The organism is Mucilaginibacter sp. 3215, from assembly GCF_050433785.1.
Taxonomy (GTDB): Bacteria; Bacteroidota; Bacteroidia; order Sphingobacteriales; family Sphingobacteriaceae; genus Mucilaginibacter.
In genome coordinates this window covers 1-57,095 of sequence record NZ_JBNPWO010000005.1, presented here as the reverse complement: position 1 = coordinate 57,095, position 57,095 = coordinate 1, and the positions used below count along the sequence as shown (strand labels likewise).

Sequence of the window (57,095 nt, the reverse complement as noted above, 5' to 3'; positions counted from 1 at the left end):
CGAGCTTTCGTTGGTAAGCTTAATATTTTTTGTAAGGTGCCCGATAAGGCCAAACTCGCCAAGTTCTTCTAAATTGGTTCTATCCTGATTTTCAAACATATTAGCCCCTCTAAATCTTCCCTAAAAGGGGAGACTTTTAAATTTACATTTTTATACATCTTAGGCCGCAACCCGCTTTACACCTTCCGCCGGAGGCGGGAAATTTTTTTTACACTTTTTTCTCACATACTAACCAAATCAGTTGGCCATCGAAAAACGGACGACAAATATATTGACTCCAGCGTCCCTTCGGCTTTTATACTTTTTAACAACAATGTGGATAACCAAAGTTTTCGGGCCGCTACCTTTACACATTATATCCGCCTTTGGCGGAAAAATTTTTTACGATTTTTAGCCTTTTTACAAGCAATAAGGCACTTTTACACTAAAAATACCTTCAATTTTATTCCTCCCGGTTTTCCACAATTCCCCAGTTTATAACTTCCTGATCAAGGCCATCCAACCGATCAAAAAATCGGTGAAATCAACCCGTAATCGGTGTAGTCTCAAAGAACTATAATCCCAGCTGTGCCGAAATCTCAAGCATGCGCTCAATCGGTTTTACCGCTTTTTCAATGATATGCTGTGGTACAGTTACCTCAGGCGTTTCATTTTTCAAACACAGGTATAACTTTTCCAGGGTATTACGCTTCATGTGCGGGCAATCGTTACATGCGCAGTTATTATTTGGTGGTGCCGGAATAAATATTTTATCCGGGTTTTCCTTCTGCATCTGGTGTAAAATGCCCGATTCTGTCGCTACTATAAATTCCTTGTCCTGGTGGCTACCGGCATATTTTAAAATTCCGGTCGTTGAACCAACATAATCGGCCATTTCCAATATAACGTCTTCACATTCAGGATGTGCCAACAACTTTGCACCTGGGTGACGTTCTTTCAGTTTGGTGATCTTTTCTCTCGAAAATATCTCATGAACCATACAGGCCCCATTCCACAATACCAGGTCGCGGCCGGTTTTTTTGGCTACATACGCGCCAAGGTTTTTATCAGGGCCGAAAATGATCTTTTGATCTTTCGGTAAGCTCTCCACAATCTGCACGGCGTTGCTTGAAGTACAAACAATGTCGGTTAAAGCTTTCAATTCGGCCGTACAGTTTACATAAGTGATCACCAGGTGATCGGGATAGTTTTCCTTAAACTTTTTAAACAAGTGCGGCGGACAACTATCTGCTAATGAACAACCTGCCTTCATATCCGGCAGTAAAACCTTCTTGGTTGGCGACAGGATCTTGGCAGTTTCGGCCATGAAATGTACACCTGCAAAAACAATGATATCGGCATCCGTTTTGGCGGCTTGCTGGGATAATCCCAAACTATCGCCAATGTAGTCGGCAATGTCCTGGATATCACCATCCTGGTAATAGTGCGCCAGGATCACCGCATTTTTTTGCTTTTTTAATTTTTCAATTTCCGCGAAAAGATCAAGCGTCGGATCAATTTCTTCATCCACGTATCCTTTCAGATTTATTTCTTCGAAGGTATTCATTTCCACAATTCAATTAATAACAACTAATTTTTAAATTAAAAAGAACTATTGTTTATTAGGGTGTTGGTAATGTGCAAAAGTCGGAGTAATTTTTGTTTTAAAAGTTAGTTTTCACAATTTATTAACACTTATAAACATTTATCCACCAAAAAGCATGCTGATTTTTAGATAGGTATGACAATCAATTTTTATTTGAAAAAGTTTTATGTTGATATTTTCAGGGTTGACAAAATGTTAGCTTTATGACTAAAGCGTCGTAAAAGTCGCTCAAAAAATATTGATATTCGACCTGAGAAAGGGAGTTATACACACTGTAAACTATTTTTCACTTTTTGTTTACATAAACTTAACAGGTTATACAGCTGTTATTAACATTAGTACTACTTTTACACACATTCATCTAAAATATGACCCGAAATGTTGATTTCCTTGTAGTGGGTTCAGGGATAGCCGGATTAAGTTTTGCGCTCAAGGCCGCGAAGCATGGTAAGGTACTGATAGTTACAAAGTCGAACGAAGACGAATCCAACACCAAATATGCCCAGGGGGGCGTTGCGGTGGTTGTGGATAAAAAAGAAGATTCTTTTGAAAAGCATATCCAGGATACATTAATAAGTGGAGACGGGCTTTGCGACCGCGAAGTTGTTGAAGCCGTTGTTAAAGAAGGGCCCGAGCGCATCAATGAAATTATTGATTACGGAACCAATTTCGACAAGACCAATGAAGGTGTTTACGACCTGGCAAAAGAGGGAGGACACTCCGAGTTTCGCGTGTTACATTATAAAGATGTAACTGGCTGGGAGATAGAGCGTTCGCTTTTAGAGGAAATTCATAAAAACCCTAATATTGAGATACTTACGCATTATTTTGCGGTTGATTTAATTACGCAGCACCATTTGGGCGAGTTGGTAGGTAAATCAAGTACTGATATTACCTGTTTCGGGATTTACGCTTTTAATACCGAGACAAAGATTGTAGAGAAGATCTTATCTAAAGTTACGGTAATGGCTGCCGGTGGTGCCGGGCATATTTACGCGGTTACCACAAATCCAACCATTGCCACCGGTGATGGTATTGCTATGGTTTATCGTGCTAAAGGTAAAGTACGTAATATGGAGTTCATGCAATTCCATCCAACAGCTTTGTATAATCCTGGCGAGTATCCTTCTTTTCTCATATCTGAAGCTGTACGCGGTTTTGGCGGCGTATTAAAGCGCACTAACGGCGAGGAATTTATGCACGAGTATGACGAACGTAAATCTTTGGCACCCCGTGATATAACGGCAAGGGCTATTGATGCCGAGATCAAAAAATCGGGCGAAGACTTTGTTTATTTAGATGTAAGGCACCGAAGCAAGAAAGATATCCTGAACCATTTTCCTAATATTTATGCTAAATGCCTGGAGATTGGTATCGATATGACCAAGGATATGATTCCCGTTGCGCCGGCTTGTCATTATATGTGCGGCGGTATAATGGTTGATCATGTTGGGCAATCGTCTATATTAAGACTGTATGCCTGCGGCGAATGCTCATCAACCGGCCTGCATGGTGCTAATCGCCTGGCTTCAAATTCTTTATTGGAGGCGTTGGTTTTTGCACATAGGATCTACGAGGACGCAATTAGGAATTTCGAAAATAATGTAATACCCGATAATATCCCGGATTGGGATGAGAAGGGCGTGCAGCTGTCAAACGAAGACATCCTGGTTACCCACAACGTACGCGAAATGCAGAAGCTGATGAATGACTACGTAGGTATCGTTCGTTCGGATTTCAGGCTGGATAGGGCCTTACGCAGGTTAAAATTATTATACGAAGAGACTGAAGATTTCTATAAGAAAACTAAGCTATCGGTTAAACTTTGCGAGTTACGTAACCTGATTCAGGTATCATTTATTGTCGTAAAATCGGCTATGTTGCGTAAAGAAAGCAGGGGATTACATTATACTACTGATTATCCTGAGCATGCTGAGCAGGTGCAGGATACGGTGTTTTAGATTTGAAGAATCTCTTTTATATTTAGGCATGCTTAAGCCTAATAAAATAGTTGATATTTCTTTTTTGATCCTTTTTGGTATAAGTGCCTTGATTACTATTTATCAAGGGATAAGCAATACGTTTTTGCTTACCATCAATAATTATTTGGCTTTTTTGCTTTATGCTATTATGGTTGGCTTGAAATTTTATTCACCAATAAAAGGAAAATATGGTGTTCTGATTTTATTGGGATTATCTCTTGTAGATATAATTAATTTTAGTGCCGTAGTTATTAATGCCAAGATATATCATCTGGATTCAGGCTGGTCTGTTAATGGGTTGGGCTTCAATATTATTGCGTTTATTCTTCTTATTGTTTATTATTTCTTCAATACAGATTTTGTTCTTTATATTTTGAGAAGTTTGTTTGTTGGGTCGGATAAAGAACTTGCTGATAAGAAAGAAAAGCTGGTAAATTTCTATTACAATAAATTTCGGGAAGAGAATAATGAAAACTTTGATAGTATATTTAAAAATATCGAAACTTACCCGGATGAAGCACAAGTCGCGCTGAAAAAAATAAAAATAGAAAGAGAAGTTTGAGCGAAAAACGGGATTCGAACCCGCGGCCTTCAGTTTGGGAAACTGACGCTCTACCGACTGAGCTATTTTCGCTTATTTATAATCAAACATAAATAAAATTATTCAAATCACTAATCCACTAAATCAATTATTCACTAATTAAAGATATGCCTGTAATTCTGCCTGTAAAAGATAAAAGCCCTGTTTGGGGTAAGGATTGTTTTATTGCCGAAAACTGTACTATAGTAGGGGATGTGGTTATGGGCGATAATTGTTCGGTGTGGTTTAATGCCGTTATCCGTGGGGACGTACATTATATAAAAATTGGTAATAACACCAATATCCAGGATGGTGCTGTGATCCACGCTACTTACTTAAAAGCGGCGACTAATATTGGCAATAATGTTTCTATTGGGCATAACGCGCTTGTACACGGCTGTACTTTGCACGATCATACTTTGGTAGGCATGGGCGCTATTGTAATGGATCATGCGGTTGTAAACGAGTTTGTGATCATTGCTGCAGGCGCTGTAGTGCTGGAAAACACCATATGCGAATCTGGATATCTATATGCCGGTATCCCCGCAAAAAAAATAAAGCCCCTTACTGATGAGCAAAGGGCTATGTTGAAGCAACTGCCTCAAAATTATATCATGTATTCGGGCTGGTTTAAGGAGTAACCTTTTCCTTTGGAATAGTAACTGGCTCCTCCGCTTCCCAGTTTGGCCTCAGGGTGATGAGTTTTTCATTTAGCCAGATGTTTTCGGGCTGTCGCTTCAACTTTACATTACCGCTATCCCATTTGCCGTTTTTATTTTCGTCGTAAATGATCCTAACATAGTATTTAGCGGCCAGGATCCCTTTATATACCAATGAGGTATTTTTGGTAATAGGGTCGCTTTGAATTAATTTTTTGTCTTCACTTAATAACTCAACCACATAGGCTTTGGCGGTATCGGGCACAGTTAGTTTTACCGTGAGCTGGCTATAATTATCCAGCTTATTGATCTGGAATTTTTTAGACAGGCGTTTGTTTTTATCACCGTAAATATCCGTCAATGCACCTTCATTGAGTATCAGCTCATATTTACTGGTTTCCCGCCATCGGTATTTTAAATTTAGCAGTTTATAGTTGCCTGTATCTTTTTGGATGGTGTAATCACTTGTAGCTACAGAATCTTCGTTTAGGGTAATTTGCGATTGGTCGAAGTTTTCGATAGGGATGCTTGCCGTGATCACCAAATTGCCGCCGGGTTTTAATTTACTGTCATTACCCATGTTATAGCTTGTTGTTACAACACGTGTAAAGCTTTCATTTTTACGTTTAAGCTGATAGATGGTATCTATAGGCTTGCCCTTGTCAAAAATGGCCACACGCAGGGAGTCAAAGTTCATATTACGCAGATAAACAGATGCTGTATCTTTTGTACGTGAAAACGATACCTGTTTTCTATCATCCACATTGGCAGGATAAATCACTTTAATGGCCGGCTGTGTTAGCCCTTTGTTAAATACCAATAATAGCTTACCATCAGTATCAAAGCGTTTTTCGGATACCCTGAATTTTTCAGGATCTTGCTTGAATAAGTTTAATTGGACGTTCGAAGTATCGGCCCGGAGATGAATTGGTTTTTTCAGGAAAGCGATCAGCTCTTCATCGCGGTTAAAAATTTTATCGGGGCTTGCTTCTTTTAAGGCATAGATGCGATAGTCATCTTCCCTTAAATTATTCAAAGCGAAATTTCCTGACGAATCGGTGAGGGCAAAAATAGACGGCTTCTTTTTCCCGAAGAGTGTGTCCTGCTTCACCGGGAAAATAAATACCAGTACATCTTTCTCTTTTTCCTGGGTGAGGGTATTAGTTACTGAACCAGTAATGCTCAGGGAGTCGATATGGTTACCTGTCGAGAAAACATAAGTGAAATTTTTAAGGATGTTACTTTCATTTACATCTTGTATTGACTTTCCAAAGTTGATAACGTAGGTAGTATTTTTTTGAAGGCTGTCCTTAAACTCAATTTTTAGTTTCCTTTTGTTTGATGAATACTCGGGTTGCTTTTCCATGGCCGGGCTCATGCTGATTTCCTGGTAAGCGTTAGTGAGTTTGATGAATTCGTCAAATTCCAGGTCGATTTGTTTCGCAGCAAAATTCCGGGTTTTATTTCCTGGAATTGCCTTCACCAATTTTGGCGGGGTCTGGTCGCGCGGGCCTCCTTGCGGTGGTTGTTGGGCTGCGCATCCAAAAATGAATAAAACAATAAAAATCAGTATTGAATTTTTGTAAAAAATAGCCGTTTTTGTGTTTAACATAGTTTTTAGGCGATATAAGCGATTTTTATGTTTTTATGAGAAGTACTATTAAAAAATGAAAATAATTGATTTTAAAGGACTTTTTATAATTAATTAATTATCAGGTATTTACGTTTTATCTCGATACATGAACCATCAAAACTGAAATATCAGAAGGTGAAACGCCTGATATTCGGGAAGCTTGGCCTAAAGTGCGTGGTTTTATCCTCATCAATTTTTCGCGTGCTTCTTTGGAGAGCGATACCAAAGTGTGATAATCAAAATTTGGATTGATCTCGCGGTCTTCCATTTTTTTCATCCGGTCAACTATCTCCATTTCCTTGATGAAATAACTCTCATATTTGATTTTTATTTCAGCCTGCTCAATAGTTTCTTTATCATAGGCCGAAAGTAATTCGGCTAAAGGAGCGTCGGCAGTTTTAAGATCATTGAAGGTTACCTGTGGGCGGCTCAACAAATTGAATAGTTTGGTGCTTTGTGCAAGCGGACTGGTACCTAACTCTTCCATCAGGCTGTTAACTGTTGATGGATCGATGGACTTACTTTTGGTATAAGCCACAATATCATCAGAGTTTTTTATCTTTTGATTTACTTTTTCCAAACGCTCATCGCTGATCAATCCTAATTCATGACCCATAGGAGAGAGCCTGATATCTGCATTATCCTGGCGCAATAACAACCGATGTTCGGCTCTTGAAGTAAACATTCTGTATGGCTCCTCGGTACCTTTGGTTACCAAATCGTCTATCAAAACACCAATGTATGATTCTGCTCTTTTCAGGATCAATTCATGTTTATCATTAATTTTTTGATGCGCATTGATGCCCGCAATGAAGCCTTGTGAGGCTGCCTCTTCATAACCGGTAGTGCCATTGATCTGGCCGGCGAAGTACAGGTTGCTGATCTGTTTAGTTTCTAAGGTTAAACCTAATTGTGTAGGAGGGAAGAAATCGTACTCAATAGCATAACCCGGCCTGAACATTTTTGCGTTCTCAAAGCCCGGTATTTTGGTGAGCGCTTTGTATTGTACATCCTCGGGTAGCGAGGTAGAGAAACCATTTACATAGATCTCGACAGTATTTAAACCTTCCGGTTCAACAAAAATCTGATGGCGATCGCGCTCGGCAAAGCGGTTGATCTTATCTTCAATTGAAGGGCAATAACGTGGACCTAAACCTTTGATCCGACCAGTAAACATGGGTGATCTTTCAAAGCCTTCTTTCAATGTTTCGTGTACATCGGTATTGGTATAGGTAATCCAGCAGCAACGCTGTTCTTCTATAAACGGTACATCGGTAAAGGAAAATTTGCCTCTTACTGTGTCGCCCCACTGTTCTTCCATCAAGCTGTAGTTAAGGCTTCGGCCATCCACGCGGGGTGGGGTACCGGTCTTCATGCGGCCTGCTTCAAAGCCTAATTCAACCAATTGCTCGGTTAAACCTGTAGCTGCTTTTTCACCTGTACGGCCTCCGCCAAATCTTTTTTCGCCTATATGGATCACACCATTCAGGAAGGTTCCGTTAGTTAATACTACAGCATCTGCTTCAATTTCTATGCCTATAGAAGTGCGTACACCTGTAACGTTATTGTTTTTTACCAGGAGAGAGGTGACAGTGTCCTGCCAGAAGTCAACGTTAGGGGTGCGTTCTAATGATAAACGCCACTCTTCGGCAAACCGCATACGGTCGCTTTGAGCACGCGGGCTCCACATCGCGGGGCCTTTTGATTGATTAAGCATCCGGAACTGGATAGATGTTTTATCAGTTATAATGCCCGAATATCCACCCAAAGCATCTATCTCCCGCACTATTTGTCCCTTAGCAACACCACCCATGGCAGGGTTACAACTCATCTGTGCAATGGTACCCATATTCATGGTTATCAGTAAAACTGATGAACCCAAATTAGCAGCGGCAGCCGCAGCTTCACAGCCTGCGTGCCCGGCACCCACCACTATTACATTATATTTCTTAAACATTTTATCCTCCTTGTTCCACTTTTGGTAAGTCTTGAGTCACAGGTTTTAAGTCTTATGTTGACTTAATGGTACTTCAATTCAAGTTTGTTCCACGTGGAACTTTAATTTTATTTACGTTGATTTTCTCGTTGGTACTTTCAACTTACTGTTTAGAATTTCAGACTTAACTGCAAAATTACCTCAATTAAACAGATGTTCCACGTGGAACCCTGAATAATGATATTAAAGCTACAAACCCCCAAACGCCCTCTAACACCACAAAAGGGTAGAAGTTTACCATATATGATGCATAGCAACAGGTGCCTGCGCCAATAAGGTTTAAAAGGCTGTAAAGCTTGCTTTCGGTAGGTAACTTCTTAGTTAAATTTAACAGAAATGCTATTAAAAGTATAATTACTCCTATTGATGCTATAATATCCGATGCCTTCATTATCCTTCGTTTAGCTCGGTTAATTCCATCCAACGGGCGCTTTTATCGTCCAGTTGCTTGTTTAAAACCTCTATTTGCTTTAGTATTTCATCAAGCTTTTTAGGATCAATACCTGAAGCGTTCAGTTGTTCGTTTTTATCTTTTATATTTGTCTCAATGGCGTTGATCTCGCCTTCAATGTTTTCTAATTCTTTGGCTTCTTTATAGCTTAACTTACTTTTTTTAGCCGCTGGAGCAGTTGTTTGGGCTACAGTAGCGGGTTTTTTTGCTTGTTGTTTTGCTTCTTCCAGTTCAAGTCTGTATGACGAGTAATTACCATTAAAGATGCGTACATGGCCCTTTTCTTCCATAATGAAAAGCTGGTCGGTTAGCTTATCTAACAAATACCTGTCGTGCGATACCATCATCAATACACCTCCGTAGTTGGTTAAAAATTCTTCCAATACGTTTAAGGTATCGATATCCAGATCATTGGTAGGCTCATCCAGTATCAGGAAGTTAGGATTCTTCATTAGGATGCTCATCAGTTGCAGGCGTTTCTTTTCACCACCGCTTAGTTTTGATATAAATCCATACTGCTTGGCAGGAGGGAAGAGGAACAACGTAAGTAATGCGGAAGCCGAAATAGTTTTACCGTCGGCCATGGTAATAAATTCTGCTACGTTTTTTACAATATCAATTACACGCTCATCTTCCTTAAAAGTAATCCCTGCCTGGTGGAAATAGCCTATTACTGTGGTTTCTCCTTTAACTACAGTTCCTTTATCTGGTTGTAAGGCACCGGTAATGATATTTAACAGGGTAGATTTACCGCTGCCATTTTTCCCGGCCAAACCAATTCTGTCGCCCTTTTTAAATATATAACTGAAATTATTGATATAAGTGTTACCGTTGAATGATTTATACAGGTGATCCATTTCCATGATCTTATTACCCTGGCGCGCTGTTTTAACGCTCAGCTCGACTTTGTCACGGATCCCGCCATTCTTTGTTTTTTCTTCCAGGTCGTAATAAGCATCAATACGTGCTTTAGACTTAGTACCACGTGCCTGGGGCTGGCGGCGCATCCATTCCAGCTCTTTCCTCAACAGGTTGGAGTTTTTCTGAAATGCCGCTTCGTCTGCTGCTTCACGCTCGGCTTTCTTTTCAAGGTAATAGCCGTAGCTGCCATTGTACGGTTGAATTTTGCCCCTATCAATCTCCAATATCTCATTACATACGTTATCCAGGAAGTACCTGTCGTGCGTAACCATCAATATGGTTTTATTGCCTTCAGTGAGTAATTTCTCTAGCCATTCTATAGTATCAATATCCAGGTGGTTGGTAGGCTCATCCAGTATATAAACTTCCGGATCTTCAATAAGCAGCTTGGCTAAAGCCAAGCGTTTCTTTTGCCCACCCGATAGGGTAGTGATATGCTGATTTAGATGATGTATATCTAACCGGCCTAAAATAGTTTTGATTTTGTACTCATACTCCCAGGCATCAAACTCGCTCATCTCTTCCATTACCTTTTCAATGGCTTTGGTATTTTCAGGATCATTCTCCATCAATTCCTCATATCTGCGGATGAGCTGCTGCTGTACATCATCGGCATGAAAAATATAATCGCTGATGGTAACCGCGTTTTTAAAGTTAGGGTCCTGCTCCAGGTAACCCATATTAAGGTCGCGGGCTTGCACTACTTTGCCTTCGGTAGGTTTTATAGTACCGCCCAATATTTTTAGAAGGGTAGATTTGCCGGCACCATTAACGCCTACAAGCGCAACCTTACGGCCGCGGTTAATACCTATGGTTACATTTTTAAATAACCAGTTGTCATGAAATTGATGGCCAAGGTTCTCGGCAGAAAGATAAGTACTCACGATAGTTGTTTTATTTTATCCGACTCGTATATAAATACACCAGTCGTTTGTTTTGTTGATTGTAGATACATGGCCATGGCAACGGTTGAGGCATCAATGCTTTGGTATTTTTTCCAGCTTCCAAAAAGCAATGGATTTATAACTTTCATTAAGCCGTTTAAAAACTTTTCCATTGGTCGGCTTTCCTGCCTGTCGCCGGCTAAAAAAGATGGCCTGTAAATATGAATAGCGGGGATACCCGTAGCTGTTATATCGGCCTCGGTTTCCCCTTTAGTTTTGGTATAGAAGTTAACACCATTTATATCGGCTCCAATGGAGGATACCAAATGATATTGTTCAAGCCCGTTTTGCTTAGCCAATTGTGCCAGTAATAACGGGTAATCATGATCTATCCTGCGATAGACAGCCAAATCAGGTGTTTTCTTCTTTGTCGACCCTAAGCAGCAGAATAAAGCGTGGCCATTCAGCTCGTTTTTATATGTTTCGGGCTGTTCAAAGTCGATAACAAGCTGTTTTAATTTATGATGCTGTAGTGGTAGTTTTTTTCTTACCAGGATCAATACTTCATCATAATAGGCTTGTTCCAATAAAATTTGCAGGAGGTGACTGCCAATAAGTCCGCTTGAGCCTGCAATAACAGCTTTTTTTGCCATTACTTATTGATTTTTTGCAAAATTACACATAATTAAATTGTGGAATAAATATTGTGTGTTTAAACATATAATTATATAGTAACATGAAAACAATATTTTATCCCGAATCAGAACGGGGACATAACGATATAGGCTGGTTAAAGGCCAATTTTTCCTTCAGTTTTGCATCTTATTATAATCCCGAAAAAATGAATTTCGGAGCGCTGCGCGTTTTGAATGATGATATTATTGCAGCAGGCCGCGGTTTTGGAAGCCATCCGCATGATAATATGGAAATTATCACCATTCCTTTAAAAGGAGGGTTACAGCATAAAGATAGTATGGGCAATGCCGGTGTGGTAAATGCGGGGGAAGTGCAGGTTATGTCGGCCGGTACTGGCATATATCATTCAGAGTATAATGCATCCCATAAAGAGGAAGCAAATACACTGCAGATCTGGCTTTTTCCTAAAGAAAGAAATATCCAACCCCGTTACGATCAGATGAGTTTTAAAGACCGTTTTAAATTGAATGAGCTCACTACGCTGATCTCACCAGAAAAAAGTGAAAACACGCTTTGGATAAACCAGGATGCCACGTTTTCGATGGGTGAGTTTGAGGCGGGGCAAACAATAAATTATGATATTAAAACCAAAGGCAATGGCGCTTACGTGTTTGTGTTGGATGGAGCAGCTAAAATAAACAGCCAGGTTTTAAACAAAAAAGATGCGCTGGGCGTTTATGATACAAGTTCACTTACAATTATAACCGAAGAGCCCTCCCGTTTCCTGATCATTGACGTACCGATGTCATAATCAGTACTTACCTGAATCCATAAAGTGAATATTATTGAAAGTTCAAAAACAATTGAGCATTGCTTTGTTGTTGTTTACTATAATTTAAGATTCACTGATGGAAGCACAGCAGGAACTAAGCGGATGGAGGAAATGGCTGGAAGGCATGGGTGACTATGTATTGTTCTTCACGCGTTTTTTCCGCAATATATTTACCGGCGGCTTTGAATGGTCGGAGTTTGTAAGGCAATGCTACGAAATAGGCTATCGGTCTATGATGCTGGTGGGTATTACCTCTTTCATTATGGGGCTGGTGCTTATTTTGCAGCTCAGGCCGTCGCTGGTTGAGCTTGGTGCCGAAAGTATGCTGCCTAAAACCCTTTCGGTATCACTGGTACGGGAAATAGGGCCCGTGATCACCGCTATCATATGTGCAGGCAAAATAGCTTCAAGTATTGGCGCCGAGCTGGGCAGTATGAAAGTTACCGAACAGATTGATGCCATGGAAGTATCGGGTGCAAACCCGGTTCAATACCTGGTGGTAACGCGCATCCTGGCAACCAGCTTTATGATTCCGCTGTTAACCGTTATAGGCGATGCTATTGGGCTTTTTGGTGGTTTCCTGGCGCTCAATTTTACCGATAGTATAAGTTTTTCCCTTTATTTCAATAAATGCATAGCCTCGCTTGATTTTTCGGATCTGCTGCCTGCTGTTGCCAAAACGGTGCTTTTTGGGTTTGCGGTTGGTTTTGTGGGATGTTATAAAGGTTATCACTCGGATAAAGGCACTGAAAGCGTAGGCATTGCTGCAAACTCGGCAGTGGTAACGGCCTCTTTGTGGATTTTTATTATTGATGCGATAGCCGTTCAGATCACCAGTTTGTTATTTTATAAATGAGATGAAAGAAACAAACCATCATACCGAAGCCGAAAAGGAACCATCAACTCAAAAAGAAGAAGTGGTGATCCGTGCTAAGGGGATCAAAAAATCCTTTGGTAAAAAGCAGGTGCTTAAGGATATCAGTTTTGATTTAAAAAAGGGTGAAAATATCGTTGTACTGGGGAAATCAGGGCAGGGAAAATCGGTTACTATTCAGTGCGTTGTAGGCATGTTACAGCCCGATGGCGGCAGCCTGGAAGTATTTGGTGAAGACATTACCACCATGGATGATGATGAGCTTAAACAGCTTAGGATAAAGATAGGCTTCCTTTTTCAGGGCGGTGCATTGTATGATTCCATGACGGTAAGGGATAACCTGGAGTTTCCGCTTACCAGGGTATTGAAGCTGAAAGACCAGAAAGAAATTAATAAAAAGGTTGAAGGTGTACTGGATGCCGTTGGTTTGCTTGATGCCATAGATAAAATGCCGTCAGATCTGTCGGGCGGGATGCGTAAAAGGGTAGGACTGGCCCGTACACTGATCGTTAACCCCGAAATTATGTTGTATGATGAGCCCACTACCGGGCTTGATCCTATAACATCCCGCGAGATCAGTGAACTGATTAACCGGCTGCAAAGGAAGTATGAGATATCATCTGTCATTATTACCCACGACATGGAATGTGCCCGCATTACGGCCGACCGGATCCTGGTAATGGATGATGGTAAATATATAGCCGAGGGCTCGTACAAAGAGCTCGAAAAATCAGATAACGAAATGGTCAGATCATTTTTTAACGTATCAGCATGAAAACCACGTCTTCTCAAAAAATAAAAATAGGCCTGTTCACCTTTTTAGGATTGGCAGTGCTGTTGGTAGCTGTATTTTTAATAGGCAACCAAAAAAGCCTGTTCAATTCTACCTTTCATGTTTATGGACGGTTTAAAAATGTAAGCGGTTTGCAGGTGGGCAACAATGTACGTTTTGCAGGTATTAACGTGGGAGTGGTACAATCTATTAATATCGTAACCGATAGCTCGGTACGGGTTGACCTTACACTGAATAAAAGCGTTAAAAAGTTTATCAAGAAAGACTCGAAGCTCAGTATTGGCAGCGATGGTTTGATGGGGGATAAGCTGGTAGTAATTGCACCCGGCGGCATTGTAAGCCACGAGGAGATTGAAGACGGCGGCCGTTTAAGTTCGATAAACCCGGTTGATGTGGACAAGATCATTAATAAACTTACCCGTGTGGCCGATAACGCCGAATCATTAACTGAAAATTTAACCGGCATAGTCGCCAAGATTAATAATGGACAGGGCAGTATTGGCCGTTTGTTGAACAGCGATAAAATGGCGCGCGACCTGGAAGGTACCGTTAAACAGGCTCGTACTACCATCAAAACCGTTCATAAAACCACTAACACGCTTAATGAAGATTTGACCGCAGCCCAGCATAACTTTTTGCTGAGAGGTTTCTTTAACAAGAAGAAGAAACGCGAACAACAAAGGCAGGACAGCATCCGCAAAGCGCAGGAAAAAATTCAAGAAGATAAAGAAAAAGCAGCCAAAGAAGCTCAGAAGCAGAAGGAAAAAGCTGCTAAGGAAGCTGCTGATAAGAAGAATGGTAATAATTAAATATTTGATAATGAGTTAATTAAGTTAATATTATAATTGTAGTAACGTGATGAAGATCTAATTTGTTTAGTTCATTCATCGCCACCACCGATGCCATTTAAATGATAAATACCAGTCTTACAAAAAGAAAAATAAATATTTAATTCATGCCCGTAATTGCACCAATGTGCCACGTGGAACCTTTTCGGCGATCTATAGCTGCGCCGGCGATATAAACCGGGGGGAGACAGCTGCGTATGATATTAATTATCTGTAATATAGATAGTTATTGATTAATGCAGTACCGAACGCAGGTGATTTTGAAATAATTAAAATGAAATCTTCAAGCCCCCAAATACCCTAAAGCCAGTCCTGTACGCCCCGTTCATCTGTGTTTTATCCACCTCGCCGCTGTTGAGATAAAGTTCATCGGTACCATTACCTGTTTGCCAGTGCAGGTATCCACTACCAGCCTGGATAGCTACGTGATTTGTGATTGAATACGCCAACGCGCCGCTCATATTTAACCCATATCCATTAGCATGGTGCCGGTAGCTAACCGGGTGCTGAAAAGTGGTGATGAGGTTCCAGTTGCCCCGGGCATTATAACCTACCTGGTTGTAGGTGATATCGGCATTAACCTTCAGCTTTTCAGTGAGTTTTAAAGATGCAAGGGCTTTGATGAATACGCCTTTCCATTTAGTTTGGTAGCTGCTGTTCAAGTTCGGAAAGCGGTTACCACTACCATATAAATAAAGGGATTGCCGGTTATCGCTGTATCCTGCGTAAGGTATAAAGCTAAATTGTTCATTATCAACTAATTTGTAACCTGCACCAAGCGCCCAACCCTGTGTGCTCCCCTTGCCAGCATCAAATGTTTCATTATAGGTATTACCGGTACGGTTATCGGTGCTATAGTCCGAATCATTTACCGAGCCCGAGGTGATAAACTGCCGGGCGTAATCTGCATAAATGTTAAATCGTTGATATACATTATATTGTAAAGAAGCAGCAATGCTTTGCCCGCTCAGCTTTGTCCATTTCAGTTCCGAAAAAACATTGGGGCTTTGACCATTGCTATTGCCGGCTATCGACCAGTGAAAATTCTCTTTCTGATAGCCATCGGTAAGATTAAACTCCAATTTGTTTCTGCCCGATTGGGCATATAATGTACGCAGGCCTATTATTAACCACAGAAAGCAAAAGCCGGTAAATTTTTTCATGGCAGGTTTATATAGCAAGTAAGCCTGCCCTTTTAAAAAGAGCAGGCTAAATATATCATTTTAAATTATTGGTTTACGCCAAAAGCTTCCCAGCCCGATGCCGTTGCACGGTTACAGGTCATAGGTTGCGTACCATTTTCGCTGGAAATAAACTTGCCGTTGTTGCCCCTGAATGTAATTTTACCATCGGTGGTAGGCACCCAGTCAAATTTTTCCCAGTCGCCTATAGTAGTACGGTTACAGGTAATGGCTTGTGTACCGTTTTCGCTTGATACGTATTTACCCATCGCCTGAAGAGCAACTTTACCGCCCCCGGCATCAACTACAGTAAATTGCTCCCATGCTGATGCAGTAGCACGGTTACAATTCATGGCTTGTGTGCCATTTTCGCTGCTAACATATTGGTTATTAAAACCTTTTAAAGTGATAGTTTGACCAATAGGAGGGTTTGTGCTGCTGCCCGACAGGTCATAAACCCTTACGTAATCAACCACCATGTTGCAGGGTAAAGCGCCATCGTTAATGGTATTACCGGGCAAATCGCCGCCGATGGCCAGGTTAAGGATAATAAAGAACGGATTATGAAATGCGCCGGTATTGTTGATATTATTGGCAATATTACCGGTTACATACAGCGTATTATCCACATACCAGCGAATAGAATTGGTATCCCACTCAACCGCGTAGGTATGGAAACCTGTTGGCGTGGTGGTAGTGCTGCCTCCATATTGTACGTGGCCGCCGTTATTGTACCAGTGCATGGTACCTAAAATAGTACTGGAGGTGTTTACCTGCTCCATAATGTCAATTTCGCCGCATTGCGGCCAGTTTACAGTACCGATGTTTGCGCCCAGCATCCAGAAGGCGGGCCATGTACCTTGTACTGCCGGCAGCTTAATGCTTGCCTCAATACGACCATAGGTTGGCTGGAATTTACCTGCTGTAGTCAGTTTGGCCGATGTATAAGGCTGGCCTCCAACGGATTGCTTGCGGGCAGTAATGGTAAGGAAACCGCCTGACACCGTGGCGTTTGCCGACTGGTAATATTCTTTTTCATTATTGACATTGGGGTTGCCGTTATCAATGTTCCAGTTGTTGGTGTTAACACTGGTGCCGTTAAACTCGTCGCTCCATAGCAGTGTGCCTGCCCTTGGCGTGGTTGTTGATCCTGCCGTTTCATCGGCTGTTTTAATGGTAGGTGAGGTTTTGTTCAGGTCCTTGCTGCAGGACGAAATTAAAAGCATGAATGCCGATGCAGTAGCGGCACACTTCGCAAAATTTAAAAGTTGTTTCATAATGATAGTATTGGTAAATAATTGATTGGTTTTGTAAGTAGTTATTGGTTTATACCAAAAGCTTCCCAACCTGATGCTGTTGCACGGGTACAGGTCATGGGTTGTGTACCGTTCTCGCTGGATATAAATTTGCCGTTGTTGCCGCGGAGGGTAACCTTACCATCGGTTGTGGGGATCCAGTCAAATTTTTCCCAGTCGCCAAAGGTTGTGCGGTTGCAGGTTATGGCCTGTGTCCCGTTTTCTGACGATACATATTTATTCATGGCCATCAAGGCTATTTTGCCCCCACCGGCATCAACCACGGTAAATTGTTCCCATGCTGAGGCGGTAGACCGGTTGCAATTCATGGCCTGCGTGCCGTTTTCGCTGCTTACGTACAGGTTATTAAAGCCTTTAAAAGTAATTATTGAACCTATGGGCGGGCCTGATGCTGAACTTTGGGTGCCGGTCCATTTAAAGGTTGCTACAGCGCCCGCCGCTAAAGTGTAAGTAAAAGATTCCGCGCCCCATTTAACTTTAAAGCTTACGCTTGATGAGCCATTGTTAAGGGCGATAAGTACTTTGCTGCCGTCAGAATTTTTGAAGGCCACGTTTTGGATACTGCCCGATAAATTGGAAGAAATCCGCACAGCGCCCGGGCGTACAAACCGCGATGCATGACCGATAATGTAATAACCAACATTTCGGGTAATAGAAGTACCGCTAACAGTGATACCTCCCAAACAGGTACTGCAGCCGCCCGGTGTATGCGGATTGTTGTTTGGGTCGGAAGCTAGGTTCCATTCCAAAACATTGCGGCTCCAGTTGCGGGTAGCGCCAATAATGAGTGTATTAACATGCCATGACAGATCGCCGCCAAAATTGCTTGGTGCGCCAACCCATTGCTCGGTGAAATAGACGTTTTTATTTGGATAGGCGTTGTGCACATCGGTTAGTGAGCTGATATTGCCCGCATACAGGTGAAACGCTGATCCGTCAACATAGGGATTGGCGCCGCCATCAGCTAACACGGTTTCGGGATAATCAATCCTGTCGGTATTGTGGTCATAGGCAATGATTTTGGTTTGAAAGCCTGCCGCCCTGATTTGCGGGCCGAGGTTGTTTTTAATAAAATTGGCCTGCTCATCCGGCTGCATTACCATACTTGGGTTGTTGTATGGGTTAAGCGGTTCATTTTGAGGGGTAATGGCATCAATGGTAATCCCCTGTGCCTGCATGGCCTGCAGGTATTTTACAAAATAGCGGGCATAGGCGTCATAATAACCCGCTGCTGTATTGAGGCTGCCGCCTGTGTAGCCGTTGTTGCCGGTGGTGTTCACCTTCATCCAGGTAGGGGCTGTCCAGGGAGTGGCTATAATTTTGATAGACGGATTTATGGCTATGATCTTTTTCAGAATCGGTAGCAGGTCCTGGTTTTCGGCGCTGATACTGAAGTTGTTCATGTTAAAATCGCCGGCCGTTTGGTTGTAGGTGAAATCGCTTGAGCTAAGATCGGAGGCACCGATGCTGATCCGGATATAGCTGATCCCGATTTGGCCGTTAGCTGTGCCGAAAAGCTCGTTAAGCACATTGGTTTGGTTGGCGCCAAGGCCGTTAAGTAGTCCGGCACTGCCCCCGGTTAAAGTAAAGCCGAAACCGTCTATTCCCTGGTAGGTTTGGTTTTCGTCTACTGTAATAGTTGTTGCATTAGTACCGGCATCGGCACTAAAATTAAAGCTGGCTTGTGCCTGTAAAAGCTTTGATTGATCGGCAGTAGTAACCCAGGCATTCACTACTTCGTTAGCGGCCCGTGCTACGGTGCCGCTTGTTTTTTGATTGGGTGCTTCGTTGTTGTTCACATTCTTTTTACAAGAGTAAAAAGCAGCGGTGGAGAGCAGGGTGAGGACTGCGAACCGCTTTAATTGGTAATTGATTTTCATTGAGTTGTATATTTAGTTGATTGATATTCAAAAAAATATCACATAAGCCCCTATGCAACAGTTCAATATTTGTAACAATATTTAACTGTTGCTTAAGAATATCAAAGCATTGGTCAGGGTAAATACGCCCGACCGTTACTGTTTTCCATGAAGCAGGTTTATGCGTAGCTTAAAATTGGCATTACAAATCTACAGTAATTTAAACGGATCAATCAAGAAAAATGTTCATAATTAATTGATTTATAGTGTATTATGTATAATTTAATACGCTTGCATCACAGTGTTAAAAAGGGCAAAAATTAGTTTAAATAGCCTGTGCAACGTTTCTGTTGCGATGAGATTTTTTTTGTGATACGCTTACTTCGCAATTAATTTTAAGTAAAAAAGAGAGGGAAGGGTAGCCTCAGACTATATATGCGCGGATATATTTAGATATGAATTAATCTGTAAACTGTTTAGGACGATACAATTGGAGGTTGAGGTATCATATTAATTTTAACTTTTTCCAGAAAGCACAAGTCATCATCCCTCATGCCAGCCGCACAAGACTTGCTCCAAAAAGGAAGACGCAAAAACGGACATTCTGCCAAGCAGAATGTCCGTTTTTGCGTCTCGTTTACGCTCAGTTATGGCATCTTATCTTTCAATTCTTTTTCCTTTTCCCGTTCTTCGTCCTTCAGCCGCCGTTTTTCCTGCCGTACTTCTTTTCGTGTCCGGCCGCCGGTGGTATCCACAGCGTCAATCTTGAGTTTATATTCGGCTTTCAGTGCTTCTATCTGGGCTTTGAGCTGCTCCTTTATCGTTTGTTCTTTTTGTTTCAATTTTTCCTCGGCTTTTTCTTCGGTGGTATCTTTTTTACCAAAAAGGCGCTGGAAAAAGTTAGGCCTTTTTACAGGCTCTTCAACAACTGGCAAAATACCATCGTCATCTGCTCCGCCTTGTTTCATAAGGCTATCAGCAGTAGCAGTATCAACAGGGGCAATCTGGCGGCGCAGACCTTCCCTTAACCGCACTTCGTAAAATCCGTAAGCATTGGTATCCCGGGCGGTATAACCCTTCATAGCCATCAGTTTACCAATCAGGTTAAAGTAGCCATGCAGTCCCGGTCGTAAGGTACCGTCAGGCTGAAAAGCGTATAAACCGCCTTTAGGGTAGGGGACAATGCTGGCCAGGTAAATACTTTCTCCCAAACTAAGTTCAGACGGCGATTTGCCAAAGTAATAATGCGAAGCCTCGCCGATACCGTAAATATTACGGCCCCATTCAATAATGTTAAAGTAAACCTCCAGCATCCTGTCTTTGGTCATGATGCGGTTATTTTCAATAAGCCATACAATCAGAATCTCTTCTATTTTGCGCGACAGGGTTTTCTCCCGGCTCAGGTAGGCGTTTTTAACCAACTGCTGCGATATGCCGCTGCCGCCGCGTTTGTACTTCTTTGTTTTAAAATCGGTAGCTATTGATTTGCGGATGGCTTCCATCACAAAGCCATGGTTGGTGTAAAAAGATGGATCTTCGGCCGTCATTACCGCGTTTCTCAAATTGGGTGAGATCTGCTGCAGCGGTGTAAACTCTGGGTTTTCGGGGCCTATCAGGTGTGGGGCCATTGGTTTGCCCTTTTCATATGGTGTATATACAAATGGGCTGTTAAGCTTGGTTAAATCGGTACGTCCAAATTTCAGGATCCGGAAATTATCTTTATCCATGCCCGAGTCAAATATCAAATCGTCGGGCTTTGAAGAATCCATGTAAAAATTCATGTGGTAATTCAGCTTGCCGGCAACCTGGATCCCGTCAAGGGCATCAAACATCCCGGTAGGGAATGAATCGAAAATATCGGTCGCATTAAGCCAGCCGGTATTGAGCTTCAGCTCATAAATTTTTACCGGGTTAAGCGTGTACTTAACGTATGGGTGCGCGGTTAACTTTTTTATATGGATAAGCGAAGTACTATCGATAGATATGTAATTAGTACCAACTTTAACATCAGCATCAATTGCTGCTGCAGGGAGTACAATATCAGTAGACGAAATGCCCGGATGGCGAATAAGCAGGTTTTTAACCGACCATGAACCCGAGATCCTGGTTTCACCGCTGCTGTGGTCTTCCTCGGTAAGTTTGGTTTGCAGAGTATCAAAATTAAGCTTCAGGTTAAATTTCTTTTCAATGATAGGTAGCTCTACTTTTTTGCCATCGGCATAAAGCATTACGTCGATATCCTTATCCGACGGATGCATTTTGCCGGCGAAATGCCAGGTGGCTTCCCCGTCATTAACTTTTATGGTTGAGCTCAGCTGCCCGTCTTTGATCTGGGCGGTTTGCGCTAAAAGTTTGAGCTGATCGCTGTCGCTCTTAAAACTGATCCTGAAATTATGGAGCGATAAGTTATCCGGAATCTTATAAAGCAACTGGTTGATCAGGTTATCGGCAAGATGGCTCAAATCGGCTTTGGTATCGGTGGCTGTTGAGTCCTTTTTCTTTTTGAAAAGAAAATCGAAATTCTTGACCCCGTTTTTATTAACAAGGCTAATGAAGCCATCCTGCAATACCACATCTGATAGTTTTACCTCACCAAGCACCAGCGGCATTATCCGTACACTTACCACAAAATTTTTGATGTTCAGCAAACTATCGCGGCCATCCGGTACGATGCTGATATCCGAGAATGAAACGGTGCTGAGGCCCGTAAACTTTGCCGATCCTATTTTTACATCTAAATTATAATCCCTCTTTGCTTTTAATTTAGCTTTGTCAATGGCTTTTTCGAGCAGGGCTCCACGTTTTGAGTAGGCAACATATCCGCCGATAAGCAGAATAAGAATTAAGGGAACGAGAATGTATGCGGCTATGCGTATATATTTAGGATTAAGGCGCTTCATTTGTTAATTTTATCCAAAACTAAACTAAATCTTATCCCCTGCAAACGGTTGTTTTTGCAAATTGTTTCCTGATAAACTTAATCAACCACCTGTTTTCATAAATTTGCCTCATATTATGACAATTACTAAAGAACAAGTTTTACAGGCACTGGGCAACGTTGAAGAGCCGGATCTGAAAAAAGACCTGGTAACGCTCAACATGATCCAGGATATTCATATTGATGGCAACAACGTTAGCTTTTCGGTGATCCTGACTACGCCGGCCTGCCCGCTTAAGGCCATGATCGAGAATGCCTGCCGTAATGCTATCCTGCATTTTGTAAGCAAAGAGGCCGTTATCAATATCAACATGACCTCGCGCGTAACTACTCAAAAAAATACCGGGGTTCCGGGTGTAAAAAATATCATTGCCGTAGCTTCGGGCAAGGGTGGTGTTGGTAAATCAACGGTTGCGGCAAACCTTGCTTTGGGTCTGGCGAAATCTGGTGCAAAGGTGGGAATGATCGATGCCGATATTTACGGTCCTTCGGTACCCATTATGTTTGGGCTGGAAGGAGCGCGCCCTATGGCCAGCCAGGTTGACGGCAAAACCCGAATTGAGCCGATTGAAAAATACGGCATTAAATTGCTGTCGATAGGTTTCTTTACCGATCCTAATCAGCCGGTGCCATGGCGCGGACCGATGGTATCTACCGCTGTAAAACAACTGTTCAATGATGCCGACTGGGGTGAGCTGGATTACCTGGTGATAGACCTGCCGCCGGGTACAGGCGATATTCACATCACGGTAACGCAAAGCTTCCCGGTAACAGGCGCTGTAATTGTTACCACGCCGCAAAATGTAGCCCTTGCCGATGCTAAAAAAGGTATTGGTATGTTTATGATGCCAGCTATTAATGTGCCTATACTGGGGGTGGTTGAAAACATGTCGTACTTTACACCTGCCGAACTGCCCGAAAACAAGTATTACATATTTGGTAAAGGCGGTGGACAAAAACTGGCGGCACTGCTTGATGTTCCGTTCCTGGGCGAAATCCCGCTGATTAAAGGCATTAGTGATTCGGGCGATGCCGGTAAGCCAACGGTGCTTGAAGAAGACGGCCCGATGACCGCTGCTTTTGTGAAAATGGCCGAGCGTGTTGCCCAGCAGGTGGCCATATCAAATGCCAAAGCATTGAGTGCAGAAAATATTGTAAATAATTAATAACTTTACATAACGTTATAAATTAATAAAAATGAGTTTATTAAATCAGGTTGAAGCAGCTTTAGATACTATCCGTCCGTATTTGGAGGCTGATGGGGGGAATGTTTCTGTTGAGGAGATAACTCCTGAAAATGTTGTTAAATTAAAGTTGTTGGGTTCATGCGGATCATGCCCAATGAGTATCATGACCCTTAAAGCAGGTATTGAGCAGGCTATTAAAAAAGCTGTGCCCGAAATTACCGCCATTGAGGCCATAAACCTAACGGACATTGATGACCCCAATGCCGTGCTTCCCGAAAATTTAAGGTAGTTGTTAAGATTTGTTAAATCCCCGGTTCAATTGGGGGATATGACTTATTTTTGATGAAGTTTAAAAACTATTTTGGCGCTCGCAGCGTAATATATGTTGAGCTAAGTAGTTAATGGTTTTATGAAATATTTATTTGGTTTACTGCTGTTATTTGTTTCAATGGGCGCTTTTGCACAAAGCAAAGATCGCCCCGTTGTGCAATTTACCGGTATTACACATAATGCCGATAGCGTAAAGATCACCATCCCTTATGTAACCATTACCAATACTTCGGCACATAATATTATTAACGTATCAAACTATAAGGGATACTTTTCATTTGTAGTACATGAGCGCGATACCCTTCGCTTCACCTGCGTTGGCTATGCCCCGGTTACCGTGGTTATTCCATCCAATCTGCCAAATGAAAGTTATACTACCCAGGTATCCCTGAAAGCGCAGATCATCAACCTGCCTACATTTCACGTGTTTCCATGGGCCACTACCGATGAGTTTAAAAAAGATTTCCTGGCTATAAAACTTGCTGATGACGATTTGGAGATTGCCCGCAAGAATATCAGCAAGGCAACCCTATCGGCCCTGTACAATACTTTGCCCCGCGATGCCCAGGAAATACAATCAGCCAATGCGCAGGCTATGCACACCAGCATCCTGAATTCGCACTCGCTTACACCCAATCCGCTGTTAAACCCGCTGGCATGGGGTAGCCTCATCAAGTCAATATCTGACGGAGATAAGAGTAGTAAATAATCAAGATTTAAACACCACCAGTTTTTCTATAAACTTAAGTATGTCTACTTCGGCGGCCAGAGGCCGTTTAATAGTTGACACCCGGCTGGAGCCGAGCGGCGGCGGAATGCTTATGAAGGGTTAAACCAATCCCTCAAAATTCATTACCTCACCATCAAATATTTCCAACTCCTGCAAATTATGACTTACAATAATTGTTGTGGCCCCCAATTGCTTAATCAGCGGCTTAAGCTCTTCCAACAGCAAAGTTTTCATCTTGCTATCCAGTGCCGAAAACGGTTCATCCATTAAAAGCAGTTTGGGTTTGGTAGCCAATGCCCTCAAAATGGCCAGCCGCTGTTGTTGCCCGCCGGATAAGTGATCGGGCTTGTGAGTGGTAAAGTTATCCAGTTGTCCCAATTGCAGCAGGCGCTTTATCCAGTCGGTATCATTGCTGGCATACTCCAGGTGTTGCTGCACCGTCATGTTCGGGAACAGGGCATAGTTTTGAAATACGAAGCCGATATGCCTTTTTTGCGGCGATAAATTGATCAGTTGTTCATCATCAAACCAGGTAATTCCGTCCGCTATGACCTTCCCTTTTCGTGGCGCTGACAGACCGGCTATTATTTTAAGCAATGTGGTTTTTCCGGACCCCGAAGGCCCCCAAATTTTGGTAACGCTGCCGGAAACAAACTGCCGTTTTATCTTCAGCAATTGTCCGCCATGATAGGCTTTCAGTTTTATTTCAATATCTACGCTGATCATGCTAAGGGGCCTTTCGCCTGGTATTTATTGAACATAAAAACAGCTATCACCAACACAAAAGTGATGGAAAATAAAATAAGCGAATAGTTGTTGGCCGAGGCATAGTCCATCTTCTCTACCGAATCGTACACCGCGATGGATGCCACCCTTGTAATACCAGGGATATTGCCGCCAATCATCAGCACAACACCAAACTCACCCAGCGTATGGGCAAAGGTTAAAACCGCGGCGGTTAATAATGATGGTTTGATGTTGGGCAGCAGTACATACCTGAACGTTTGCCATTCGGTTTTACCCAATGTGTATGACGCTTCGGCTAATGAAACCGGCAATTGCTGCAGAGCGGATTTTACAGGACCCACCATAAAAGGCATACTATAAATTACCGAAGCCAGGACCAAGCCCGGAAAGGAAAAAACCAGTTGCACATCAAAAGTGTCATGCAGCCATTTCCCTAAACCATGCTGCGGACTAAAAGCCAGCAGCAGATAAAAGCCCAGTACCGATGGCGGCAACACCAAAGGCATAGTAATAATTGCTTCGAAAATGATCTTGATAAACGATCTTCCCCTTGAAAGCCACCAGGCAAATGGCAGCCCGATAAGCAGTAGCAAAAGCGTGGTGATGCCTGCTAATTTTAATGTGAGCCATATGGGCGATAGGTCCATCGATAAAAATACAAATTATTGTACCCTATAACCATAGGCTTTAAAAATACTTTTAGCGGCCGGGCTTAAAATGTACCGGTAAAATTTTCCGGCCGCAGGGTTTGCCGCACCGTGTTTCAGGATCACCATGCCCTGCAGTATGGGGTCGTAAGTTTTGGGATCGACGACCGTATAAAACAGCGGTGTTTTATCTCCCAGTTCCTTTACCAGCGATTGGGTAGTGAAACCGATATCGGCCACGCCTGTGGTAATGTAAGTATTTACCTGAGATATGCTTTCTCCATAAACGGCCTTCGATTTGGCATCATCCAAAATCCCCTTATCCCCGAGCAATTGCTCGGCGGCTTTGCCATAAGGTGCTATAGCCGGGTTTGCTATGGCGATTTTTTTTATCCTTGCCGAAAGCAGCAGGCGTTCCCAGTTTTCAAAACCAATGTTTTGCGTACTGCAAATGATCAGGCTGCCCGAGGCATACACTACCGGTTTTTCCTTTGCAAAACCATTTTTAAAAAGCGTTTCGGGAAAGGCCATATCTGCCGATAGAAACACATCAAACGGAGCTCCATTACTGATCTGAGCTACCAGCTTACCCGATGAGCCTATAACAACATCAATAGTAATTCCTGTTTTTTGCTTAAAATCTTTTTGTAAAACCTCCATTGCCGGGTGCAGGTTAGCAGCTGCCGCCACCCGGATATTTTGGGCGTTTACGGTTAAGCTTGCTGTAAATAGCAGGGCGAATAAAAAAAGAATGCTTTTTTTAAGCCCGGTATTGTAATGTTCGCTTTGCATCGGTTTTATAGTTTTTAGCTTGCAGGCAACAGTTTTCGTTTTGGTAATGAAGCACATCGTGATTTTTGAAAAGCGATGTTTTGATGCCCTAACACTACAAATATACGCTTGTTATAACCAATAGCGGTTCATATATTAGTCATGTTAAGTTATCTGATAAATCAAGTTTTAACAATGATAAAACGCTCAGGCACCGCGCGCCGGCTTTAAAAATACGCCTGATGAGAAATGTCATTGTTGTTTTTTAGGCGTGGCCCTTTAATATGAAATAGATGGAAAAACCGCTTCGAACACTTTAGTAAATGGGCCTGTGACTATTTATGTATAGTAATTCCCGGATATTAACAACAAATAGCTAAAAATTAACATTTTAAATAACTGTTTAATGTACTTTTAATAGGAATAGAAAAATAAAAATATTATAATTGTATCCGGCCTGACGCTAACCAAACAACCATTTCTTTCGCGCCTGTAGTGAAACCACCATTACAGGTGCGGAATACATCCATTTCCCAAGCCTATGTTTAAACTTTTACTGAGATCTTTTATCGGTATTATATTGTTTTGCTTATGCTTTTCAACAGGCATAGCTCAAACCACGGTTCAAATAAGCGACAAAGTAAACCAGCACATTTTTGAATATAAGCAGATAGTTTATTTTGAGGATACAACCGGAAAACTTAGCCTCGATGGTATTCGCGACGCTTACTTAGCAGGCAAATTTGCAGCTAACCAGGAGCCTACCCCCGTTACTCATCACAACAATTCGGCTTATTGGTACCGCATAAAAATTGGTAAGGCCAATGCCACCAGCAACAACTGGATCCTGGAGTTTTTTGATCAAACTATCGATAGTATTACCGTTTATTCGCCCGTTAACAATACTTACCGGGCAACCTCGCTTGGCAGCAGTCGCCCTTTTGCCGCGCGCTTTTACAAACACAAAAACTTTAGCTTTAATATCAACAGCAACCAGGGCCCCGATGACGCTTATTATATCCGCATCCGTTCGGGGCATTCGGTTAATGTGATCATGGTATTGCGTACGGTAAGCCGCTTTATTGGTTACGCGCTCGACGAATATTTTTTCTTTGGTGTTTTTTACGGTATGATCCTGGTTTTTGGCCTGTACAATTTCATGATGTTCATAGCCATGCGCCAGGTGCAATACCTGTATTACATCATTTATAACTTAAGTATTGGCCTTTATGAAATGTGTGCCGATGGCATAGCTTACCAGTATATCTGGCCAAACTATCCCGGCTGGAACAATTACGCGTATGGTATCGCCCTGTTCTCGGCCAGTATTTTTGCCATCCTTTTTGCTCAAAGCCTGCTCAATTTAAAAGTTAATGCCCCGCGCTTAAATAAAGTGATCAAAGGGGTGATCATTTTCAGGTGTATTTATTTCCTGGCCTGCATTACCATTAATATGGCCTGGTTTAACTACAAGATCATCGAGTTTTTGCCGCTGTGCATTTCTTTTTATGCGGGTTGTTATGTGTTGATAAAAGGGTATAAACCGGCGCGGTTCTTTGTTATCGGGTATACGTTTTTACTTACCGGCTTTGTTATTAAAAGCTGTATAGCACTAAATATCTGGTGGCTGCCCGTTACCGAGTTTGATTACTACAGTCTTAGTATTTGTTTTATTATGGAGATGCTGTTCATCTCTTTTGCTATAGGCGATAAAGTGCGGATCCTTAAAAAAGAAAAGGATGTTGCCCAGCAGGACATTATTGCTCAGATGAAACAAAACGAAGAGCTGAAAGATACCCTGAACCGCAGCCTTGAAGCCCAGGTGCAGGAACGCACCCGCGAGCTGGTTGAAAAGTCATCAATGATAGCGGAGCAAAATGAGGAGCTTAAATCAGTTAATGAGCTGCTGCAACAACAGGCCGAAGAGATCTCGCGCATGAATGTACTCCTCGAAAAAGATAACATTATCCTGCATAATGACATTGAAAAAGTAACCCACGATAGGGTAATGCTCACCGAAGTTGACTTTGAAGAGTTTAGCCGTATTTATCCCGATAGGGAAACCTGCTTCAAATTCCTGTCCGACCTGAAATGGGAGCAAGGCTATGCCTGCCGCAAATGCAGCAATACACATTACGGCAGCGGCCACCTCCCTTACAGTCGCCGGTGTTCAAAATGTGGTTATGAGGAGTCGGTAATAGCTTACACCATACTGCAAAATACCCGGATCCCTATCAATAAAGCTTTTTATATGATCTTCCTGATGTATTCAACCAAGGGTAAGATCTCGTCACACAAACTTTCCGAAATTCTTTCTATCCGTCAAAGCACTTGCTGGGCTTACAGCTCGCGCATAAAAAAAGTAATGGAGCAGCGTAAAAAAGAGATCAAAAACGCGGGAAATAAAGGGTGGAGTAAATTAGTGATCGACACGAATGCTTAACAACAGGATAAGTCAGGCGAAATTCACCCCCAAAGCTGTATGTAAGGATGCACTAAAGGCATGTCATCTATTTCCACTTAATAGGGGGAATAATTATCTATTTACAATTGCATGGCTAAACATATATGTTTAAACATCTACATTTGTTTCAACATTTGAAAATAATCATGTCATTAGTAGAAAAATTACAATGGAGATCGGCCGTTAAGAAATTCGATCCCAACAAAAAAATAAGCGCAGAACAGTTAGAGGCTTTAAAAACAGCCATTCAGTTAGCACCATCATCATTAGGCCTGCAATCATATAAGGTGATTGTTGTGCAGGATGCAGAGACAAGAAAGAAATTACGGGCCGTTGGGTACGACCAATCGCAGATTACCGATTCATCGGCTCTGTTTGTGTTTGCTTCATTAACTAACCTTGATGAGGATTTTGGTAAAAAATTCATTGACCTTGTTGCTTCAACCCGCAGCATTGCCCGTGAAAGCCTTGCTGGTTATGAGCAAATGGTATTAGGCACCCTGGCCAGCCGTACCGATGAGCAAAAAGTTGAATGGTCACACAAACAGGCTTATATTGCTTTAGGGGTTTTATTGGCTGAAGCTGCAGAAATTGGGGTAGACGCGGGTCCAATGGAAGGTTTTGACGCTGCGAAATTCGACGAGATCCTGGGCTTGAAAGAAAAAGGCTTAACTACCTCGGTAATTGCCGCAGTAGGTTTCCGTGCCGAAGACGACGCTTACAGCAAAATGCTAAAAGTACGCAGGCCGCAAAGCGAGCTTTTTATTGAAGCGTAATTTTAGGTTGATTAGGTGAGTGGTTGATTGAGTTAAGTGGTTGCGGCTGCCGAAACAAAACCACTCTCTTAATCAACTATTCACTACTCACCAATCGAAGACTTCCTGATAAACAGTTTTGATTTCAATACATGTTGCTTTTTAGGAGCGGAGCCGTTGTTTTCCAGCACATCGAACAGTAAAGTTGCTGCCTTTACGCCCATTTCGTAAGCGGGTTGCGTTATGGTTGAAAGAGGAGGAGAAAGGAGCGGGGCTACCCTGAGGCTTGAAAAACTAATCACTTTCAGATCGTTAGGTATCGAAATGCCAAGGTCATTACAAACGTAGTAGGTGGCAAAAGCCAAACGTTCAACCGAACTGAAAATACCATCAGGCTTGATTACCTGTAAGGCCTTTTTCAAAATCTTATAATTTTCCTTTTCATCGTTACTGCAATCAATAACCAGGGTATCATCAAACACGATCTTGTGCTTAGCCAGCGCATCCATATAGCCCTGCATCCGCACTTTACCTATTGAAATACTTTTGTTAACCACCAGGTAAGCAACCTTTTTGCACCCGGTTTTAATAAGATGTTCGGTTGCGGCGAAGCTGGCGTCATAGTCGTTAGTAGTTACTTTGGCGGCTTCAATATCCTCATAAACGCGGTCGAAAAAAACCACAGGCACATGCTTTTTTTCCAGCTGGCGCAGATAGTTGTGGTCACTGGCCTCGCCGGATACCGACATGATAATGCCATCGGCTTTACCATTGTTAAGGTAATTTACAAACGATACTTCCTTTTCAAAAACGTCGTCGGTGCGGTAAAGCAAAATGTAGAATCCCTTTTTACGGGCAACCTCTTCAATGCCATTGATAGCCTGCGAAAAAAAGTCGTTAGCTATTTCGGGAACGATAACAGCCAGGGTTTTGGTCTTTTTATCGCGGAGGTTACTGGCATAATGGTTGGGCAAATAGTTATGTTGTTTGGCGTATGCTAAGATCCGCTCTTTGGTGTCTTTATTAATATCAGTATTTCCATTAAAGGCCCTCGAGATGGTTGATGTGGAGATATTGAGTTCCTTTGCCAGTTTTTTGATATTGATATTGTCCATTTTCGCTCGCTAAATCTATTTCCTATAGGCCAAATGTAATAAAACAGATCAATTGTGTTTAAACATTAAGGCCATAATTGTCAAAATATCATTACAAAAGATAGCTCTATCGGGAATAGCTCCCTGCCTGGACGACAAGAGGTTAACTGTAAGTTAATCAGTGGCATGCGGTTTGCATGACATTAGTACAAAAAGCAGGACCTGGTTTATGGCAAAACGAATTTTGATAGTTGATGATAGTGAGCTGATGATAGAGGTAATGACCTACATCCTGCTTGGTAAAGGTTACGAAGTAGCCTCGTCAACCCATGCCCATGAACTTTTCAGGATTATAAAAGCATGCCACCCTGACCTTGTGATCCTGGATATTGTTAATAAAAGCATGGACGGCCGTGAGCTATGCCGGCTCATTAAATTGAACCGGGCCACTAAAAATCTTCGTGTAATTGTTTGTTCAGAAAATGAGGAAACCGAAGCACATGAACCGCAAAAAGGAGCGCCGGATGATGTTTTGCACAAGCCGTTTGGCATGAACAGCCTGATCCATAAGGTTCAGTTGCAGCTGGCGGCCTGATTAAATGTGCAAAATAATGATCTGTAAATTAACCTGTTAATGTAGAAATTTGTTATCGCCCGCCGCCTGTTGTTGCTTTTGTAACATGGGATACGTATGTTTACCGTAGAGAAGATAAAGATGGGATTGCCACTAAGAATAACTTTTAACGATACCGACCACGTGTATCAAATTAATACCTCGCCAATTACCCCAACCACCAGCGAACTTGAGATCCTGTTAAATGGCGAGAAAATAATCCTTCAAAAAGACGCCCGCCGTGTATGGGTACAAAAAGGCGAAGGCCCGGTAATTGACCCCGAATTTGCGCAAGCTTTGGGACGCTCGGTTGCTTTGAGGTTTAGGATGTAAACGAGTTAATTAACGGCGACAGCCGTTAATATCAAAAAATTCTCTCCCTTTAATTTTTTGAGCGAGGATAATATCGGGGTTTGGTTTTCTATTTCCAGGATCAATCCAATAAAAAACCCGCCGGAACTTTTATGGCCAATTTCTACGCTTTTTATTTTGATGACCTCATCATTAAAGCAAACGAAGTCTCCGGCTGCAATTGTTCCCCGAATAATCTCGCCGGTGATAACTAATCCGCGACCAGTAATATTAAACCAATCCTGTAGAAGGAATTGTGCGGTGTTTTGCATTAGATTAAAGTACAAAAAAAATGTCATTTCAACGAACAGGACGAGGAAACCCGCTTCCGCTCCCTTGAAATGACATTTGCTGGCTGCCTTACATCATTCCCAACATCACAACACCCATCAAAATCATTAACCCATCCTCAATAATAGTTACTGTGCTCATGGGCAAATTAAACACCGCGCCAAGGCATGCACAACGGATCTGCCTTTTGCTGAAAACACTTTGCAGCACACCAATCAGGCTTATCGTCATCACCGCAACCATAACGGCGTTAACCGTTACCGGCGCAATGTTAAGCGCAAAGGCAAGGCCTAAACCCAGTTCAACAAAAACATATACGTAGCCCCATCCGCGCCAGCGTTTGGCCACCACATCATACATGGCATAGCTGTCGGCAAAGCCCGCAAGATCCAGCAGTTTAAAAAAGGAGAATACCAGGAAAAAGCCGCTCATGAAAACGCGCATGGCCGTAGTGATGTTAAATCCGCCTGTATAGCGTCCGGCAATTATTGCTGCTGCTAAAATATAACCAAAAATGAGCAGGATCGGCTTGTAGGTTTGCAGCCAGGTGCGGTTTTCAGCAGCATCTGTCGTGCTCATATGGTGATGATGTACCTCTGCTTCGCTAAGCTGGTATTTAGGATAAGCAGCAAGAGCTTGTTGAAGATCGCCTGTTGATACGTGCTTTTTCATGGTGATGTCGGCAGTGCCTTCGGCTAAAGAGATCTCAACTTTTTCGATGTTGGGAACCTGCTGTAACAGGCCCTGCACTTTAGCCAGGCAGCCGGTGCAGGTCATGCCGGTGATATTATAGGTATGTGTCATGATAATTTGTATTTGTTGATACAAAATTACCATGAGCCGGCAGTGGAGTTATTACGGTATTATGGGTATGATTTATAAGATTTACAGTTCGACACGAAACGCTCAGCAAGCCGGCCACAATTTGATCGAATTACACGAACCATTGCAGAATAAATTCGTGTAATTCGTTTCAATTCGAAAAATTCGTGCTTTAAATATCTTCCAGGTTTGTGCGTTTACTACCCTGAAGGGCTTTAAAGGCAGATGGCGTCATCCCCGTTACCTGTTTAAACTGGCTGGATAGGTAGGCAACACTGCTATAGTTTAATTGAAAAGCGATTTCGGAAAGACTACGTTCATTATAAACCAGGAGTTCCTTCACTTTTTCAATTCGCTGGGCTATGTAGTATTTTTCGATGGTTGAGCCTTCTACAGCCGAAAACAGGTTGCTCAGGTACCCATAATCATAATTAAGTTTTGAAGTAAGCAGCGCCGAAAGCTTTAAGGGCGATTGCGTTTCGGCGTAATGCACATGCTCAATGATGAGGGTTTTGATCTGTTCAATAATACGGCTCTTTTGATCGTCAATGAGTTCAAAACCAAGGGTATTTAACGATGTTTCCAATCGTTTAAGTTGACCCGGGGTAGGGGCTTCTTTAATCTCTACCTCACCAAGATCAACGGAAACTGGCTGCAGCCCGGCTTTTTCCAGCTCGGTTTTCACCATTATTTTGCAGCGGCTGCAAACCATGTTTTTTATGTACAGCTTCATGGCTGCAAAACTACTATTTTACTACTTCATCCACCAGTTGTTTCAGTTCGCGATAACGCTGTTGCCTGCCATCGTTTTTAATATAAAAAGTCATCATAAAGGCGGCGTACTTTTTATCCTTGTCTATCCACGGAAAGCTCCCAAACAACCCCGGACTGCTTACGGTATGGGCATCAAATACCCACTCGCCGTAACCGTAACCTAAACCGCCGGCCTCGGCAGGAGAATAGGCGATCTTAACGTCAGCGGTGATCCTGTTTTCCTGCATCTGGGCTATACTATTTTCGTTCAGGATACGCTTTCCGTTAAAAATGCCCCGGTTCATGATCATGGTCAAAAAGTTCAGGTAATCCTCGGGAGTACTGTAGGCCCCGCCCGCGGGCAGGGCTACTTTGGCATTTCCAAAATCAGTATGCTGCATATTAAGCGGCCTGGCAATACGTTCGGCAAATAAGGTTTCAAAATTTTTGCCGCTGATTTTTTCGATGATAGCCCCGGCAATTTGCAAGCCGGCATTGCTGTAGTGAAAAACCTTGCCGGGTGTACCTTCCATCGGTAAGGCTGCTATATCGGCTATTGCATCATCCATCGAGTTATCCTGGCGCATATCTTCTAAACTTTCTTTTAATGGCGGCGTTTTGATCCCGGTTTGGTGCGACAGGCATTGACCAATGGTGATGCCGCCCTTGCCATGTCGCGATAGTACAGGCAAATATTTGCCAACTGTATCGCTCAATTTTAGCTTTCCCTCATCAACAAAGGTCATCACCAAAGCGGCACTAAGCCATTTGCTGCAGCTGGCAATAGCCACCTTTGAAGTAGACTTATAGTCATCCAGATCAGCCTTTTTGCCTTGTTTGCGGGCTACCATGCGGGCAACAAATTTTTGCCTCATGTTCATATCATTAACTGCGTGGTTGTAAACCACCCGGCCATTTTTATAAACAACAAGCACCACCCGGCCACCCATTTCGGGTGCGTGGTCATTTAGCCAGTTATCAACTTTGGTAAAATTGTATTGCCCATTTACTTTAATAGCGCTAAAGGAAATAAGTATTAGTAGTAAGATAGATCTTGCTTCCATTTTTGAGGGTGATTGATGCGTTTGTTTGACTGCTACGCTAATTTAAAGTTTATTCATACATGCTGATTATATTGATGGCGACGAGCACAAAAGCAGCGCGATTTGTAGTCTCACCTTCCTTTTTTCTTTATTCAACGATTATTTGCACCCGCCTAACTAATTGTTACATTTATTATAAGGGATTGTACTTTTCTTTGTATTGCAAACCGAATGGCTATGAAAACCAACAGAAAATCCTTGTATCAACGAAAAGCGTTCCTTATCATCCTGATTTTATTTGCAGGCTTTTTGTGCATCCAGTTTGTGCGCCCGGATGTTCCTAACCCGCCGGTAACGGGCGATCTGGAAGCCCCGGCAGATGTTAAGGCTATTATTCAACGTGCCTGTTATGATTGCCATTCAAACAACACCAATTTACGCTGGTACGATAAAATAGTCCCCATTTACTGGGGGGTGGCATCCCATATCAAACAGGGCAGGGCCGACCTTAATTTTTCCGAATGGAATAGGCTCGCGCCGGCCGATCAGAAAGGCAAACTCTGGGAGTCGGTAAATCAAATAATAGCCGGAGCAATGCCTTTGCCGGGTTATACCGCTGTTCATACCGGCGCAAAAGTATCAGCAGCCGATCTTGCTGTTTTGAAGAACTATCTTGCTTCAATGGTGCACAGCAAGCCTGCCGATACGGCGGTTATCAATGCCGCCGACAGGCAATATCAGTATTGGCAAAAAAACAAAACAGCAGTAAGCAAATTGCCGACAGCGGCCAACGGCATCTCTTATATCCCCGATTATAAAAACTGGCAGCCTATCAGTACTACTGAGCGTTTTGATAATAACACCCTGCGCGTAATCTTCGGTAATGATATTGCCGTGAAAGCGATCAAAGAAAACAAGATCCACCCCTGGCCAAACGGCGCCATATTTGCTAAAGTGGCCTGGGCGCAACTACAGGATAAAGACGGGACCACCCATACCGGCGAGTTTAAGCAGGTGGAATACATGATAAAAGACGATAAAAAATATGCATCTACCTATGGCTGGGGATGGGCGAGGTTTAAGACCCCGAAGATGGTGCCGTACGGCGGTGCAAATGTAATGTTTACCACAGAATGTATGAATTGCCACAAGCCGATGGCTGCCGAAGATTTTGTATTTACCCAACCAATTAAACACTAACCCCATGAAAGCATTATATAGTTTACTCGCTGTATGCAGCTTAATGTTTGCGGCCTGCTCCGATAACAAACCGGTTGAATTGTACAACACCAAAGCCGCGTTGCCATCATCCCCGAAATATAACCTCGATGGTTTGAAGGTAATCACTTCATTTGTTAATAAGACCAAAGGAACAGCCTCAACACTTTACGGGAATGACCTGGCTTTGAAATCGGCAATTGATGGAAACAAAACAGTTGGCGCTAATGAAGTATTTACACTGGTAACCTGGAAGCAACAGGATGACGACCATTGGTTTGGCGCAAAGATCCCATCAAATGTTGAATCGGTTGAAGTGATTAAAACTACATCGCCTGGTAATAGCGTAGCTGTTAATTATCAACAACTTAATGGTAAGGCGCTCGACTTAAAAGCAGATACTTCGGGCCAGTCTGAAAGGATTAAATATATCCTTGGGCAAAAGCCTTCTGTTTTGCCGTAGCAATAGAATAAGCTTTTTACAGTTTTGGGCCGTGCGATTCCCTTCTTGAGAGGAGTGGAGGGAGTGTGTTTCTGTTTTGATAAGTCTATCGCAAAGACACACCCCTGCTACCACTCATCCCTCCGCGCCCTCTCAAGAGGGAATTTAAGAAAAGCCTTGAGCCTTCTGCTTTTAGCTTTAAGCTATATCTATTTCAGTCCGATCACCGTCTTGAGGTGGGACTTCAAGTGTTTTTACCGGTTCTAACCCGGAGGCATATCCAAACAGGCGGCGTTCTTTGATTATCGTAGCTACCTCCGCAGGTACAAACTCTTCCCAGCCATCGGCGCCAAGTTTAATCAGCTCAAGCACATTGTCGGTTTCAACGTTGAGGTTATTTTCGTTATAATGCCTGATATCTTCTATTTTATTGTTGGCTATCAGGTACCGGTACAGATCAATCAGGTGTGGGGGAAGGTAAAAACGCAGGCAATTCCAGATCACACCATCGCGCAGGGTAGGGTATATAAACAGTTTCACCTTACGGCTAAACAACGTAGCGAACGACTCTAAAATGCCGCCCGGCAAATCTTTATAATGTTCTTCAGAGAAGATATACTCCAGGTTAGGGAAACCAAGTACCACGCCCATTTTAAGTTTGGTGATCTTTGAAAGATAGGCCACCAGTTTATAATACTCGTGAAAATTAGAGATCATCACCGTTTGGCCCAGCGAGCCGAGGATATCTACACGGTCGAGAAAGTCCTTCTCGTCAATATCGGCATTGATATCGGCGTTACGTTCTTTAAGGGCCTGGAGGGTAAGCTCGGTAACAACAACAACATTGTCCTTATCAACATCCGATTCCTGTAAAAACTGTTTAACACCGGTGTTCAACATATCCATGTGCACGTTGATAACCGGGCGAAAACGGCCGCGTACCATTACGATATGCTTTTTGTATAAAACCTCAGATGGTTGCAGGTTTTTACCATCGGGCCCAAACAGTGCCGCATCCGAAAAGCCGTATTTTACCAGGTGAAGGCTCATGAGCCGGTTATCAACTTTGGTAAAGTTTGGGCCTTCAAAGCGGATCATGTCTATCTGGATCCTGTCGCGCGAGAGGTTATCCATCAGCGAAAGCAGGAATACCGGTGGAATCTCATTATAATAAAAGCAGGCATACATCAGGTTTACACCCAATATCCCTACAGCCTGCTGCTGCAGGTTATTGTCATTATCCAGCAGCTTAACGTGGATCACCACATCATTGTACTGCCCGTTCGGCTCCAGCTGAAAGCGTACGCCCATCCAACCGTGGCCTTCATTTGTTTTATTGTAATTGAGGGCCGATATGGTATCCGCGAAAGCAAAAAAAGTTGAAGTATCGCCACGCTGCGTACCAAGGCGTTCAATGAGCAGCCCATATTCATGACCAAGCATGGCCATCAGCCGCGGTTCGCTTACATAACGGCGGGTTTGTTGTACCCCATAAATAGCATCTGAAAAAAGCATGTCATAGGCCGACATGGTTTTGGCTATGGTGCCGGATGACGCCCCGGCTTTAAAAAAGTTTGCTGCTACGTCCTGTCCTGCACCTATTTCGGCAAATGAGCCATAAATTTCGGGGTTAAGATTAATGGCCAGCGCTTTTTGTTTGGTCCCAATATCTTTATTGTGAATGGCATTCATACCCATTAAATTATTATAGTTTACTGTTACCAGTAGTATAACCTTGCTAAGAAGGTCTAAAATTACACTTTTTTAAGCGAAGGCGTGTTAAGAATGTATTACAAAATAAGCAATGGGCTCGTTTTATTACGTTCAGAAAATAAATTAATGTGCTTTTGACAGATATTCGGGCTTGATATTCAGGGCCATCAGATAAAGGTTCCAAAAAAAAAGAAACAAAAACATTTGCGTAGTTAAATGGCTACATTTATATTTGTAGTCAAATAGCTACACGATGAATTTAAGACGAGATGTATTTCAAGCCATAGCCGACCCAACCCGAAGGGCCATCCTTTTACTGGTTGCTACACAAGCGATGACCGCTGGTGTAATTGCATCAAACTTTGACACCGCCCGGCCTACAGTTTCTAAGCATCTGCAAATACTTACCGAGTGCGAATTGCTTAAACAGGAGCAAAACGGCAGGGAGATCTATTATCATATTAATGCAGAAAAAATGAAAGATGTGGCCGACTTCATTGAACCGTTCCGCGCAATGTGGGAAGACAGGTTCAACAAATTAGAAACTATTATGAAAAATTATAAAGGCAAATAACATGGAACAAAAAACAAAAATAGATGCTGAAAACGGCAAACAGGATTTAACCATTACAAGAGTGTTTGACTTACCGGTCGAACTGCTTTTTAAAGCCTACATGGAGCCCGAAATTGTTGAGCAATGGATGGGAACAAAAGTGCTGAAGCTTGAAAATAAAAAGCACGGCAGCTGGCAATTTGAAACAAAAGACCCGCATGGAAACGTTGTTTTTAAAGCCAACGGAACAATTCATGAGTTTATCCCCGGGCAAAAGATCACCCGTACGTTTGAAATGGATAACGCGCCCTTTGATGTGCAACTCGAGTTCCTGGAGTTTGAAAAGCTTACCGACGATACCAGCAAGCTCAATATGCATGTGGTTTACCGAACGCCCGAACTGAGAGACCAGATGCTTAAGCTGCCTTTTGCCTATGGTATAAATATGGCCCATAACCGCCTGCAGGAAGTAGTAAACAAATTGAAATAACACATATCATGAAACGGAATAAAATTATCTATTGGATTGCTACCATCTGGCTTGCTTTAGGGATGATATCAACGGGAATGGTACAGTTATTAAAAGCGAAGGCCGGGGCAGGAGGGGCCGACAGCTTGACGCATTTAGGTTATCCGGGTTATGTTTTAACTATATTGGGCATCTGGAAAGTTTTGGGCGTTATAGCAGTATTGATTCCTAAATTTCCGGTGGTAAAGGAATGGGCGTACGCGGGTTTTTTCTTTGCTATGTCGGGCGCGATTTTTTCGCATATTGCAGCGGGGAATGCTATAGCTGAGATATTTCCCGCGCTGCTATTACTGGTACTTACTGTAATATCATGGTATTTCAGACCCGCCGAAAGAAAAGTAATTTCGGGAAACCAATAAATGAACGAGATGAACCCCAAAGTTGATTTTTATTTTAATAAAGCCGGGAAGTGGCAGGAAGAAGTAGAGCAATTGAGATCGGTTGTTCTTGATTGCGGATTGACCGAAGAATTAAAATGGGGCTGTCCCTGTTATACCTTTCGGGAAAGCAACATCGTTTTGATCCATGTATTTAAAGAATATTGCGCGCTTTTATTTTTCAAGGGAGCTTTATTAAGTGATACCCATAACATCCTTATTCAGCAAACCGAAAACGTACAAGCGGCGCGGCAGATCAGGTTTACCAATGCCGGGGAAATAGCCGGGCAAAGAAGTATCCTGAAAGCCTATATTTATGAAGCCATTGAGGTGGAAAAGGCAGGACTAAAAGTAAATTTAAAGCAAACGGAAGATTTTGCCGTCGCTCAGGAGTTTCAACATAAATTAAATACCATACCCGCCCTTAAAACCGCATTTGAAGCATTAACACCCGGACGACAAAAAGCGTATCTCCTTCATTTTTCCCAACCCAAACAAGCCTCAACCCGCGAGGCGAGGGTTGAAAAATGGATGCCGCAAATCCTTAACGGTAAAGGGTTGAATGATTTGTAATGCAGCCCGTTTTGAAGAATAAAAAGCGGGGGCCTGTGCGATTCCCCTCCCGAGAGGGGTGTAGGGGTGTGTTTCCGCTTTGAAAAGGCAATCGCATAAACACACCCCTGCCACCGCGCTGTCTTACGCGCCCCTCTCAAGAGGGGAATTGAAAAATCACCTAAAAACCAATAAACCATAACCTGCAATAAATATGAAGCTATCACCAGAACTACAGAGAGAACTTATCGGCATACTGAAAACGCGTTTTGAAAAAAACATGAACCGCCACACCGGCATAGAATGGGCCGGGGTACAGGTAAAGCTGAAAGCCGATACCGAAAAACTATCGATACTTAATGAAATGGAAATAACCGGCGGAGAACCCGATGTTGTTGCTTACGATAAAAATACGGGCGAATATATTTTTTTCGACTGTGCCGCAGAAAGCCCCAAAGGCCGCAGAAGTGTTTGCTACGATCATGAAGCGCTGGAAGCCAGAAAAGAACACAAGCCCGGAAACAGCGCTGTGGAAATGGCGAAGGATATGGGCATTGAACTTTTAAATGAAGAACAATACCGCGAATTGCAAAAGCTTGGAAAGTTTGATACCAAAACCTCAAGCTGGATAAAAACACCGGCCAATATCAGGGAGCTTGGTGGCGCCATTTTTGCCGATTTCCGTTATGGCACCATATTTATTTACCACAATGGGGCGGAGTCATATTATGCTGCCAGGGGCTTTAGAGGGGCGTTGAGGGTTTGAGTTTTTCTTTTGCACAGTCGCTTGAGTTGGGAACTCAAATATTAGAGGTCATGTACTTACTCTAAAAACGGTTTAACCTCTACCCATTCTTTATCCTGTTTTATTTCAAATGAAAACTCACGCTTTACATCGGGCGCTTTTGTTTTTTTCTGAAGATATTGGTTTGCTTTCCCGGGATGATCAATATAAGCATAAACATCTAAGAAGGAATCGTTGTAGACATGGCCAATGTAATGCAGGGTTACTACTTTACCCGTTTCATTGATTAGTTCGTCCTCAAGCGTATTAGCAACGTCTATTTCTGACTCAAGCGGTAGCCCATTTTTCATAACACTATCATGCTTAAGCGCAACGTGAATTTGCAGGCACCACGGATAGCTTTTCTTTTCGCCGTAATTTTTATAGGCGGTGTTAACAGATCCAACAACAGGCCTCCCGTCAGGTAATTTTGCTTCAATAACTGAAAAACTTTCGGGAGGAAAAATGGTATGCTTGTTCTGGGCCTTACAACCCAATATTAGTAATTGTAGTAAAATAACTATGACAAGGCGAAAGTAACGTAGCATGGATAAGGTTAGTATTATGCGATGCTAAAATAGATATTCAATGTGGCTAAAACAACTGGTATTGAGTTCCCGACGCATTATATGGCTTAAGTTCACTGGTTGACTTTATGGTATAGTGAGGCTTTATTTTTATCTGGCGGGATCTCAGGGTAATGCTTCAGATTTCAAGCAGGATGCTTGCTTTATTGGGGGACGAAGTTACACTGGCGTTAAACTTCGACCAGTAGGCTAACCAGGCAATTATTGCCTGGCTGATACCGCAAATAGTATAAATGATTTAACTTTCTTTGATGTTAAACGGATGCACGTATGGAAAAATTTAGCCAGAGCTATCCGGCTGGAAAGGTGTTTTCTGGAAATTAAATATCTTGTGGAGAAATAAAAGATTAAAAATTTACCTTTGTGGTAAAATTTTAATTAATATATTCTACCCTATATGAAATTAAACCAACTCACTTTTACCAGATTTCTTGCAGCGGTTGCTATTATTGTATACCACACCAGGAGCAATATTTGGCCGTTTAATTTGCCAGTTTTACAAAATGTATTCAATAAGGCAAATGTTGGTGTAAGTTACTTTTTCATATTGTCGGGATTTGTGATGATCATTGCCTATGGTCAGCAAAAACATGTTCAAGTTAAGCCGGGAAACTATTATTTGAACAGGATAGCCAGGATCTATCCGGTATACCTTTTTGCGCTTATTTTGGCAGCATTTAGGTTATTGATAACAGATACGCTGCCGGTGAAGGAATTTATATTACAGCTGTTTGCTATTCAATCATGGTTCCCTGGTTATATCAGTAAGATTAACCCTCCCGGCTGGTCATTATCTGTTGAGGCATTGTTTTATATTGTGTTTCCATTACTTTTTAATTATTACTACAGTAAATTTTCCTTTAAATCTGTTGCAATAATGGTTTTATGCTTATGGCTTACAACCCAGGTAATACTAAACTTTTTTTACCGATCACCATATTATGCAGCTCCACCATCAACCATTCATGATCTGTTATTCTATTTCCCATTAATGCATATTAATGAGTTTATGATTGGAAACATTCTCGGCTTTGTTTATTTAAAATCGGCAAAAAGGCAGGGGAACTATGATTGGTATATTACAGTTATCGTAATGGCTTTACTGGTTGTATTATCCGTTAATAATTACTTTAGCTTTCATAACGGATTAATGGCCGTGTTGTTTGCACCTCTTATTTTATTATTGGCCTTAAATAACGGCAAAATCACAAAGGTTTTCTCAAATAAATATTTGATACTGCTGGGCGAAGCGAGTTATAGCATGTATATACTTCAATACCCAATAAAATCTTTCCTGAGTTTTTTCTTCAAAAAAATGCGGATAGTAAATCCTGAAGTGCAATTTTATACCTTTTTGATCGCGCTTATTTGTATTTCTATTGCCTGTTATTTTTTCATTGAAATTCCGGCAAAAGATTGGATAAAAAGCTGGAAAGACCGGAAGCGTTTAAAATTACAAGCAGTAGATGATTCTGTAAATTTCTAATTATCAATTACGGCATATAAGCTTTGTTAAATAAAAAAAGCATATCCAATCAGTAAGACTACTGTGCAGATATGCTTTTTTTGTTGTTTTCAAGTTGGGATGAGGAGACGATTACCCCGGCATTTATATCTATGATATTCAGGGCGGGCGCCGTATAGGGCACATATATTGTGCTTCGGTTTGATGGCCCTTGATACTTATTTACCCTATAGTTGATAATCAATGAACTTGTTATAAAACATAAAGAATGTCTGCTACAAATAAAAGATTTTGTAGTTATGGCTCCCCGGCGATGCAATTGAATGATAACGCGTTAATCACCATGTAAGCAAACGAAAGCGCGACCCAGGAAAAGTCAAGGCCGGGCGGGGCCGCTAAACAGGATTGATATCCTGCTGTCAGAATTTAGCACCTAATGTAACATACCATGACCTTCCGTCGCCGGGTAATATACCATTGCCAAGGTAAACGAGCGTTTCTGTTCGGCGGGTAAAGTATTTATTATCTGTCAGGTTATTGATACCGATCCTGATGTTGTACTTGTCGGAAAACTTATAGCCCAGAGCAAAATCGGCCACGCGATATCGTGGGACATAACCTATATTGGGACTTGTTTTGGTCGCAGCTGTATTATTCGCATCCGACCATGATCCGCCAACATATGAATAATAAAAGGTAGCGGAGAGGTTATGTACAGAGCCATTTACACCCGAGCGGCTAACAAATTGAGGAACGTCTTCCAACGTTTTTCCTGTCAGATCAACCACGCCTGCTTTGCCATTCAAATACCTGGCGTGATTATAAGCGTAAGAAGAAAATATGGAAAGATCATTGTTAGTGTCCTCGGTATTGAAATTAAGCAGGTGAACCTCAACAAAAGCTTCCACTCCCCTGGTGAGCGCATTGCCTGCATTGGTGGTGTAGGTGTAGGGTTTTCCGTTGCCATCAGTCAGCGTTATATTTCCTATCCTGTTGTTATACTTCAGTTCAAATGCGCTTAGATCAAAGTTCAATATCTTTTTAACCTTTCCCCTAATGCCAATATCTGCATTATGGCCGCTCGCGTCTTTCAAATTCGGGTCGATCACCGCTGTGCTCGATCCGATGATAAGATTTGCATAAAGGATGGGCCTGTATGCCTGCGAATAATTACCATAGATATTAATGCTTTCAGTGATCTTATACTGCGCACCGATTCCACCCAGCACGATGTTCCTGGAGGTTGAAAGCGATACGGGGTTAAAATTTTTATATGCTTTATATTCCGTTCCGTTTAAAGTTGATTTGAGGTTATCATACCTGATGCCGGGGGTAACGGATAGCCTATCGGTGATGCGGAAAAGGTTTTCAAGAAACGCCCCGTAGTTTATTGTTTTAAAGAGCAGGGCGATACCGTAATTGCCGGTTTGGGTAAGGTCAAAATTAGTTCCTGTACTTCCTTCCCCGTTTTGTTTTCTGTTTGTAGCAGCGTTGGAATATTTTAAGCCGCCCGATAGGGCACTCTCATGGCCGAACAGATCGTATTTTTTTATCATTCTTGCATCAACAGTATAGCTGTTATAAAAGTCCCTGTTTATCTCTCTTGGCGCGTAGGAGCCTGTAGTTTTGCTGATGGTATCTGCATTGGTGGCTAAACTCGGGCTGGCAATAACCATGTTTCTTTGTCCAAAAAAAGTATAGGCTTTTACATTCAATAGTGTTTTATTATTGACGGCGTAATTAAAAAGCAAAGCGGGGAGGTTAAGTATCGGGTTAAAATAATTTCTGCTCCTGGTTGATTGGCGCGGATTAGCAGCGAACATCGCGTCGGTAAGCCCGCCAGCAAATTTCTGCATATAGTTTTCTCTTGAGTATTCGAGGCCAATATCCATTTTATCTGTTAGCTTATAGTGCAAACTTGCGTAAGCATTCAGGAAATTATAGTCGGAGTTAGGACGCCATCCATCGCTGCTACGGTAATTAAAGAAAGCATAATAAGTGAACTTGCCTTTTTTTCCACCTACCGAAGCAAAGGAATTTGAGGTATTGAACGAGCCGTACGTTTGTTCGGTTTCAATGCTTAATGACTTCGTGGTATCGGGTTGTTTAATTACATAATTGAGCATTCCTCCAAACTGAGGGCCATATTGAAGAGCGGCTGATCCCCTGATGATCTCAATTTGCTGTACGGCTTCCAATGGCGGGTTATACATGGCCTCGGGATAACCATACAGATCGTTATTAACATTGTAGCCATTCTGGTTCACATTGAACTCCCATGACCTGTGCGGACTTAATCCTCTTGCCGCTACACTGGTTTGAGTGCCCGAACCATCCAACTCCCACGACGTGATACCCGGTACTTTTGCAAACACATCGCGGGCTTTATTTTGTGCGATATCTGCATTGACGCTGTCAACCAAAACAACTTCATTTTTTTTTCCCGAATAAATATTTGTTCCGCCGATCTCGGGTAACGCTTTGATGCTTCCTACGCCTCTTTCGCCTTGTACTTCAACAGCAGATATCTTAATAACGCCGGCCTGAAGCGTATAGGAAAATTCAGTAGTGTCATTGTTTTTTACGAGTATATGTTGTTTAACAGATTTATAGCCGATGTGCGAAATAATGACCTGGTAATTTCCGGCAGGAATATTATTGATGCTGTATTGGCCTTTATTATTTGTGGTGGCGCTGAAATTTGTTTTGTAAAGAATAATATTCACCAACTCCAACGGGGCTTTTGAATTGTCGGTGATGCTACCTTTAATATTGCCGGTTGATTGGGCAAAAGCATGGGTAAGTATTAAGAAAAGGAGAAAGGTAAGGAAAGCTTTTTTCATAGAATGATCGTGTTTTTTGACATGTCGGTTTGTTTCCGATCCTTCATTATGTTTTTAAAAATATAACGCTAAGCTATAAAAAAGATCTTTTTTTTATTTAAAAATATATGCCTGATTGAAATGTTTTCTATGGGGTTTGCAGATTATTCAAATTAATTCGGAGTTAAAAAAAATCAAGGAATATAAGTTCACGATTAGCTGAGCGCCATGATTGGCCACAATCTATTTGAACTGCTCTATAATTTTTCGCCCGTATCCAGTTACCTCCGCGGTAAGAGATCACCAATGGCTTGTCAAAACAAATGGTGATATAATCGATCAGTTTATATTTGCTGTTAAGAGGTAAACCGTAAACGTCCCTTTAAACACTACCGTCAACAAAATCAAAAAAGAGCATAATCAATCAGTAAAAAACTGCTCAGATATGCTCTTTAACGTTGTGGTTAAGTCGGGATGGTGGGATTCGAACCCAAAAATGTGTCGTTTTGAATATCTAAGTTTTTGTTTAGTTTTGGATAAAACCTTACCAATGAAACTCCTTCTGCTTTTGTTTTTATCTTTTTTACTGCTATTTGCCGCCTGTAAAAAAGATAGCACAACAAAAGAGGAAGCTTCAGGAGTGATCATATCAGGCACTGTGTATCCAACTGTTAAAATTGGGCAACAAGAATGGACGGCAGTCAACTATGACGGACAGGGAGGTATAGAGGGTACTTTTTATGTGCCCAATACCAATTATAAGAAATTTTATACTCAAGCCGATTTAGCGAACTTAAAACTGCCTTCTGGCTGGCGTATACCCACTGTCGCCGATTTTAATAAACTAATGAGCAATTTTACCAGCAAGAAAGATACTGAGGGCAATTTTGTAATGGATTACAATGAGGCCCTTGTGCTTAAATCTACGTCGGGATGGGAGGTGCGTGGGGCATCTGATAAACAGGGAACTAATACTTCTGGGTTTAATGCTTATCCGGCGGGATATTATGCCAGCCCATATAACGAAACCCCAGGAAACCTTGCGCTGTTTTTAAGCTCCACTCCGTTGCCGGCTGCAAAAGTTAATTTTCATGCCACTTATTATTCGTTTATTTTAAGCAGGCTGTATGGAACCACTTCCAGTGATGATCACGCGCAATGTTTTGGTTGCTTTGTGGACGGCGAACATAATACCGACTCTCCAAAATCGGTAAGGTTTGTAAGGGATAATCAGGCTAAATAATGATCTCTATGTCTTTAGCCAAACGCATAATCAAAGTACCCCCCCGCTGCTGCAAGGCTGTGCCTTGTGGCCCGCATACAAAGCATTGAATATTGGAAATTGTGAATGAAATCATTATCCGGATTTTTTATAACCCGTAAAGCTAACCTTGAGGACAGCAGTAAGGGCAAAGCCCAGGCAATAAGAAATCAAAGGAGCATATCTCATCAGTAAAACTACCTCTGAGACATGCTCTTTAAAGTTTGTGTTCAAGTCGGGATGGCGGGATTCGAACCCACGACCTCCAGCACCCCATGCTGGCGCGATACCGGGCTACGCTACATCCCGAAGAAAAAGATTAGCTCTATCTAACGATTGTAACCATCTGTAAACCTTCGTCTTGCATTTAATAAGCAGGGTTTGTGAATCCGTTAATTGTTGTTAGCTAAAATGTTGCTCTAACATGGTAGTACAACAAAGAGTACAAATGTTAGATTGGCAAATATAAAAACTATAAGAAAAAGGTCAATAGGTACCTGAAGTTTTTACGGGTACTCTCTTGGAATAAAGGTGATTGAGGTTATCATGTTGTTTGATTGAGTGAATGAATTATGGAGCATCAACACGCTTATAGCAATCAAGTGCAAGATGGAACGGAATAAATGAAAGGTGGTGCGTAGGCTTGTGTTTATGCCGTAGTTTCCTTGCAACGCTTCAGCAGCTATAAGCGTAACTTTGCTTAATAATTCATAGTTCACAGGTTTTTAAACCTATCTCCCTTGTAATAAATTGAGAGCAGTGCAGTTGTAATAAAGGACAGTCAAAGTCGCGTTTAGAAGCTGCATTGACCCTTTTTAGCTTTAAAACCAGTCAAAAGAGGCCATATTCTGTTGTATTAGAGGACAAATTGCGCAAAACTTGCATAAGTAGCTGATTTTTAACTGACATAGTGGTGTCAGGGAGCCGAAATGGCTTTTAATATGTATAAACACGATGGTCGATACATGTTCATCTTCTAAGTCGCCCCCTATGCCTCGATTTTAGATTTGATGCATTTGATACTTTTAACCCCATGTCTATAGCGGCAAGCGCCATCGTTAATAATTCAATGATTTGTGTAGTAATTTCCATATGACAAAGGTTGAAAGCAATGAGATCATAATAAACGACAACCTAAATCATTGTTTAAAGGCTCAATGAGTAGCTTTTGCTTGGTACAGGTCTCTTTTAGCCGGCTCTCTGATTATATTAGAGGACAAAAAGGTATAAGTTTTTAACCGATTGAAATTGAGCGTTAAACCTCTGCAAGGCATTATGCAAGCCGCTGCGAATGGAGCAAAAGGCCTGTGAAGAATTATATAACTTTGAGCAGCTCGTTAATTACTTGCTGTACTGTTCCTCTTCCTACTACTTTGGAGCCTTCTCTAAATTCAAATTCAAGTCCTGGATAAATGCTATGTTTGAAGTAATCAATTGATATTATTGTTATCTCGGCGGTTACAGTTTCTCCCGGATTTACCTTATCCTTGTCGAGGAACTTTTGATAGCCAGATGTTTGCATTTCACTAAATGGAAACTTCACTTGTGGCCGATAACTAGTAAAGGCAGGCGTACTTCTTCCCCCTTGTTCTGTAGTGTAGTAATGTGGTTCTGCTATGAAATCAGGTTTAGGAATCATAATACTAAGTTAACAGCTTACAGCGGCTTTACATATACTTAAACCAATCCTCTAACAAGCTCCCGTTTTCATAAATTTCTATATCGTAATTACCTTTGCTTTCTGGAAACAGCTGTACCCATCTTTCCTTATTAGCAACTCTTAAACTCCAATGAAAGTCAGCATCACAGTTAACAGCAATAAACTTTATTTCGTTCCCGGGAGATACTTTATAAATTAAACATTCGGGTTCCAGCTGTATGTTAAGCGGTTCATCATCTTTACGTAAATGAAATTCAATGGCGTGTTTGTTTTCCATAAATGGAGCTTTTTACTAAGGTAGCAACTTATTTGAGTTCTGCGAACCGCCTGCGAACAGAGCACGTTGTCTTTCAAAGAAGCTTGATAGAGCGATTTTACAGAATGTTTCACAGATGCTTCAAAACAGTTCGAGGTTATTGATTGCTGAAACATACATCCTTATATCAACTACGGACTATCGACTGCCCAAGATAATGCGTCCCAGGGATATACCGATTTCACAAACAACAACTGGCTTTTATCTATAGATCAATGGTGTACGCTGGATGGTTTGCCTGCCAATTACAGCAACCATCTGGTCATGCTGACCAATTATTTTGACCAGGCGGTCGGCGCCTTGAAAACATGGGAAAAATCGGCCCATACGGACTCAGAATATGCCAGCGCAATGTTATATGGATTAAATACTTCCGATCCATCAGCAACGGCGACGGAAACAGCTACTTTACAACAGGCGTATAATGCTATTAAAACAAAATACTCGCTAACAGATGCGCAGTTAAATAGTTTTTATAACAGTTCTTTGAACTCAAATGATAAATTACCCGGAAATTGCAACTAATTGATTTATGAAATACTTTTTGATCGTAATACTTTGGCTTAACATTTATAGCGCTTCGGCTCAAAAGGTAGCCAACAATATCGACACGGTTTATTATTTGCTGGATACCACCAATACAACGCCGAAAGATAGGATGTGGGATGTCGGGATAGAATCACAGTACAAATACTTTACCGTAAAATGTCCATGTCTCAAATACAATAGCGAACCAACTTTTGTATATAATTTAAAGGATTCTGGCCAGAGTATTAGTAATGCTTCACTATCAAAGATCAGGATGGTCAGTCTTCCTACGCTGATCGATTTTGCGAAAAAAACAACAGATCTCACCGCTCAAACGCTATGTGTATTCTATATAGTAGAGATAGGGAAGGACCATGAGTACATTGTGCACAAAACAAGATTGTTAACTCCGCGAATAAGAGAGGCCAGTGTAGATTTTGAAAATGTAACACCAATGCCGGATAAAAAACGCAGAAATAAATAATGATGTTTTAGTGATAATGACATGAAGCTGCAAATTATAACTACAGCGGTTAAAAGAATTAATAAGGCGCTGAACAACATTCAAAAGGCTTAGCGTTTTAAACGGATTGAAGTGTAAGTGCCCGGCTGATTAAGCCGGTTACTTAACGGGCTAATCCCTCCCAATAAACTGACAGGATCTTGTCAGTGTTCAATTTTTAAAAACCGGGTGTTCAATGTTTTAAAATGAAAATTTGTAACCCGTTGATTATCAGTGCTTGTTTGTTCAAGTCGGCTTTAAAAGCATTTTAGCCAAAATGCAAGTTGTTGATAATCAGCAATGTTATTTTACAAAAGAAAAGCAAGTGTTCACACTTTTAAAAATTGAACACTTGTAGATCCGCCCGGAAACGGAACCAATAAAGCCGAATCACCTCGTCATCAATAGCTCGGTATGGGTAATTGAAAATTTCCCGGATAGTTTTAGGGGTATTCCGTACTCGTTATAATAAACCCTGCCTGCTGCCTTTATTTCTTTCGACCGGCTGCCGTTTAATGGATGAACAAGGCAGGTTATTGAAAAGTCGGCACCGGTGTTAAATGATTTTTCAACAGCATCCATAAGTGCGGCCTGGTGCCGGGGATCAACAATATGGATGGCTTCATTTAAAACGGGCTTTGTATTTTCCGGAAAGCCGAAAAGCTTTAAGCCATATTCGGAAAGCGTAATCTCTTTGCTGCTGAAATCCAGCGACCACTCCCAAAGGGTATGATCGTAGACCATTGTTAATTCAACACTATCCAATATTTCCGATAACTGGCCATTAAGTTTTTCCGATTTCACGTACGAAAGCTCCAATTTTTCGCCCAGAGTCAAAAGCTCGGTTCTTAGTGTAGCTATTTCATTATTTAAAGCAGCGTTGGTTTCGGGGCCGGCGCTATCTGCCGTCGTCAGCGCAGACTCGTCTTTTTCGTCAGGTGAGTCCCCAACTGGCTGCAGCTTATAACTTTTCTTTCGACGGGTTAACAAAATGTTAATATATAAAAGGCAAAATATTGCGGCATAAAATAAAATATTTTGCCAAACGCCACCTACACTAAAGTAGTCAAATATGGATTTATCGAGTTGGATCGGAGTGGTCATGATAGGGCTGTGGCTAAATTAATGCAAGGTAATAATTAACTATACGCTTAACAATCCGTGAAAACACCTATTCTGCGCTAATTTACACAGCAATGATTAATCTATGATTAAAAAAAACAATGGCGTATTGTATCCGCTATTTTGTAATAAACCTTTATAATTTATTTATAACACCAACGGCCGACTAAGTTATGTGCCTAAGAAAAATTCGGCGGGCAGGATATAATATTTTATATAAAAAATCAGTTTATATTCTACCTGTAAACCTTTAAAAATATTCACTATCGGTGCGTATGAGTTAACGTATCGACGCTGAAAATGGTATTAAAAAAGAAATCATGTAGTTATAATCCCGCGTTGAGCGGATATGTGGGCATTTATAGCAAAAGCAACTATTGTTATTTTATTGACGGCTCTGTATCTTGTTGACTTCCTTAATAAATTATGAACCGGTCATTTATATATAGTTTAAAAGTTTGGTCGCTGATGGTGATCATAGCACCATTGCTCCATCTTGTGCTGTCATGGTTTATTATCGAGAACCCTGAAATAAGCCTTATCGCGGAGATCCAAAAAGACTATATCATTTTTGCAGATATGGTTCTGCTGCTTACTATTCCTTTCGCCTTTGTATTTTGGGTGGCCGTATACTCTTTATCAAAAAAGAGAGAGCCGTTTTATGTAAAACAGGTTTTAACCATAGCTATATTGATAATTACTATGCTCCCGTTTTTTGAATTACTTTTTGAGAAAAAGGTTTCGGCTGTATCTTCTATAGCAGTAATTATATTTCCATATTCAATTACGGGGATAGCCGGTATTTGGCTACATAAGCTCGAATCTCCAGATTTTGAGGAAGAAACAGTTGAGGAGCGGGAATAAGATTTTCCCAATTTTGCCTATTATCATTGTTTAAAACCATGTATTTCCCAATAAAGGGGGGGATTCAATTTTAATTGTCATTAACAATTAACATTTTATTATTATTGCTTTAATTTTTAACTTAAACCAACACGTGTTATATATAATACATGGCTTTTGCGTTTAATAAGGCGTGTTTATTTAACGTTTTCCACATGTAGTATGGCCTCGACAGAAAATTATGAACTTTTGCTTGGCAAAATCAATACTTTCACCCGGAAGTATTATTTCAATAATTTTCTTCGTGGATTAATATTTTTAGGCGCCGGTCTTTTCTCTGCTTATGTGGTTATAATACTGAGCGAATATTTTGGCAATTTCAGTATCCTGCTGCGTACCATCCTTTTTTACTTTTTTATCCTGCTCAATACAGTGCTTGTTTGCTGGCTTGTTTTACCGTCACTGCTGGCCTGGCTTAAGCTGGGCAAAACTTTAACGCATGATGAAGCTGCCGAAATTATTGGCAGGCATTTTAATGATGTTCATGATAAATTGCTTAACACCCTGCAGCTTAAAAAGCTTGCTGCCGAAGATGAAAACCACCGTGCGTTGATTGAAGCCAGTATCGACCAAAAGATAGAGGCGCTTAAACCGGTAAGCTTCCCATCGGCCATCAATCTGAAAGAAAACACCAAATATTTGAAATGGGCACTTGGTCCGCTGGGGGTAATTATCATCATTGCATTGGCGGCGCCATCGGTATTAACCGAAAGTACTAAAAGATTGATCAGGCATAACGAATATTTTGTGCCTGCTGCTCCGTTCAGGTTTATTGTATTAAACAAAACACTTTCAGTTGTGCAGGGGAGTGATTTAAAGCTCGACCTTAAACTGGAAGGCGATAAGCTGCCCTCGGATGTTTATGTTGAAACAGGGGAGAATACGTTTAAATTGGATAAAGATAACATCAGCCGTTTTCATTACCAGTTCAGCAACCTGCAGCAAAATACCCGCTTTAAGTTTTCGGGTAATGGCTTTAGTTCGGCTGTTTACGAAATCAAAGTAAATCAAAAGCCGGCACTGTTGCACTTTGACGTTGAACTGAACTACCCGGCCTATTTGCATAAAAAGAATGAAAGGCTGCTCAACGCCGGTGATTTGACTATTCCTGCAGGTACAACTGTGAACTGGCAATTGCATACTCAATATACCAGTGCGCTTATGTTTGATATGAATGGCCGAAGTCGTCCGGCTGTGCAAAGCAGTGCCGATTTGTTTGAACATCACGAACGAGTATTAAAAAATTCAGTCTACAAACTTTTACCGGTTAATGCCCAAGTGAACCAAACTGATTCGGCTACATATCGCATCAACGTTATTACTGACGAAGCGCCATCCATTACTGTTGATGAAAAGCCCGATTCAGTAAGCATGAAAGCGTTTTATTTTAACGGCGAGATCCAGGACGATCATGGCTTTTCGGCACTCACTTTTCATTACAGCATTGAAGCCTCAGGCAATGGTAAAGCAAAGGAGTTTACAAAAAGGGTTAATGCCGATCTGTCCCAAACGCAAGCCGGCTTCTTTTACTACTGGAACCTCAAGGAAATGGGTATTACTTCCGGTGATCATGTAAGCTACTTTTTTGAGGTTGCCGATAACGACGATGTGGCCGGACATAAAACAGCGCGTACAGCAAAACATACACTAAATATCCCTGATAACAAGGAGGTTAACCAACAGTTAAATGCCGGATCAAAAGCTATAAAAGAAAAAATGCAATCGGCCATTAAGCTGGCCGGGCAGGTTGAGCGCGACGCGCAAAAACTTAATCAAAATTTGCTGAACAAAAACACGCTGTCGTTTGATGAGAAAAAGCAGGTGGAAGACCTGATGCAAAAAAGGAAAGACCTGGAAGACCTTGTAAAAGATATCCAGGCCGATAACAAAAAGAATTTATACAACCGCCAGGAAAACCAACAACAAACGGATGAGATCAGGGCTAAGCAAAAACAGATAGAAGACCTGTTTAATAATGTGCTGGATCAAAAAACCAAAGAGCTGCTTCAAAACCTGCAGCAAATGTTAAATGAACAACAGAAAGATGTTACCCGTGATGAATTATCCAAAATGCAGATGGATAATAAATCGTTAAAAAAGGAGCTCGACAGGGTGCTGGAACTTTACAAAAAGCTGGAGTTTGAGCAAAAGCTCAATCAAAACCTCGATCAGCTGAATAAATTGGCCGATGAGCAGCAAAAACTATCTGATCAAACCAAACAGCCCGGTGCCGATCAGAAGGGTCTGCAGCAACAACAAGATAAGCTGAAGCGGGATTTTCAGGATGTGAAGAAAAGCTTTGATGAGTTGCAGAAGGCCAATGAGCAGTCCGAACGCAAATCCGACTATCAAAACCCTGAAAAAGAAACCAAAGATATTGAGCAGCAGATGGATCAAAGCATGGGTGACCTGCAAAAAAAGGATAATTCAAGGGCGTCAAAATCGCAGCAGCAGGCAGCAAAGCAGATGAAGGAGCTTTCCGCAAAAATGCAAAAGGATAGCGACGAAGGCGAATCAAAAGAGAATACTGTTGATGCCCAGCAACTAAGGGAATTGTTAAAGAGTTTGGTTAATAGTTCGTTTAACCAGGAAAAGCTGATGCAAACGCTTAAAAACACCAACCCTACCGATCCCTCATATGTTACTTTATCGCAAAACCAAAAAGATATCAAAGACAACCTGAAAACGGCCGAAGACAGTTTGTACGCCATTAGCAGAAGGGTGCCGCAAATCCAGTCGACAGTGAATAAGGAGATTACCAGTATTAACGAACATATTGACCAGGCCCTCGAATTTTTGGGCGATAGGCGCACGTTGGAAGCAAATCGAAATCAGCAATACGCCATGACATCCATGAACAATCTTGCCCTCATGCTGAGTGAAGCGCTTGAGCAAATGCAAAAAATGATGAACAAGGGAGGTAAAGGGGGCAAGGGTAAGCAGCAATCCATATCACAATTGGCAAAAATGCAGCAACAGCTTAATCAAAATATGCAAAAGGCCCGCGAGCAGATGCAGCAACAAGGCAACCAGGGTAAGGGCCAGCAAGGAAATAGCGGCAATATGAGTGAGCAGTTTGCTAAAATGGCACGTCAGCAGCAGATGATACGGCAGGCTTTGCAACAAATTGACAGGGACGAAAATAAAGACGGGACAGGCGGATTAGGCAATTTGGATAAAATTTCGAAAGAAATGGAACAAACCGAACGTGATCTCGTAAACAGGAAGATTACAGATGATGCGCTAAAAAGGCAGCAGCAAATACAAACCCGGTTATTAGAGGCCGAAAAGGCCGAGCAGCAACGAGATCAGGATCAGCAACGGGAAAGCAATGCGGGTAAGGATTTGCCACCGGGATATATAAAGGCACTGCAGGAGTACCAGCAACAAAAAGCAAAGCAAACGGAGCAGATCAGAACGGTATCTCCGGCACTTAATTTGTATTATAAACAAAAAATAAAATCTTACTTTGATCAACTTAATGCCAAATAATATGGAAGAGGCAAATGTTCAAACCAGCGAGCTATATACGTTGCAGCTGCCGTCAAAACCGGAGAGCATAACGTTGCTTGAGCAGCTGATAGAAGAAATTGCTGATAAATATCATGTGGAAGAAGATACCTTCGCGAACATGATGACCTGCCTCAATGAAGCGGTTATAAATGCTATCATGCATGGCAACAAACAGGACGAAACAAAAAAAGTGATTGTTAATGCCGAAGTTGAACCGAAGCGGATCATCTGGACTGTTACCGATGAAGGCCCTGGCTTTGATTATAATAACCTTGCCGATCCCACAGCTCCTGAAAATCTCGAGAACCTGACCGGGCGCGGTGTGTTTATCATTAAACACCTTGCCGATCAGTGCATCTTTAACGCCTCGGGCAATGAAATTGAACTTCATTTTAAGATCTGATGCCCGCGATTAATTTTTTTGAAGAAGACACAACCTTTAAGCCAAAACAAAAAACTCAGTTAAGACAGTGGATCAGGGATACTGTAATTGCCGAAGGTTTTAAATTAAAAGAACTTAATTATGTTTTTTGCTCAGATGCCTACCTGTTGCAAATAAATCAGCAATACCTTGATCATGATACTTTTACTGATATCGTAACTTTTGATAATTCGGAAGTAGAGGGGGAGATAGTTGGCGATATCTTTATTTCGATAGACCGCATCCGTGAAAATGGCGCCAAATTTAAAACCGGCGAAACCGATGAGTTGCACCGTGTTATTATTCACGGCGCACTGCACTTGTTGGGCTATACGGATAAAAGTGTTGTTACAAAACAAAAAATGACACAAAAAGAAGATGAGTACTTAGCTAAAAGAAATTTTTAGCTTTACTTTTATAGTAGATTATTAAAAATCAATTGTAAAAACCATGAAAACACTGGCACTCATCATCGCCTTATTATTTGCCACCGCGCCATCTTCAGTATATGATTTTAAACTGAAAACCATCGACGGCAAAGATTTTAGCCTGGCTAAATACAAAGGCAAAAAAGTATTGATTGTAAACACAGCCTCAAAATGCGGCTTTACCAAACAATACGCCGATCTGGAAAAACTATCTGAGCAATACAAAGGCAAACTGGTTGTAGTAGGTTTCCCGGCCAATAACTTTGGCGGCCAGGAGCCGGGCACAAACCAGGACATTAAAACCTTTTGCAAAGAAAACTTTAACGTAAAATTCCCGATGAGCGGTAAAGTAAGCGTTTTAGGTTTGGATATCGATCCGTTGTTCCAATACCTGACAACTGCTCCAAACCCTGATTTTACCGGCGACATCAAATGGAATTTCGAAAAATTCCTGATAGACGAAAAGGGCAAGCTGATCCACCGTTTCAGGTCACAAACTACGCCGCTGTCTGAAGATATCACAAAGTATTTAAACTAAGGCTTTGCCTTTACGGCACAGGCTACCGACGGTAGTGCCGGTAGCGCAAGATAGTTTTGAACAAAGTAAAGGGGCAATAACCAATTGGTTGTTTGTCCCTTTACTGTTAAAGCGGGATTGATCTTTTAGGCTGATGATTATAATGTGCAAAGGTGAAATAACAAACGGTCGCGAAGCCGGGCGGCAACGAATTATGGTAATGATAAGGTTTAGGCTTTAAAGATCACTAACAGGGAAGTTAATTTTAACAAGTCCATTTAGTTTCTTTATGAGGCTAAATTAGGGTTAACCAATC

55 protein-coding genes and 2 tRNA genes (1 of these 57 running past the window's edge) are annotated in these 57,095 nt (G+C 41.8%); 30 read left to right on the top strand and 27 right to left on the bottom strand.

The features are described from left to right. Positions 1-99, bottom strand: the beginning of a protein-coding gene (thiL, locus tag ABIC84_RS10980; protein ID WP_429263588.1) for a thiamine-phosphate kinase. The gene continues 948 nt to the left of window position 1, outside the view; only the first 99 of its 1,047 coding nucleotides appear in the window; the start codon lies at positions 97-99; its stop codon lies off the left edge, out of view. 454 nt (positions 100-553) lie between these two features. Then, positions 554-1,546 carry a quinolinate synthase NadA gene (gene nadA, locus ABIC84_RS10975; RefSeq protein WP_090532733.1) on the bottom strand — a complete coding sequence of 331 codons (993 nt, stop codon included), beginning with the start codon at positions 1,544-1,546 and terminating at the stop codon, positions 554-556. A 407-nt stretch (positions 1,547-1,953) separates the two neighbouring features. Between nadA and nadB the strand changes: the two genes are divergently transcribed. Then, positions 1,954-3,546 (top strand): L-aspartate oxidase, encoded by a 1,593-nt coding sequence (nadB, locus tag ABIC84_RS10970; RefSeq protein ID WP_429263587.1) that lies wholly within the window; start codon positions 1,954-1,956, stop codon positions 3,544-3,546. Between the two features lie 28 nt (positions 3,547-3,574). Then, the gene (locus ABIC84_RS10965; protein WP_429263586.1) at positions 3,575-4,129 is read left to right on the top strand and encodes a hypothetical protein; all 555 of its coding nucleotides are present in this window, start codon (positions 3,575-3,577) and stop codon (positions 4,127-4,129) included. On the opposite strand, the gene ABIC84_RS10960 is transcribed toward ABIC84_RS10965, so the two are convergent. Further along, a tRNA-Gly gene (locus ABIC84_RS10960) sits at positions 4,129-4,201 on the bottom strand. The genes ABIC84_RS10965 and ABIC84_RS10960 overlap by 1 nt on opposite strands. Before the next feature lie 74 nt (positions 4,202-4,275). Here ABIC84_RS10960 and ABIC84_RS10955 point away from each other — a divergent pair. After that, positions 4,276-4,788 carry a gamma carbonic anhydrase family protein gene (locus ABIC84_RS10955; protein ID WP_429263585.1) on the top strand — a complete coding sequence of 171 codons (513 nt, stop codon included), beginning with the start codon at positions 4,276-4,278 and terminating at the stop codon, positions 4,786-4,788. Here the strand turns inward: ABIC84_RS10955 and ABIC84_RS10950 are convergent. From ABIC84_RS10950 to ABIC84_RS10930, 5 genes are all read right to left on the bottom strand, one after another. Then, the gene (locus ABIC84_RS10950; RefSeq protein ID WP_429263584.1) at positions 4,778-6,418 is read right to left on the bottom strand and encodes an Ig-like domain-containing protein; all 1,641 of its coding nucleotides are present in this window, start codon (positions 6,416-6,418) and stop codon (positions 4,778-4,780) included. The genes ABIC84_RS10955 and ABIC84_RS10950 overlap by 11 nt on opposite strands. Before the next feature lie 115 nt (positions 6,419-6,533). Continuing rightward, positions 6,534-8,396 (bottom strand): tRNA uridine-5-carboxymethylaminomethyl(34) synthesis enzyme MnmG, encoded by a 1,863-nt coding sequence (gene mnmG, locus ABIC84_RS10945; RefSeq protein ID WP_426583260.1) that lies wholly within the window; start codon positions 8,394-8,396, stop codon positions 6,534-6,536. 184 nt (positions 8,397-8,580) lie between these two features. Beyond that, positions 8,581-8,826, bottom strand: a complete 246-nt coding sequence (locus ABIC84_RS10940) for a CBU_0592 family membrane protein (RefSeq protein ID WP_208102383.1) — start codon at positions 8,824-8,826, stop codon at positions 8,581-8,583. Continuing rightward, positions 8,826-10,691, bottom strand: a complete 1,866-nt coding sequence (locus ABIC84_RS10935) for an ABC-F family ATP-binding cassette domain-containing protein (RefSeq protein WP_429263583.1) — start codon at positions 10,689-10,691, stop codon at positions 8,826-8,828. The genes ABIC84_RS10940 and ABIC84_RS10935 overlap by 1 nt, the downstream gene beginning before the upstream one ends. Then, positions 10,688-11,344: an oxidoreductase gene (locus ABIC84_RS10930; protein ID WP_426583255.1), complete on the bottom strand. Its 657-nt coding sequence runs from the start codon at positions 11,342-11,344 to the stop codon at positions 10,688-10,690. The genes ABIC84_RS10935 and ABIC84_RS10930 overlap by 4 nt, the downstream gene beginning before the upstream one ends. An 83-nt stretch (positions 11,345-11,427) precedes the next feature. On the opposite strand from ABIC84_RS10930, the gene ABIC84_RS10925 reads away from it, so the two are divergent. From ABIC84_RS10925 to ABIC84_RS10910, 4 genes are all read left to right on the top strand, one after another. After that, positions 11,428-12,138 (top strand): pirin family protein, encoded by a 711-nt coding sequence (locus tag ABIC84_RS10925; RefSeq protein ID WP_429263582.1) that lies wholly within the window; start codon positions 11,428-11,430, stop codon positions 12,136-12,138. A gap of 97 nt (positions 12,139-12,235) precedes the next feature. Continuing rightward, complete coding sequence (locus ABIC84_RS10920; RefSeq protein ID WP_426583251.1) at positions 12,236-13,015, top strand: MlaE family ABC transporter permease; 780 nt, start codon at positions 12,236-12,238, stop codon at positions 13,013-13,015. Between the two features lies 1 nt (position 13,016). Continuing rightward, the gene (locus ABIC84_RS10915) at positions 13,017-13,808 is read left to right on the top strand and encodes an ABC transporter ATP-binding protein (RefSeq protein ID WP_426583249.1); all 792 of its coding nucleotides are present in this window, start codon (positions 13,017-13,019) and stop codon (positions 13,806-13,808) included. Further along, positions 13,805-14,635, top strand: coding sequence for an MlaD family protein (locus tag ABIC84_RS10910; protein ID WP_426583247.1), 831 nt, complete (start codon positions 13,805-13,807; stop codon positions 14,633-14,635). Before ABIC84_RS10915 ends, ABIC84_RS10910 begins: the two co-directional genes overlap by 4 nt. 308 nt (positions 14,636-14,943) lie before the next feature. Here the strand turns inward: ABIC84_RS10910 and ABIC84_RS10905 are convergent, their stop codons facing one another. From ABIC84_RS10905 to ABIC84_RS10890, 4 genes are all read right to left on the bottom strand, one after another. Beyond that, on the bottom strand, positions 14,944-15,837 hold the full coding sequence (locus ABIC84_RS10905; RefSeq protein ID WP_429263581.1) for a hypothetical protein: 894 nt from the start codon (positions 15,835-15,837) through the stop codon (positions 14,944-14,946). Positions 15,838-15,902: 65 nt separating this feature from the next. Continuing rightward, positions 15,903-17,132 (bottom strand): family 16 glycosylhydrolase, encoded by a 1,230-nt coding sequence (locus tag ABIC84_RS10900; protein WP_429263580.1) that lies wholly within the window; start codon positions 17,130-17,132, stop codon positions 15,903-15,905. A gap of 41 nt (positions 17,133-17,173) precedes the next feature. Further along, positions 17,174-19,051, bottom strand: coding sequence for a glycoside hydrolase family 30 beta sandwich domain-containing protein (locus ABIC84_RS10895; RefSeq protein ID WP_429263579.1), 1,878 nt, complete (start codon positions 19,049-19,051; stop codon positions 17,174-17,176). Between the two features lie 626 nt (positions 19,052-19,677). Beyond that, positions 19,678-21,930, bottom strand: a complete 2,253-nt coding sequence (locus tag ABIC84_RS10890; RefSeq protein WP_429263578.1) for a transglycosylase domain-containing protein — start codon at positions 21,928-21,930, stop codon at positions 19,678-19,680. A 115-nt stretch (positions 21,931-22,045) separates the two neighbouring features. Here ABIC84_RS10890 and ABIC84_RS10885 point away from each other — a divergent pair, with 115 nt between their 5' ends. The 3 genes from ABIC84_RS10885 to ABIC84_RS10875 all read left to right on the top strand — a co-directional run bounded on the left by ABIC84_RS10885 (position 22,046) and on the right by ABIC84_RS10875 (position 24,194). Continuing rightward, positions 22,046-23,134, top strand: a complete 1,089-nt coding sequence (locus tag ABIC84_RS10885) for an Mrp/NBP35 family ATP-binding protein (protein ID WP_429263577.1) — start codon at positions 22,046-22,048, stop codon at positions 23,132-23,134. Between the two features lie 31 nt (positions 23,135-23,165). Then, on the top strand, positions 23,166-23,444 hold the full coding sequence (locus tag ABIC84_RS10880; RefSeq protein WP_090532767.1) for a NifU family protein: 279 nt from the start codon (positions 23,166-23,168) through the stop codon (positions 23,442-23,444). 120 nt (positions 23,445-23,564) lie between these two features. Beyond that, positions 23,565-24,194, top strand: coding sequence for a hypothetical protein (locus ABIC84_RS10875; protein WP_091174856.1), 630 nt, complete (start codon positions 23,565-23,567; stop codon positions 24,192-24,194). Positions 24,195-24,314: 120 nt separating this feature from the next. On the opposite strand, the gene ABIC84_RS10870 is transcribed toward ABIC84_RS10875, so the two are convergent. Genes ABIC84_RS10870 through modA form a run of 3 tightly spaced genes read right to left on the bottom strand, consistent with a single transcriptional unit; the run spans position 24,315 to position 26,401 of the window. Beyond that, positions 24,315-24,941: an ATP-binding cassette domain-containing protein gene (locus ABIC84_RS10870; RefSeq protein ID WP_429263576.1), complete on the bottom strand. Its 627-nt coding sequence runs from the start codon at positions 24,939-24,941 to the stop codon at positions 24,315-24,317. After that, entirely contained in the window at positions 24,938-25,609 is a 672-nt protein-coding gene (modB, locus tag ABIC84_RS10865) for a molybdate ABC transporter permease subunit (RefSeq protein ID WP_426583230.1), read from the bottom strand. The genes ABIC84_RS10870 and modB overlap by 4 nt, the downstream gene beginning before the upstream one ends. 15 nt (positions 25,610-25,624) lie before the next feature. Beyond that, entirely contained in the window at positions 25,625-26,401 is a 777-nt protein-coding gene (modA, locus tag ABIC84_RS10860; protein ID WP_426583228.1) for a molybdate ABC transporter substrate-binding protein, read from the bottom strand. Positions 26,402-26,921: 520 nt separating this feature from the next. Here modA and ABIC84_RS10855 point away from each other — a divergent pair. Together ABIC84_RS10855 and ABIC84_RS10850 are read left to right on the top strand one after the other, a co-directional pair. Continuing rightward, positions 26,922-28,823, top strand: coding sequence for a 7TM diverse intracellular signaling domain-containing protein (locus ABIC84_RS10855; protein ID WP_426583226.1), 1,902 nt, complete (start codon positions 26,922-26,924; stop codon positions 28,821-28,823). 167 nt (positions 28,824-28,990) lie between these two features. Beyond that, the gene (locus ABIC84_RS10850) at positions 28,991-29,620 is read left to right on the top strand and encodes an NAD(P)H-dependent oxidoreductase (protein WP_354485280.1); all 630 of its coding nucleotides are present in this window, start codon (positions 28,991-28,993) and stop codon (positions 29,618-29,620) included. Between the two features lie 83 nt (positions 29,621-29,703). On the opposite strand, the gene ABIC84_RS10845 is transcribed toward ABIC84_RS10850, so the two are convergent. Beyond that, the gene (locus ABIC84_RS10845) at positions 29,704-30,714 is read right to left on the bottom strand and encodes a LacI family DNA-binding transcriptional regulator (protein ID WP_176626316.1); all 1,011 of its coding nucleotides are present in this window, start codon (positions 30,712-30,714) and stop codon (positions 29,704-29,706) included. Between the two features lie 208 nt (positions 30,715-30,922). Between ABIC84_RS10845 and ABIC84_RS10840 the strand changes: the two genes are divergently transcribed. Both ABIC84_RS10840 and ABIC84_RS10835 read left to right on the top strand, forming a co-directional pair. Next, complete coding sequence (locus ABIC84_RS10840) at positions 30,923-31,288, top strand: response regulator (protein WP_426583224.1); 366 nt, start codon at positions 30,923-30,925, stop codon at positions 31,286-31,288. A gap of 120 nt (positions 31,289-31,408) precedes the next feature. Further along, on the top strand, positions 31,409-31,639 hold the full coding sequence (locus ABIC84_RS10835; RefSeq protein ID WP_090532876.1) for a hypothetical protein: 231 nt from the start codon (positions 31,409-31,411) through the stop codon (positions 31,637-31,639). A 5-nt stretch (positions 31,640-31,644) separates the two neighbouring features. Here ABIC84_RS10835 and ABIC84_RS10830 read toward each other — a convergent pair whose 3' ends face one another. From ABIC84_RS10830 to ABIC84_RS10815, 4 genes are all read right to left on the bottom strand, one after another. Continuing rightward, positions 31,645-31,929 carry a hypothetical protein gene (locus ABIC84_RS10830; protein ID WP_426583220.1) on the bottom strand — a complete coding sequence of 95 codons (285 nt, stop codon included), beginning with the start codon at positions 31,927-31,929 and terminating at the stop codon, positions 31,645-31,647. Between the two features lie 88 nt (positions 31,930-32,017). Continuing rightward, entirely contained in the window at positions 32,018-32,752 is a 735-nt protein-coding gene (locus ABIC84_RS10825; protein ID WP_426583218.1) for a heavy-metal-associated domain-containing protein, read from the bottom strand. Between the two features lie 190 nt (positions 32,753-32,942). Continuing rightward, a complete protein-coding gene (locus ABIC84_RS10820) occupies positions 32,943-33,503 on the bottom strand; it encodes a helix-turn-helix domain-containing protein (protein WP_426583216.1) in 561 nt (186 codons plus the stop codon). Positions 33,504-33,516: 13 nt separating this feature from the next. Then, positions 33,517-34,587 (bottom strand): serine hydrolase domain-containing protein, encoded by a 1,071-nt coding sequence (locus ABIC84_RS10815; protein WP_429263575.1) that lies wholly within the window; start codon positions 34,585-34,587, stop codon positions 33,517-33,519. A gap of 216 nt (positions 34,588-34,803) precedes the next feature. Between ABIC84_RS10815 and ABIC84_RS10810 the strand changes: the two genes are divergently transcribed. Next, complete coding sequence (locus ABIC84_RS10810) at positions 34,804-35,766, top strand: heme-binding domain-containing protein (RefSeq protein WP_429263574.1); 963 nt, start codon at positions 34,804-34,806, stop codon at positions 35,764-35,766. Between the two features lie 4 nt (positions 35,767-35,770). Next, a complete protein-coding gene (locus ABIC84_RS10805; RefSeq protein ID WP_429263573.1) occupies positions 35,771-36,247 on the top strand; it encodes a hypothetical protein in 477 nt (158 codons plus the stop codon). Between the two features lie 177 nt (positions 36,248-36,424). Here ABIC84_RS10805 and ABIC84_RS10800 read toward each other — a convergent pair whose 3' ends face one another. Next, a complete protein-coding gene (locus ABIC84_RS10800; RefSeq protein ID WP_429263572.1) occupies positions 36,425-37,918 on the bottom strand; it encodes a TonB-dependent receptor in 1,494 nt (497 codons plus the stop codon). Between the two features lie 274 nt (positions 37,919-38,192). Between ABIC84_RS10800 and ABIC84_RS10795 the strand changes: the two genes are divergently transcribed. The 5 genes from ABIC84_RS10795 (at position 38,193) to ABIC84_RS10775 (ending at position 40,716) form a co-directional block, all read left to right on the top strand. Next, complete coding sequence (locus tag ABIC84_RS10795) at positions 38,193-38,513, top strand: ArsR/SmtB family transcription factor (protein ID WP_090532792.1); 321 nt, start codon at positions 38,193-38,195, stop codon at positions 38,511-38,513. A 1-nt stretch (position 38,514) separates the two neighbouring features. Then, positions 38,515-38,982, top strand: coding sequence for an SRPBCC family protein (locus tag ABIC84_RS10790; protein ID WP_176626332.1), 468 nt, complete (start codon positions 38,515-38,517; stop codon positions 38,980-38,982). Between the two features lie 8 nt (positions 38,983-38,990). Continuing rightward, positions 38,991-39,380 (top strand): DoxX family protein, encoded by a 390-nt coding sequence (locus ABIC84_RS10785; protein ID WP_218117198.1) that lies wholly within the window; start codon positions 38,991-38,993, stop codon positions 39,378-39,380. Continuing rightward, positions 39,381-39,971, top strand: a complete 591-nt coding sequence (locus ABIC84_RS10780; protein WP_429263571.1) for a YdeI/OmpD-associated family protein — start codon at positions 39,381-39,383, stop codon at positions 39,969-39,971. Positions 39,972-40,164: 193 nt separating this feature from the next. Then, a complete protein-coding gene (locus ABIC84_RS10775) occupies positions 40,165-40,716 on the top strand; it encodes a DUF4256 domain-containing protein (protein ID WP_426583201.1) in 552 nt (183 codons plus the stop codon). Positions 40,717-40,772: 56 nt separating this feature from the next. Here ABIC84_RS10775 and ABIC84_RS10770 read toward each other — a convergent pair whose 3' ends face one another. Continuing rightward, positions 40,773-41,282: a DUF695 domain-containing protein gene (locus tag ABIC84_RS10770; protein WP_426583199.1), complete on the bottom strand. Its 510-nt coding sequence runs from the start codon at positions 41,280-41,282 to the stop codon at positions 40,773-40,775. Positions 41,283-41,718: 436 nt separating this feature from the next. Between ABIC84_RS10770 and ABIC84_RS10765 the strand changes: the two genes are divergently transcribed. After that, positions 41,719-42,807 (top strand): acyltransferase family protein, encoded by a 1,089-nt coding sequence (locus tag ABIC84_RS10765; RefSeq protein ID WP_429263570.1) that lies wholly within the window; start codon positions 41,719-41,721, stop codon positions 42,805-42,807. A gap of 398 nt (positions 42,808-43,205) precedes the next feature. On the opposite strand, the gene ABIC84_RS10760 is transcribed toward ABIC84_RS10765, so the two are convergent. Continuing rightward, complete coding sequence (locus tag ABIC84_RS10760; protein WP_429263569.1) at positions 43,206-45,629, bottom strand: TonB-dependent receptor domain-containing protein; 2,424 nt, start codon at positions 45,627-45,629, stop codon at positions 43,206-43,208. Between the two features lie 529 nt (positions 45,630-46,158). Here ABIC84_RS10760 and ABIC84_RS10755 point away from each other — a divergent pair. Continuing rightward, positions 46,159-46,851 carry an FISUMP domain-containing protein gene (locus tag ABIC84_RS10755; protein WP_429263568.1) on the top strand — a complete coding sequence of 231 codons (693 nt, stop codon included), beginning with the start codon at positions 46,159-46,161 and terminating at the stop codon, positions 46,849-46,851. 253 nt (positions 46,852-47,104) lie between these two features. On the opposite strand, the gene ABIC84_RS10750 is transcribed toward ABIC84_RS10755, so the two are convergent. From ABIC84_RS10750 to ABIC84_RS10740, 3 genes are all read right to left on the bottom strand, one after another. Next, positions 47,105-47,178 (bottom strand) — tRNA-Pro (locus ABIC84_RS10750). Between the two features lie 1,006 nt (positions 47,179-48,184). Further along, complete coding sequence (locus tag ABIC84_RS10745) at positions 48,185-48,508, bottom strand: hypothetical protein (protein WP_429263567.1); 324 nt, start codon at positions 48,506-48,508, stop codon at positions 48,185-48,187. Between the two features lie 28 nt (positions 48,509-48,536). Further along, positions 48,537-48,806: a hypothetical protein gene (locus ABIC84_RS10740; RefSeq protein ID WP_429263566.1), complete on the bottom strand. Its 270-nt coding sequence runs from the start codon at positions 48,804-48,806 to the stop codon at positions 48,537-48,539. Positions 48,807-49,109: 303 nt separating this feature from the next. Here ABIC84_RS10740 and ABIC84_RS10735 point away from each other — a divergent pair, with 303 nt between their 5' ends. Further along, the gene (locus tag ABIC84_RS10735; protein ID WP_429263565.1) at positions 49,110-49,370 is read left to right on the top strand and encodes a hypothetical protein; all 261 of its coding nucleotides are present in this window, start codon (positions 49,110-49,112) and stop codon (positions 49,368-49,370) included. Between the two features lie 7 nt (positions 49,371-49,377). Continuing rightward, positions 49,378-49,857, top strand: a complete 480-nt coding sequence (locus ABIC84_RS10730; RefSeq protein WP_429263564.1) for a hypothetical protein — start codon at positions 49,378-49,380, stop codon at positions 49,855-49,857. Positions 49,858-50,265: 408 nt separating this feature from the next. On the opposite strand, the gene ABIC84_RS10725 is transcribed toward ABIC84_RS10730, so the two are convergent. Next, positions 50,266-50,979 (bottom strand): hypothetical protein, encoded by a 714-nt coding sequence (locus tag ABIC84_RS10725; RefSeq protein ID WP_429263563.1) that lies wholly within the window; start codon positions 50,977-50,979, stop codon positions 50,266-50,268. A 444-nt stretch (positions 50,980-51,423) separates the two neighbouring features. On the opposite strand from ABIC84_RS10725, the gene ABIC84_RS10720 reads away from it, so the two are divergent. The 5 genes from ABIC84_RS10720 (at position 51,424) to ABIC84_RS10700 (ending at position 56,800) form a co-directional block, all read left to right on the top strand. Next, on the top strand, positions 51,424-51,861 hold the full coding sequence (locus ABIC84_RS10720; protein ID WP_429263562.1) for a hypothetical protein: 438 nt from the start codon (positions 51,424-51,426) through the stop codon (positions 51,859-51,861). A 201-nt stretch (positions 51,862-52,062) separates the two neighbouring features. Then, entirely contained in the window at positions 52,063-55,392 is a 3,330-nt protein-coding gene (locus ABIC84_RS10715) for a DUF4175 family protein (RefSeq protein WP_429263561.1), read from the top strand. Between the two features lies 1 nt (position 55,393). Continuing rightward, entirely contained in the window at positions 55,394-55,816 is a 423-nt protein-coding gene (locus ABIC84_RS10710) for an ATP-binding protein (protein ID WP_091174936.1), read from the top strand. Next, positions 55,816-56,241: an rRNA maturation RNase YbeY gene (gene ybeY / locus ABIC84_RS10705; protein WP_429263560.1), complete on the top strand. Its 426-nt coding sequence runs from the start codon at positions 55,816-55,818 to the stop codon at positions 56,239-56,241. Before ABIC84_RS10710 ends, ybeY begins: the two co-directional genes overlap by 1 nt. Positions 56,242-56,284: 43 nt before the next feature. Beyond that, positions 56,285-56,800, top strand: a complete 516-nt coding sequence (locus tag ABIC84_RS10700) for a glutathione peroxidase (protein WP_429263559.1) — start codon at positions 56,285-56,287, stop codon at positions 56,798-56,800. The last annotated feature ends 295 nt before the right edge of the window (positions 56,801-57,095 follow it).

What these genes read in the sequence shown, in the direction of transcription:
- nadA (WP_090532733.1), bottom strand. Translation starts at nt 1,546, where the DNA reads ATGAATACCTTCGAAGAAATAAATCTGAAAGGATACGTGGATGAAGAA.
- nadB (WP_429263587.1), top strand. Translation starts at nt 1,954, where the DNA reads ATGACCCGAAATGTTGATTTCCTTGTAGTGGGTTCAGGGATAGCCGGA.
- ABIC84_RS10965 (WP_429263586.1), top strand. Translation starts at nt 3,575, where the DNA reads ATGCTTAAGCCTAATAAAATAGTTGATATTTCTTTTTTGATCCTTTTT.
- ABIC84_RS10955 (WP_429263585.1), top strand. Translation starts at nt 4,276, where the DNA reads ATGCCTGTAATTCTGCCTGTAAAAGATAAAAGCCCTGTTTGGGGTAAG.
- ABIC84_RS10950 (WP_429263584.1), bottom strand. Translation starts at nt 6,418, where the DNA reads ATGTTAAACACAAAAACGGCTATTTTTTACAAAAATTCAATACTGATT.
- mnmG (WP_426583260.1), bottom strand. Translation starts at nt 8,396, where the DNA reads ATGTTTAAGAAATATAATGTAATAGTGGTGGGTGCCGGGCACGCAGGC.
- ABIC84_RS10940 (WP_208102383.1), bottom strand. Translation starts at nt 8,826, where the DNA reads ATGAAGGCATCGGATATTATAGCATCAATAGGAGTAATTATACTTTTA.
- ABIC84_RS10930 (WP_426583255.1), bottom strand. Translation starts at nt 11,344, where the DNA reads ATGGCAAAAAAAGCTGTTATTGCAGGCTCAAGCGGACTTATTGGCAGT.
- ABIC84_RS10925 (WP_429263582.1), top strand. Translation starts at nt 11,428, where the DNA reads ATGAAAACAATATTTTATCCCGAATCAGAACGGGGACATAACGATATA.
- ABIC84_RS10920 (WP_426583251.1), top strand. Translation starts at nt 12,236, where the DNA reads ATGGAAGCACAGCAGGAACTAAGCGGATGGAGGAAATGGCTGGAAGGC.
- ABIC84_RS10915 (WP_426583249.1), top strand. Translation starts at nt 13,017, where the DNA reads ATGAAAGAAACAAACCATCATACCGAAGCCGAAAAGGAACCATCAACT.
- ABIC84_RS10910 (WP_426583247.1), top strand. Translation starts at nt 13,805, where the DNA reads ATGAAAACCACGTCTTCTCAAAAAATAAAAATAGGCCTGTTCACCTTT.
- ABIC84_RS10905 (WP_429263581.1), bottom strand. Translation starts at nt 15,837, where the DNA reads ATGAAAAAATTTACCGGCTTTTGCTTTCTGTGGTTAATAATAGGCCTG.
- ABIC84_RS10900 (WP_429263580.1), bottom strand. Translation starts at nt 17,132, where the DNA reads ATGAAACAACTTTTAAATTTTGCGAAGTGTGCCGCTACTGCATCGGCA.
- ABIC84_RS10895 (WP_429263579.1), bottom strand. Translation starts at nt 19,051, where the DNA reads ATGAAAATCAATTACCAATTAAAGCGGTTCGCAGTCCTCACCCTGCTC.
- ABIC84_RS10890 (WP_429263578.1), bottom strand. Translation starts at nt 21,930, where the DNA reads ATGAAGCGCCTTAATCCTAAATATATACGCATAGCCGCATACATTCTC.
- ABIC84_RS10885 (WP_429263577.1), top strand. Translation starts at nt 22,046, where the DNA reads ATGACAATTACTAAAGAACAAGTTTTACAGGCACTGGGCAACGTTGAA.
- ABIC84_RS10880 (WP_090532767.1), top strand. Translation starts at nt 23,166, where the DNA reads ATGAGTTTATTAAATCAGGTTGAAGCAGCTTTAGATACTATCCGTCCG.
- ABIC84_RS10875 (WP_091174856.1), top strand. Translation starts at nt 23,565, where the DNA reads ATGAAATATTTATTTGGTTTACTGCTGTTATTTGTTTCAATGGGCGCT.
- ABIC84_RS10870 (WP_429263576.1), bottom strand. Translation starts at nt 24,941, where the DNA reads ATGATCAGCGTAGATATTGAAATAAAACTGAAAGCCTATCATGGCGGA.
- modB (WP_426583230.1), bottom strand. Translation starts at nt 25,609, where the DNA reads ATGGACCTATCGCCCATATGGCTCACATTAAAATTAGCAGGCATCACC.
- modA (WP_426583228.1), bottom strand. Translation starts at nt 26,401, where the DNA reads ATGCAAAGCGAACATTACAATACCGGGCTTAAAAAAAGCATTCTTTTT.
- ABIC84_RS10855 (WP_426583226.1), top strand. Translation starts at nt 26,922, where the DNA reads ATGTTTAAACTTTTACTGAGATCTTTTATCGGTATTATATTGTTTTGC.
- ABIC84_RS10850 (WP_354485280.1), top strand. Translation starts at nt 28,991, where the DNA reads ATGTCATTAGTAGAAAAATTACAATGGAGATCGGCCGTTAAGAAATTC.
- ABIC84_RS10845 (WP_176626316.1), bottom strand. Translation starts at nt 30,714, where the DNA reads ATGGACAATATCAATATCAAAAAACTGGCAAAGGAACTCAATATCTCC.
- ABIC84_RS10840 (WP_426583224.1), top strand. Translation starts at nt 30,923, where the DNA reads ATGGCAAAACGAATTTTGATAGTTGATGATAGTGAGCTGATGATAGAG.
- ABIC84_RS10835 (WP_090532876.1), top strand. Translation starts at nt 31,409, where the DNA reads ATGGGATTGCCACTAAGAATAACTTTTAACGATACCGACCACGTGTAT.
- ABIC84_RS10830 (WP_426583220.1), bottom strand. Translation starts at nt 31,929, where the DNA reads ATGCAAAACACCGCACAATTCCTTCTACAGGATTGGTTTAATATTACT.
- ABIC84_RS10825 (WP_426583218.1), bottom strand. Translation starts at nt 32,752, where the DNA reads ATGACACATACCTATAATATCACCGGCATGACCTGCACCGGCTGCCTG.
- ABIC84_RS10820 (WP_426583216.1), bottom strand. Translation starts at nt 33,503, where the DNA reads ATGAAGCTGTACATAAAAAACATGGTTTGCAGCCGCTGCAAAATAATG.
- ABIC84_RS10815 (WP_429263575.1), bottom strand. Translation starts at nt 34,587, where the DNA reads ATGGAAGCAAGATCTATCTTACTACTAATACTTATTTCCTTTAGCGCT.
- ABIC84_RS10810 (WP_429263574.1), top strand. Translation starts at nt 34,804, where the DNA reads ATGAAAACCAACAGAAAATCCTTGTATCAACGAAAAGCGTTCCTTATC.
- ABIC84_RS10805 (WP_429263573.1), top strand. Translation starts at nt 35,771, where the DNA reads ATGAAAGCATTATATAGTTTACTCGCTGTATGCAGCTTAATGTTTGCG.
- ABIC84_RS10800 (WP_429263572.1), bottom strand. Translation starts at nt 37,918, where the DNA reads ATGAATGCCATTCACAATAAAGATATTGGGACCAAACAAAAAGCGCTG.
- ABIC84_RS10795 (WP_090532792.1), top strand. Translation starts at nt 38,193, where the DNA reads ATGAATTTAAGACGAGATGTATTTCAAGCCATAGCCGACCCAACCCGA.
- ABIC84_RS10790 (WP_176626332.1), top strand. Translation starts at nt 38,515, where the DNA reads ATGGAACAAAAAACAAAAATAGATGCTGAAAACGGCAAACAGGATTTA.
- ABIC84_RS10785 (WP_218117198.1), top strand. Translation starts at nt 38,991, where the DNA reads ATGAAACGGAATAAAATTATCTATTGGATTGCTACCATCTGGCTTGCT.
- ABIC84_RS10780 (WP_429263571.1), top strand. Translation starts at nt 39,381, where the DNA reads ATGAACGAGATGAACCCCAAAGTTGATTTTTATTTTAATAAAGCCGGG.
- ABIC84_RS10775 (WP_426583201.1), top strand. Translation starts at nt 40,165, where the DNA reads ATGAAGCTATCACCAGAACTACAGAGAGAACTTATCGGCATACTGAAA.
- ABIC84_RS10770 (WP_426583199.1), bottom strand. Translation starts at nt 41,282, where the DNA reads ATGCTACGTTACTTTCGCCTTGTCATAGTTATTTTACTACAATTACTA.
- ABIC84_RS10765 (WP_429263570.1), top strand. Translation starts at nt 41,719, where the DNA reads ATGAAATTAAACCAACTCACTTTTACCAGATTTCTTGCAGCGGTTGCT.
- ABIC84_RS10760 (WP_429263569.1), bottom strand. Translation starts at nt 45,629, where the DNA reads ATGAAAAAAGCTTTCCTTACCTTTCTCCTTTTCTTAATACTTACCCAT.
- ABIC84_RS10755 (WP_429263568.1), top strand. Translation starts at nt 46,159, where the DNA reads ATGAAACTCCTTCTGCTTTTGTTTTTATCTTTTTTACTGCTATTTGCC.
- ABIC84_RS10745 (WP_429263567.1), bottom strand. Translation starts at nt 48,508, where the DNA reads ATGATTCCTAAACCTGATTTCATAGCAGAACCACATTACTACACTACA.
- ABIC84_RS10740 (WP_429263566.1), bottom strand. Translation starts at nt 48,806, where the DNA reads ATGGAAAACAAACACGCCATTGAATTTCATTTACGTAAAGATGATGAA.
- ABIC84_RS10735 (WP_429263565.1), top strand. Translation starts at nt 49,110, where the DNA reads ATGCTGACCAATTATTTTGACCAGGCGGTCGGCGCCTTGAAAACATGG.
- ABIC84_RS10730 (WP_429263564.1), top strand. Translation starts at nt 49,378, where the DNA reads ATGAAATACTTTTTGATCGTAATACTTTGGCTTAACATTTATAGCGCT.
- ABIC84_RS10725 (WP_429263563.1), bottom strand. Translation starts at nt 50,979, where the DNA reads ATGACCACTCCGATCCAACTCGATAAATCCATATTTGACTACTTTAGT.
- ABIC84_RS10720 (WP_429263562.1), top strand. Translation starts at nt 51,424, where the DNA reads ATGAACCGGTCATTTATATATAGTTTAAAAGTTTGGTCGCTGATGGTG.
- ABIC84_RS10715 (WP_429263561.1), top strand. Translation starts at nt 52,063, where the DNA reads ATGGCCTCGACAGAAAATTATGAACTTTTGCTTGGCAAAATCAATACT.
- ABIC84_RS10710 (WP_091174936.1), top strand. Translation starts at nt 55,394, where the DNA reads ATGGAAGAGGCAAATGTTCAAACCAGCGAGCTATATACGTTGCAGCTG.
- ybeY (WP_429263560.1), top strand. Translation starts at nt 55,816, where the DNA reads ATGCCCGCGATTAATTTTTTTGAAGAAGACACAACCTTTAAGCCAAAA.
- ABIC84_RS10700 (WP_429263559.1), top strand. Translation starts at nt 56,285, where the DNA reads ATGAAAACACTGGCACTCATCATCGCCTTATTATTTGCCACCGCGCCA.